The 57,228-nt window shown below is 62.0% G+C and carries 53 protein-coding genes and 1 riboswitch (2 of these 54 running past the window's edge); of the genes, 25 read left to right on the top strand and 28 right to left on the bottom strand.

All coding sequences use genetic code 11. The features are described 5' to 3' along the window. From HHL24_RS21625 to HHL24_RS21655, 7 genes are all read left to right on the top strand, one after another. Positions 1 to 389, top strand: partial view of an ABC transporter permease gene (locus HHL24_RS21625; protein ID WP_169487442.1) — the final stretch only. 517 nt of this gene lie to the left of the window's left edge; the window shows 389 of its 906 coding nt (coding positions 518-906); its start codon lies beyond the left edge, outside the window; it ends in the stop codon at positions 387 to 389. 128 nt (positions 390 to 517) lie between these two features. Then, positions 518 to 1,792, top strand: coding sequence for an acyl-CoA dehydrogenase family protein (locus HHL24_RS21630; protein WP_169487443.1), 1,275 nt, complete (start codon positions 518 to 520; stop codon positions 1,790 to 1,792). A 363-nt stretch (positions 1,793 to 2,155) separates the two neighbouring features. After that, positions 2,156 to 3,214, top strand: a complete 1,059-nt coding sequence (locus HHL24_RS21635; RefSeq protein ID WP_169487444.1) for an LLM class flavin-dependent oxidoreductase — start codon at positions 2,156 to 2,158, stop codon at positions 3,212 to 3,214. Between the two features lie 101 nt (positions 3,215 to 3,315). Then, positions 3,316 to 3,834: an SLATT domain-containing protein gene (locus HHL24_RS21640; protein WP_169487445.1), complete on the top strand. Its 519-nt coding sequence runs from the start codon at positions 3,316 to 3,318 to the stop codon at positions 3,832 to 3,834. Between the two features lie 447 nt (positions 3,835 to 4,281). Continuing rightward, positions 4,282 to 5,052, top strand: coding sequence for a DUF4118 domain-containing protein (locus tag HHL24_RS21645; RefSeq protein WP_169487446.1), 771 nt, complete (start codon positions 4,282 to 4,284; stop codon positions 5,050 to 5,052). A gap of 3 nt (positions 5,053 to 5,055) precedes the next feature. Next, on the top strand, positions 5,056 to 5,943 hold the full coding sequence (locus tag HHL24_RS21650) for an alpha/beta hydrolase (RefSeq protein WP_169487447.1): 888 nt from the start codon (positions 5,056 to 5,058) through the stop codon (positions 5,941 to 5,943). Next, positions 5,940 to 6,866, top strand: coding sequence for a MipA/OmpV family protein (locus tag HHL24_RS21655; protein ID WP_407947517.1), 927 nt, complete (start codon positions 5,940 to 5,942; stop codon positions 6,864 to 6,866). Before HHL24_RS21650 ends, HHL24_RS21655 begins: the two co-directional genes overlap by 4 nt. 47 nt (positions 6,867 to 6,913) lie before the next feature. On the opposite strand, the gene HHL24_RS21660 is transcribed toward HHL24_RS21655, so the two are convergent. After that, on the bottom strand, positions 6,914 to 7,618 hold the full coding sequence (locus HHL24_RS21660) for a YceH family protein (RefSeq protein ID WP_169487448.1): 705 nt from the start codon (positions 7,616 to 7,618) through the stop codon (positions 6,914 to 6,916). A gap of 180 nt (positions 7,619 to 7,798) precedes the next feature. Here HHL24_RS21660 and HHL24_RS21665 point away from each other — a divergent pair, with 180 nt between their 5' ends. Continuing rightward, the gene (locus HHL24_RS21665; protein WP_230417530.1) at positions 7,799 to 8,158 is read left to right on the top strand and encodes an N-acetyltransferase; all 360 of its coding nucleotides are present in this window, start codon (positions 7,799 to 7,801) and stop codon (positions 8,156 to 8,158) included. Here HHL24_RS21665 and HHL24_RS21670 read toward each other — a convergent pair. From HHL24_RS21670 to HHL24_RS21685, 4 genes are all read right to left on the bottom strand, one after another. Then, positions 8,136 to 8,531, bottom strand: coding sequence for a PaaI family thioesterase (locus HHL24_RS21670; RefSeq protein WP_169487449.1), 396 nt, complete (start codon positions 8,529 to 8,531; stop codon positions 8,136 to 8,138). The genes HHL24_RS21665 and HHL24_RS21670 overlap by 23 nt on opposite strands. 29 nt (positions 8,532 to 8,560) lie before the next feature. After that, positions 8,561 to 9,193, bottom strand: a complete 633-nt coding sequence (locus HHL24_RS21675; RefSeq protein WP_169487450.1) for a LysE family translocator — start codon at positions 9,191 to 9,193, stop codon at positions 8,561 to 8,563. 179 nt (positions 9,194 to 9,372) lie between these two features. Beyond that, the gene (locus HHL24_RS21680) at positions 9,373 to 10,578 is read right to left on the bottom strand and encodes a M20 aminoacylase family protein (protein WP_169487451.1); all 1,206 of its coding nucleotides are present in this window, start codon (positions 10,576 to 10,578) and stop codon (positions 9,373 to 9,375) included. Positions 10,579 to 10,676: 98 nt separating this feature from the next. Then, positions 10,677 to 12,035, bottom strand: a complete 1,359-nt coding sequence (locus tag HHL24_RS21685) for an MFS transporter (protein ID WP_169487452.1) — start codon at positions 12,033 to 12,035, stop codon at positions 10,677 to 10,679. Between the two features lie 180 nt (positions 12,036 to 12,215). Between HHL24_RS21685 and HHL24_RS21690 the strand changes: the two genes are divergently transcribed. Continuing rightward, the gene (locus HHL24_RS21690; RefSeq protein ID WP_169487453.1) at positions 12,216 to 13,175 is read left to right on the top strand and encodes a LysR family transcriptional regulator; all 960 of its coding nucleotides are present in this window, start codon (positions 12,216 to 12,218) and stop codon (positions 13,173 to 13,175) included. Positions 13,176 to 13,311: 136 nt separating this feature from the next. Further along, positions 13,312 to 13,405, top strand: a riboswitch (glycine riboswitch). 174 nt (positions 13,406 to 13,579) lie between these two features. After that, positions 13,580 to 14,791 (top strand): D-amino acid dehydrogenase, encoded by a 1,212-nt coding sequence (locus tag HHL24_RS21695; protein ID WP_169487454.1) that lies wholly within the window; start codon positions 13,580 to 13,582, stop codon positions 14,789 to 14,791. On the opposite strand, the gene HHL24_RS21700 is transcribed toward HHL24_RS21695, so the two are convergent. Next, positions 14,785 to 14,964, bottom strand: a complete 180-nt coding sequence (locus tag HHL24_RS21700; RefSeq protein WP_169487455.1) for a hypothetical protein — start codon at positions 14,962 to 14,964, stop codon at positions 14,785 to 14,787. The genes HHL24_RS21695 and HHL24_RS21700 overlap by 7 nt on opposite strands. A gap of 305 nt (positions 14,965 to 15,269) precedes the next feature. Between HHL24_RS21700 and HHL24_RS21705 the strand changes: the two genes are divergently transcribed. Further along, on the top strand, positions 15,270 to 15,530 hold the full coding sequence (locus tag HHL24_RS21705) for a BON domain-containing protein (RefSeq protein ID WP_169487456.1): 261 nt from the start codon (positions 15,270 to 15,272) through the stop codon (positions 15,528 to 15,530). 2 nt (positions 15,531 to 15,532) lie between these two features. On the opposite strand, the gene HHL24_RS21710 is transcribed toward HHL24_RS21705, so the two are convergent. The 4 genes from HHL24_RS21710 to HHL24_RS44610 form a co-directional block, all read right to left on the bottom strand. After that, positions 15,533 to 16,690, bottom strand: coding sequence for an acetate/propionate family kinase (locus tag HHL24_RS21710; RefSeq protein ID WP_169487457.1), 1,158 nt, complete (start codon positions 16,688 to 16,690; stop codon positions 15,533 to 15,535). A 12-nt stretch (positions 16,691 to 16,702) separates the two neighbouring features. Further along, positions 16,703 to 19,096, bottom strand: a complete 2,394-nt coding sequence (locus HHL24_RS21715; RefSeq protein WP_169487458.1) for a phosphoketolase family protein — start codon at positions 19,094 to 19,096, stop codon at positions 16,703 to 16,705. Between the two features lie 375 nt (positions 19,097 to 19,471). Continuing rightward, positions 19,472 to 19,678 (bottom strand): hypothetical protein, encoded by a 207-nt coding sequence (locus HHL24_RS21720; protein ID WP_169487401.1) that lies wholly within the window; start codon positions 19,676 to 19,678, stop codon positions 19,472 to 19,474. A 32-nt stretch (positions 19,679 to 19,710) separates the two neighbouring features. Beyond that, complete coding sequence (locus HHL24_RS44610) at positions 19,711 to 19,833, bottom strand: hypothetical protein (RefSeq protein WP_268966730.1); 123 nt, start codon at positions 19,831 to 19,833, stop codon at positions 19,711 to 19,713. A gap of 347 nt (positions 19,834 to 20,180) precedes the next feature. On the opposite strand from HHL24_RS44610, the gene HHL24_RS44615 reads away from it, so the two are divergent. Further along, entirely contained in the window at positions 20,181 to 20,306 is a 126-nt protein-coding gene (locus HHL24_RS44615) for a hypothetical protein (RefSeq protein WP_268966731.1), read from the top strand. A 15-nt stretch (positions 20,307 to 20,321) separates the two neighbouring features. Here the strand turns inward: HHL24_RS44615 and HHL24_RS21725 are convergent, their stop codons facing one another. The 5 genes from HHL24_RS21725 to HHL24_RS21745 form a co-directional block, all read right to left on the bottom strand. Continuing rightward, complete coding sequence (locus HHL24_RS21725; RefSeq protein WP_169487525.1) at positions 20,322 to 21,026, bottom strand: HAD family hydrolase; 705 nt, start codon at positions 21,024 to 21,026, stop codon at positions 20,322 to 20,324. A gap of 15 nt (positions 21,027 to 21,041) precedes the next feature. Further along, positions 21,042 to 22,079 carry a phosphogluconate dehydrogenase (NAD(+)-dependent, decarboxylating) gene (gene gnd, locus HHL24_RS21730; RefSeq protein ID WP_169487459.1) on the bottom strand — a complete coding sequence of 346 codons (1,038 nt, stop codon included), beginning with the start codon at positions 22,077 to 22,079 and terminating at the stop codon, positions 21,042 to 21,044. Positions 22,080 to 22,484: 405 nt separating this feature from the next. Continuing rightward, a complete protein-coding gene (locus HHL24_RS21735; protein WP_169487460.1) occupies positions 22,485 to 23,807 on the bottom strand; it encodes a sugar efflux transporter in 1,323 nt (440 codons plus the stop codon). A 179-nt stretch (positions 23,808 to 23,986) separates the two neighbouring features. Then, on the bottom strand, positions 23,987 to 24,505 hold the full coding sequence (locus HHL24_RS21740) for a hypothetical protein (protein ID WP_169487461.1): 519 nt from the start codon (positions 24,503 to 24,505) through the stop codon (positions 23,987 to 23,989). A gap of 42 nt (positions 24,506 to 24,547) precedes the next feature. Next, a complete protein-coding gene (locus HHL24_RS21745; protein WP_169487462.1) occupies positions 24,548 to 24,931 on the bottom strand; it encodes a DUF2628 domain-containing protein in 384 nt (127 codons plus the stop codon). Between the two features lie 184 nt (positions 24,932 to 25,115). Here HHL24_RS21745 and HHL24_RS21750 point away from each other — a divergent pair, with 184 nt between their 5' ends. From HHL24_RS21750 to HHL24_RS21760, 3 genes are all read left to right on the top strand, one after another. Further along, positions 25,116 to 25,532: a MarR family winged helix-turn-helix transcriptional regulator gene (locus HHL24_RS21750; RefSeq protein ID WP_169487463.1), complete on the top strand. Its 417-nt coding sequence runs from the start codon at positions 25,116 to 25,118 to the stop codon at positions 25,530 to 25,532. 538 nt (positions 25,533 to 26,070) lie between these two features. Next, complete coding sequence (locus HHL24_RS21755) at positions 26,071 to 26,391, top strand: thioredoxin family protein (protein ID WP_169487464.1); 321 nt, start codon at positions 26,071 to 26,073, stop codon at positions 26,389 to 26,391. A gap of 40 nt (positions 26,392 to 26,431) precedes the next feature. Then, positions 26,432 to 27,451 (top strand): class I fructose-bisphosphate aldolase, encoded by a 1,020-nt coding sequence (locus HHL24_RS21760; protein WP_169487465.1) that lies wholly within the window; start codon positions 26,432 to 26,434, stop codon positions 27,449 to 27,451. A 138-nt stretch (positions 27,452 to 27,589) separates the two neighbouring features. Here the strand turns inward: HHL24_RS21760 and HHL24_RS21765 are convergent, their stop codons facing one another. Both HHL24_RS21765 and HHL24_RS21770 read right to left on the bottom strand, forming a co-directional pair. Then, positions 27,590 to 27,856: a hypothetical protein gene (locus HHL24_RS21765; RefSeq protein WP_169487466.1), complete on the bottom strand. Its 267-nt coding sequence runs from the start codon at positions 27,854 to 27,856 to the stop codon at positions 27,590 to 27,592. Positions 27,857 to 27,998: 142 nt separating this feature from the next. Further along, a complete protein-coding gene (locus HHL24_RS21770) occupies positions 27,999 to 30,167 on the bottom strand; it encodes a hybrid sensor histidine kinase/response regulator (protein ID WP_169487467.1) in 2,169 nt (722 codons plus the stop codon). Between the two features lie 370 nt (positions 30,168 to 30,537). Here HHL24_RS21770 and HHL24_RS21775 point away from each other — a divergent pair, with 370 nt between their 5' ends. Beyond that, positions 30,538 to 32,100 (top strand): FAD-dependent oxidoreductase, encoded by a 1,563-nt coding sequence (locus HHL24_RS21775; protein ID WP_169487468.1) that lies wholly within the window; start codon positions 30,538 to 30,540, stop codon positions 32,098 to 32,100. A gap of 121 nt (positions 32,101 to 32,221) precedes the next feature. Further along, positions 32,222 to 32,404 carry a hypothetical protein gene (locus HHL24_RS21780; RefSeq protein WP_169487469.1) on the top strand — a complete coding sequence of 61 codons (183 nt, stop codon included), beginning with the start codon at positions 32,222 to 32,224 and terminating at the stop codon, positions 32,402 to 32,404. Positions 32,405 to 32,515: 111 nt separating this feature from the next. Here HHL24_RS21780 and HHL24_RS21785 read toward each other — a convergent pair whose 3' ends face one another. The 3 genes from HHL24_RS21785 to glgX all read right to left on the bottom strand — a co-directional run bounded on the left by HHL24_RS21785 (position 32,516) and on the right by glgX (position 37,120). Next, the gene (locus HHL24_RS21785) at positions 32,516 to 34,513 is read right to left on the bottom strand and encodes an AI-2E family transporter (RefSeq protein ID WP_169487470.1); all 1,998 of its coding nucleotides are present in this window, start codon (positions 34,511 to 34,513) and stop codon (positions 32,516 to 32,518) included. A gap of 57 nt (positions 34,514 to 34,570) precedes the next feature. Continuing rightward, positions 34,571 to 34,762, bottom strand: a complete 192-nt coding sequence (locus tag HHL24_RS21790) for a DUF2934 domain-containing protein (RefSeq protein ID WP_169487471.1) — start codon at positions 34,760 to 34,762, stop codon at positions 34,571 to 34,573. 141 nt (positions 34,763 to 34,903) lie between these two features. Then, a complete protein-coding gene (gene glgX, locus HHL24_RS21795) occupies positions 34,904 to 37,120 on the bottom strand; it encodes a glycogen debranching protein GlgX (RefSeq protein ID WP_169487472.1) in 2,217 nt (738 codons plus the stop codon). A 198-nt stretch (positions 37,121 to 37,318) separates the two neighbouring features. On the opposite strand from glgX, the gene HHL24_RS21800 reads away from it, so the two are divergent. Further along, positions 37,319 to 37,723, top strand: a complete 405-nt coding sequence (locus HHL24_RS21800; RefSeq protein WP_169487473.1) for a PRC-barrel domain-containing protein — start codon at positions 37,319 to 37,321, stop codon at positions 37,721 to 37,723. A 234-nt stretch (positions 37,724 to 37,957) separates the two neighbouring features. Here HHL24_RS21800 and HHL24_RS21805 read toward each other — a convergent pair whose 3' ends face one another. From HHL24_RS21805 to HHL24_RS21815, 3 genes are all read right to left on the bottom strand, one after another. Further along, a complete protein-coding gene (locus tag HHL24_RS21805; protein WP_407947519.1) occupies positions 37,958 to 38,398 on the bottom strand; it encodes a response regulator in 441 nt (146 codons plus the stop codon). A 474-nt stretch (positions 38,399 to 38,872) separates the two neighbouring features. After that, entirely contained in the window at positions 38,873 to 40,549 is a 1,677-nt protein-coding gene (locus HHL24_RS21810; RefSeq protein WP_169487474.1) for an ATP-dependent DNA ligase, read from the bottom strand. Beyond that, on the bottom strand, positions 40,546 to 41,580 hold the full coding sequence (locus tag HHL24_RS21815; RefSeq protein ID WP_169487475.1) for a ligase-associated DNA damage response exonuclease: 1,035 nt from the start codon (positions 41,578 to 41,580) through the stop codon (positions 40,546 to 40,548). The genes HHL24_RS21810 and HHL24_RS21815 overlap by 4 nt, the downstream gene beginning before the upstream one ends. A 184-nt stretch (positions 41,581 to 41,764) precedes the next feature. On the opposite strand from HHL24_RS21815, the gene HHL24_RS21820 reads away from it, so the two are divergent. The 4 genes from HHL24_RS21820 to zapE all read left to right on the top strand — a co-directional run bounded on the left by HHL24_RS21820 (position 41,765) and on the right by zapE (position 47,262). Next, on the top strand, positions 41,765 to 42,667 hold the full coding sequence (locus HHL24_RS21820; protein WP_169487476.1) for a YihY/virulence factor BrkB family protein: 903 nt from the start codon (positions 41,765 to 41,767) through the stop codon (positions 42,665 to 42,667). A gap of 235 nt (positions 42,668 to 42,902) precedes the next feature. Then, positions 42,903 to 43,709 carry an alpha/beta fold hydrolase gene (locus HHL24_RS21825; RefSeq protein WP_169487477.1) on the top strand — a complete coding sequence of 269 codons (807 nt, stop codon included), beginning with the start codon at positions 42,903 to 42,905 and terminating at the stop codon, positions 43,707 to 43,709. A 4-nt stretch (positions 43,710 to 43,713) separates the two neighbouring features. Beyond that, positions 43,714 to 46,035, top strand: coding sequence for a hybrid sensor histidine kinase/response regulator (locus HHL24_RS21830; RefSeq protein ID WP_169487478.1), 2,322 nt, complete (start codon positions 43,714 to 43,716; stop codon positions 46,033 to 46,035). A 129-nt stretch (positions 46,036 to 46,164) separates the two neighbouring features. Continuing rightward, positions 46,165 to 47,262 (top strand): cell division protein ZapE, encoded by a 1,098-nt coding sequence (gene zapE, locus HHL24_RS21835; protein ID WP_169487479.1) that lies wholly within the window; start codon positions 46,165 to 46,167, stop codon positions 47,260 to 47,262. 48 nt (positions 47,263 to 47,310) lie between these two features. Here the strand turns inward: zapE and tkt are convergent, their stop codons facing one another. The 4 genes from tkt to HHL24_RS21855 form a co-directional block, all read right to left on the bottom strand. Further along, the gene (tkt, locus tag HHL24_RS21840) at positions 47,311 to 49,395 is read right to left on the bottom strand and encodes a transketolase (RefSeq protein ID WP_169487480.1); all 2,085 of its coding nucleotides are present in this window, start codon (positions 49,393 to 49,395) and stop codon (positions 47,311 to 47,313) included. A gap of 262 nt (positions 49,396 to 49,657) precedes the next feature. Then, positions 49,658 to 50,203 carry a cupin domain-containing protein gene (locus HHL24_RS21845; RefSeq protein WP_169487481.1) on the bottom strand — a complete coding sequence of 182 codons (546 nt, stop codon included), beginning with the start codon at positions 50,201 to 50,203 and terminating at the stop codon, positions 49,658 to 49,660. Positions 50,204 to 50,284: 81 nt separating this feature from the next. Further along, positions 50,285 to 50,593, bottom strand: coding sequence for a hypothetical protein (locus HHL24_RS21850; RefSeq protein ID WP_169487482.1), 309 nt, complete (start codon positions 50,591 to 50,593; stop codon positions 50,285 to 50,287). A gap of 150 nt (positions 50,594 to 50,743) precedes the next feature. After that, positions 50,744 to 50,989 carry a DUF6723 family protein gene (locus tag HHL24_RS21855; protein WP_169487483.1) on the bottom strand — a complete coding sequence of 82 codons (246 nt, stop codon included), beginning with the start codon at positions 50,987 to 50,989 and terminating at the stop codon, positions 50,744 to 50,746. Positions 50,990 to 51,281: 292 nt separating this feature from the next. Here HHL24_RS21855 and HHL24_RS21860 point away from each other — a divergent pair, with 292 nt between their 5' ends. Further along, complete coding sequence (locus HHL24_RS21860) at positions 51,282 to 53,603, top strand: FdhF/YdeP family oxidoreductase (protein ID WP_169487484.1); 2,322 nt, start codon at positions 51,282 to 51,284, stop codon at positions 53,601 to 53,603. A 40-nt stretch (positions 53,604 to 53,643) separates the two neighbouring features. On the opposite strand, the gene HHL24_RS21865 is transcribed toward HHL24_RS21860, so the two are convergent. Next, on the bottom strand, positions 53,644 to 54,729 hold the full coding sequence (locus HHL24_RS21865) for a porin (protein ID WP_169487527.1): 1,086 nt from the start codon (positions 54,727 to 54,729) through the stop codon (positions 53,644 to 53,646). Between the two features lie 186 nt (positions 54,730 to 54,915). Between HHL24_RS21865 and HHL24_RS21870 the strand changes: the two genes are divergently transcribed. Next, positions 54,916 to 56,142, top strand: a complete 1,227-nt coding sequence (locus HHL24_RS21870) for an AAA family ATPase (protein ID WP_169487485.1) — start codon at positions 54,916 to 54,918, stop codon at positions 56,140 to 56,142. 24 nt (positions 56,143 to 56,166) lie between these two features. Beyond that, positions 56,167 to 57,228 carry the 5' portion of a cobaltochelatase CobT-related protein gene (locus HHL24_RS21875; protein WP_407947518.1) on the top strand. The gene runs 690 nt beyond the window's last position, so 1,062 of the gene's 1,752 nt are visible here — the first part of the coding sequence; the start codon lies at positions 56,167 to 56,169; the stop codon falls past the right edge of the window.

The raw sequence follows: 57,228 nt of genomic DNA on the forward strand, positions 1-57,228 counted from the left end.
TGACGTGGACGCTGCCGTTCGGTTTGCTGGTGATGTTTGCTGTTTTCAACCGCTTCAATCCTGCTTATGAAGAGGCTTCGCGGGATCTGGGCGCCACGCCTTGGCAGAGTTTCCGGCATGTCGTCCTGCCGATTATTGGACCTTCGGTGGTGGGCGTCGCCATGTTCGGGTTCACGCTTTCATGGGATGAGATTGCTCGCACCTCGCAGGCGATTGGGGATCAAAATACTTTGCCGCTTGAGTTGCAGGGGCTGACTACTTCGGTGACTACGCCGGTGATTTACGCGCTTGGGACAATGACTACGGTCCTGTCGCTGACTGTGATGGGGGTGTGTTTGCTTGCCGTGAGGGTCCTGGCGCGCAGGCGTGCGGTTGCCGGAATGAAGTAGGCTTTCTGCCTGTAAGGCCATTTCACTACTTCTTCTAAGAATCGACCAAATACTTCGTTGCTAGCACCCCGCCCACTCCCGTACCGTTCTCAGATTGCGCCCGGCGCCCGCCCCGCTTTGGAGAACTCATGTCAGTATCTGAATCACACCAAAACCCAAACCATACCGCCGCAGACGCAGCAGAACTGTTTGCTGAAGACGAACTAACCCATCGTTTCGCCCCCGTATTCGCCCGTATCGCCGAAGGCGCCGTAGACCGCGAACAGAATCGCGAACTGGCCTACGCGCCAGTGGAATGGTTGCGCGAAGCCGGCTACACCAAACTGCGCGTGCCGAAGCGCTATGGCGGCGATGGTATTTCGCTCACGGAATTCTTCGCCTTGGTCACGCGTCTCGGCGAAGCAGACTCCAACCTTCCGCAAATCCTGCGTGTGCATGGCGGCTTTATCGAAGCGTTGTTGGAAAATGGCGATGAGCCGCTGCGTGACCGATGGCTCACGCGTATCGCGCAAGGTCAGATCATCGGCGGCGCCGTGTCCGAACGCACCGGCGTCACCAATAACAGCGTGCGCCTCACGCAAACCGACGGCGCGTGGCATCTCGACGGCGAGAAGTACTACACCACCGGCACGCTCTACGCGGATTGGGTCGACGTCACCGCACACGACGGGCAAAGCGACGTGCGCGTGCTCGTCAAGAGCGATACGCCGGGCCTCGCCCGGATCGACGATTGGGATGGCTTCGGGCAGCGTCTCACCGGCAGCGGCACGGCGCGTTTCGAGCACGTGCCGGTCTCTCTTGACAATCTGTATCGTCGCTATAGCGCCTCTGAACCTCGCCGCAACAGCCTGCTTACCGCCTACTATCAAGCGCTGCATGTCGCAAACCTGGCCGGTATCAGCCGCGCGGCGTTGCGCGATGCCGTGGCGTTCACGCAAGGCAAAACGAGAACCTTCGGTATTCCGGGGGAGTCGAGTCCGCGCGACAATCCGTTGGTGCATCGTGTAGTCGGCCGCCTGGCGAGCCTTGCTTATTCCACACAGAGCATCAGTACGTCGCTCGCCCGCGCGATCGATGAAGTGTCGGTGGGGCGACAGGAAGGCCGCACTGACGAACAGACCTATATCCGCTTGGACATCCAGACTTTCCAGGCGCAGCAGATCGTTATCGAGCAGACGCTGCAGGCGGCTACCCTGCTGTTCGAAGTGGGCGGCGCCTCGGCAACCAGCGAGACGCGCCGCTTCGACCGCTATTGGCGCAATGCGCGGGTGCTGGCGTCACACAATCCGGCGATCATCCGCGAAGCCGCTATCGGTGACTTCTATCTGAATGGAAAAGCGCACAACGAAAGGTTCGGTGTGGCGCGGAATCCGGAAGTCTCCACGGCACCTGCTCAGCTGTAAAAAGCACGCATAGCACGCACTAAAACGACTAAGGCCGCTTGCGCGGCCTTAGGACTTTTTAGCCAAAGCGCTCAGCAAAAGGGACGGGGCGCATGCCACGCCGGCCGACAGCACGCCGCCGATCAACGTCAGGCACACGCAGAGGCGTCGCAGGCTTCGGGAGCCGAAAAAAGCGAGGGGCATCGATCGAGATCCATGTGGGTATGCGGAATCGATGAATATATAAAGGAACGGCGCACGGCCAAAGATTGATTTCATCGATCGATGTAGGCAGAAATTGGAACGCGCGGCGGCGGCATCGCTCATCATTCAAGGTTTGATGCAAGTTGAAGAGTACGCTTTTCCCGTGGAGATTTCTGCACTATGTCAACACTGCCTCCCCGCTTCGGTATCTGGGCGCTGGTTCACGGTAGCCGCGCCGCGCTGCAAGACCCCGATGAACCGTACGACGCGTCGTGGGCGCGAAACAAAGCGCTCGTTCTCGAAGCCGAGCGGCTTGGCTACGACTCCGTGCTGGTCGCGCAACACACGATCAACCCGCATAATCCCGACTTCGATCAACTCGAAGCGTGGACCGCATCGGCCGCGCTCGCGGCGCTGACCGAGCGCATCGAAATCATCGCCGCGATCAAGCCCTATCTGTATCACCCTGTGGTGTTGGCGAAGATGGCGCAGCAGATCGAACACATCAGCGGCGGGCGTTTCGCGATCAATCTCGTCAACGCATGGAATCGCCCTGAACTGGAGCGCGCCGGCATCGGTTTCGCGGAGCACGACGCGCGTTATGCCTACGGGTGTGAGTGGATAACGGTAGTCGACGCGTTGCTGCGCGGCGAACGCACGAGCTTTCGCGGCGAGCATTTTAATGTGGATGACTATCTATTGCGGCCTACGGACCCGTTTCGCAGCCGTCCGCGCATCTACGTCGGTGGCGAATCGGAACCGGCGCGCCAGCTAGTTGCCGACAAGGGCGACGTGTGGTTCATCAACGGCCAGCCGCTGAATGACGTCAAGGGATTGATCGCAGATGTGTCGGGCCGCGAGCGCCCCGCGGCGCACGAGCCGTTGCGTTTTGGCTTGTCGGCATTCGTCATCGCCCGCGAAACCGATGAGGCAGCCGGTCAGCATCTCGACCATTTATTCGCGTTGGCCGCGAAAGACGCTCCGTTGCGTCAGCAGCAGAAATCGAACATTGATCCGAAGGCGGTGATGTTCCAGACCTTCGCGCAAACGCCGCGCGTGGGTTCGAACGGCGGCACGGCAGCTGGACTGGTCGGCAGCTATGACACTGTCGCGCAGCGGATCGCCGGCTTTCATCGTGCCGGGATCGAATTGTTCATGCTGCAATTCCAGCCGTTCGAGACCGACATGCGCATTTTTGCCGAAGAAGTGATTCCAAGGGTGCGTCGTCTGCTCGGTTGAGCCGGGCAGTTCCGTCGCGTTCAGCTCGCCGCCCGCATGTGGCACAGTATGGTCAGGCGCATGCGCTACGCTTGCGACACTGGACAGCCCCGACGAGCGACATGAAGAACCTGATTGCGTACGAACCGCCGGTCGACGAAGACCAGCTTCTGCTGAAGTGGATCCGGCGCGCGCGTGAATCCCAGATGAGTCATTACGACATGGCCGACCTGCTATCGGCGCGAGACCGCAGCGTTGGCTGGTTGGTCACCGCATTGACTGCCTTTGTGGGCACGGCGGTGTTTGCGTCGTTGAGTTCGACCGCCGTCTCGCCGGCGCTCAGGATCTTCGTGGGCTTTGTAAGCGTTGCGGCGGCGGTCTCGGCCGCGCTGCAAACATTCCTCAGATACGCGGAGCGTGCGGAAAAGCATCGCGCGGCCGGTGCGCGCTATGGCGCTGTGCGGCGTAGGCTGGAAGCGATCTTTGCAGGTGACGCCGATGCACGCGACGGCCACTATCTCACCGCAATCCGCGACGAACTCGACCGGCTCGCTGAAGATTCACCGAACGTGCCGCCGCGCGTTTTTTATCGCACCCAGCGAACCCTGTCCGACGAACCGCGACGAAGCCGCGATGCATAGGCCTAATTGGCTGTAGTTGTCGAAGAATGCGGGGTCGTCGTAAATGTTCTGTGTCATTTGTAAATGGCATTAACTTCGATTGAAGCGACGAGGCGCCTGATGTATATGCCCAGAACCCGGTGGCGTGTCATTTGGCCATGCAGTTTCGACAGCAGCGCTCGATCGCGGTTGCGGGCAAGGCGGCTTAAGGTCCGGTAGAGGCCGCTTTCCGTCACTTAAGCATGACTTAAGCACGCAGCCTGAACAACACACGCCGGCGAGAATACCCCTATTCACGGACATGTTTTTCCATCGGACATTCGAAACACGGTACTGCCGCCCGGCCTTCCGGTTTTTACGTCTTTCCGGACCTTTACATCTGCCCGATTATGGTATCGTCCGGCCTGCGCTTTAAAGCGCATTGCCACACTCAATCGGGAAGCACAATCGCTCCCTAATAAAAAGATTATGGAAGTCCAAAACGCCCGCCGTTGGGCACCACGGGGAACACGCGTCTGGCTCACCGCAGCCGCTGCATTGGCGATCGCCAGCGGCGTGCGCATGTTGCTCCATCCGCTTCTCGGACCGATCATGCCGGGCACCGCGTTCTGTATCGCGGCGGCACTGGTCGAGTATTTTTGCGGGTTGGCTCCGGCGCTCACGGTCATGCTGCTCGGCCTGGGTATCGCCGACTATCTGTTCGTCCCGCCCTACGCAACCATCGCCGTATTCGATCGCGCCGACGTGATCCTGCTGGTCTCGTATCCGTTGGTGACGCTGCTCGTCATCATACTGATCGAACGCCTGCACCGCGCGCAGTTTCGTGCGGAACTGATCGCATCGGTTGCGCAGTCGCGCTATGAAATGCTGCTTCGTCACGACAACGAACGCATGCTCGCGCGCCGCGGCGTCGACGAAACGCACCGGCTGCTGCGCCATCTTTCGCATCATCACAAGACCTTCGTTTTCATTCAGGCGCTCGAGCGCAACGCGCTGCAACCGGTGGACGACGTCAAGCAGCAAGGTGTGCTGCCCCGTCTGCCCAACGAGATTGCGCCGGGCCCGCGCTTTGCCGATGTCGATCCTGAAGACATTCAGCGGCTTAGCAAGGCACTGTGGCCCGGCAGTCATCGCGTGCACCTGAAAACCGGCGAAGGCGCGTCGAAGCTGACCGAGTGCGTGTGCGAACGGTTCACCACCCATGCCGGCGAGTTCCTCGTGCTGCGGATTGGAGCCTGATCCATGAGCCAACCGACGAGTCTCTTCTTACCCGGCAACGATCATGCTGTGCTGATGCTGCACGGCCTGTCGAGTTCGCCGCTCGAATTACGTTTTCTCGCACGCTATCTGAACGCCGAGGGCTTCACCGCCTGCGCGCCGGTCTTGCCGGGCTACAGCGCGGGCTCCGATGAAGCGGCGATGGAGGTGTGGCTCGAGGCCGCCGTGCGCGAGTACGACGCGCTGGCCGCGCGCTTTGCACGCGTCTCGATCTGCGGGCTGTCGATCGGTGCGGCGTTAGCGCTGGCGCTGGCGCATCGCCGTCCACAGGCGCAGTCGCTCATGTTGTTGTCGCTGACGCTCTCTTACGACGGCTGGGCGATCCCCTGGTATCGTTTCCTGCTCAACTGGGCGTACTTCACGCCGCTGCGCAAACGCTGGCGCTACCGCGAGGAAGCGCCATTCGGCTTGCGCAACGAAGCGCTCAGAGCGAAGATCGCCCGCGCAATGCAGCGCAGCGACTTCAGCGAAGTCGGTCCGTCGACGATTTCATTGCCGGCATTGCATCAGGCGAGCCGCCTCGCCGCGAGCGTGCGCACGCAGGTGCGCGACATCAAAACCGATTGCCTGATTGTTCATGCGATCGACGATGAGACGTCGAGCCCCCGCAATGCGCGTTTTGTCGCCGCGAATATTGGCGCTGCCTTTTTACGCACAATCTGGCTGGATGATTCGTATCACATGATTACGTCGGACAACGAGCGCGAAATCGTCGCGCGCGAAACCGCGCTATTTTTGCGCGAGAGCGAAGCTGCGCACAGCGGCGACGACAGCGGCAAGCAACCGGTCGTCTCGAAGGCCCTCGCGCGGCGCCTCAGGCAACTCGCCGCGCTTGGCAAGGAGCGCTCATGACGGCGCATGCCATGCCGAGAAACGGCCAGGCCACGCGCGCGTCGCTGCGTACCACGCTCAGGCTCGGTAAACCCGCACACATGTCTCTGCTGGTCGCCGCTGCGCTGGGCCTTTGCACAGCGCGTGCTGCCTATGCGGACGATGCAAGTCCGGACGCGACGACTGACACGAGCACGAGTACGAGCGCAAGTACGAACCCGAGCGACGCTGGCACGAGCACGGGCGCGGCCACCGACAGCAAATGGAAAATCGGCGTGGGCCCTGGTGTGATGATCACGCCCAAGTACCCGGGATCGCGACAGTTGAAGGTATTCCCGTTCCCCGCGCTGGACATCTCCTACGACGACCGGATTTTCTCGCAGGGCCCTGACGTGCTCGGTATCAACGTGCTTCGTGGTCCGGCCTATCACGTGGGCGCGGCTTTCAGCTTCGATTTCCAGACTCGCAAGGACAACGACGACCCAAGGTTGCATGGACTTGGCAACGTCTACGGCGGACCAAAACTGAAGCTCTTCGCTGACTACACGTGGTGGGCCTTTACCGGGTCGATCGCGGCGTACCAGGATATCGACGGGCATCACCAGGGGACCACAGTCAGCACGGATTTCGTGGCTTCGGCGCCCGTTGGCGGCTGGTTGTTCTCTGTAGGTCCCGGCTTCACCTGGGCGAATGGGACTTATACGCAGACATTTTTCGGCGTAACCGGGCAGCAAAGTGCGGCGTCAGGATTGCCTGCGTATAGCACCAGTGCGGGCGTGCGAGACATCCATATGAACGCCATGGTGACTTACGATTTTTCGAAGCACTGGGATGGATCGGTTGCTGCTACCTTCGGGCGACTGGAGCACAACGCGGCAAGTAGCCCGATTACCGAAAAAAGATTCGAACTCGATACAATTGCATCGGTGAACTACAAGTTTTAGTTTTTGGCTTTTCGCCCGCTCCCAGCGCGCGAAAAGCCAGGATCGTTTCAATCCCCCGTGCCAAGCTCTTCAACTTCAATCCCCAACTCAGCGGCCATGCGCCGCACGACTACCTGAAGCCGGCTCACCTCATCGGCAAGCCGCCTCTGTTCAGCCTTCACCGCCTCGAACGCCGACAGCGGCACAACCTCATCTTCTCCGCCCGGTTGCGCAAACTCACTCGCACTGACCTCGCCGCATAGCAGATGCATCCAGCGATTTTCGCGCTCACCCGGCGTGCGGCCCAGCTTCACCACCCGCGGCGGATCGTTGGCTGCCAGCTCGTCGAGAAACGCCTCGACTGACGAGATGTCGGCAAACCCATGCAGGCGCGCGCTGTTCAGACGCAGCTCGGCCGCGGTCTGCGGACCGCGCAGCAGCAACGTGGTCAGCAAGGCAGCCGACTGGCTCGGCAAGCCCAATACCCGATTCATGTTGTGCTCGAAGCGCGGCACGCGGCTGCTGCTGCCCTCCATCACCAGGCTCAGGCGCTTCAACCCGTCGATGGCGGTCAGCACCTCGGCCTCGGTCGCATTCATCACGGGTGCGCGGCCGGTCTTCTGATTGCAGCCCAAGGTCAGCGCGTTCAGCGAAAGCGGATAACTATCCGGCACAGTGTGCTGCTTTTCGACTAACACGCCGAGTACGCGCCCTTCAAGCAAGGTCAAAGCGCGAATGGAGGGACGGGAAACAGCGTCGGGAGTGGAGTTCATAGAAGATGTCGCGGCAAGCGCCGCCAGGTCTCGTGGATGGTGTGCACTACCGTTGCACAGCCGGGCGGCGGGTTTTAGTTTGTGGGCACTATGATAAACGCCCCGGCCGCTCGCGGTGTACGAATCTCCGCAATGGTGAGGCGCGTGCCGAACGGGTCCGCATCCCTTCAGGCGCGTTTGTTGTTGACCTCATTCCATATTCGAAATAATACCATCACGACCTTTTCCGCCGACGACCTCGTTCGCCATCTACCCGAACTCGGCGCGCTGCTGCGTGCCAGCGTCCATGACGGCGCGAGCGTCGGATTTGTGCTGCCGTACAGCGTCGAAGAGAGTGAGGCGTTCTGGAGCGGCAAGGTGCTGCCGTCGCTGAGCGCGGGTGCGCTGGTGCTGTTCGTCGCTCGCCATGGCGAATCGATCGCCGGCAGCGTGCAAGTGGATTACGACACGATGCCGAACCAGCGCCATCGCGCCGAGGTGCGCAAACTGCTGGTCCACCTCGCGTTCCGCCGCCAATTCAACCGGTCCTGGCGTACTTAAACGTGCCTTGCGCACTGGCGATCAGCAGCTTACCGTCCACCCACGCTTCGCTGCGCGAGAAGAAAATCGAGCGGCCCTGACGCTCGAGAAAGCCCTTCGCCGTCACCGACGCGCCGAGTCCCTTGTCGAGATAGTTGGTGGTCAGCGAGAGCGTGAACGCGTGCCGTGCCGGCTGGCCGGCTTCGGCATAAATGCCGGCATATCCCGCCGCCGCATCGAGCAAGGTCGCGATCGCGCCGCCTTGCAGCACGCCCTGGCGATTGAGCTTGCTGGCATCGATCGGCATATACAGCTCTGCGTAGCCGTCGCGCCATTGCGCCAGACGCACCCCGAGCGACTCGAGAAACGGGTTGTCGATGGGAAATTCGGACATAGGTGCGCCTCTCTTCTTCAAAGTGCGCTTTAACGGCGCGGATCGAGCGCGATCCGCTCGGCCAGACCGGCGAGCACGGTGCCCATCAGCCAGCGTTGCACCAGCAGCCACACCGGCCGCCCGGCGAGAAACACGGCGATCGAACCCGCCATACTCGCAATCAACGCATTGATCGTAACGGCGATGACGATTTGCACGCAGCCCAGCGCGATCGACTGCGTGAGCACGCTGCCGTGCTCCGGTGAAATGAATTGCGGCAGCAGCGAAAGGTACATCACGGCGATCTTCGGATTCGCGAGATTCGTGACGAGGCCCATCGTGAAGAGCTTACGGCGGCTGTCGTGCGGCAGGTCGCGCACCTGGAACGGCGAGCGGCCGCCCGGCTTGACCGCCTGCCACGCCAGATACAACAGGTAAAGCGCGCCGCCGAAACGCAACGCGTCGTAGGCGTAGGGCACCGTCAGCAGCAGCGCGGTGATGCCAAACGCCGCGCAAAACATGTAGAACACGTAGCCGAGCGCGACACCGCCGAGCGACACGAGCCCGGCGCGCCGCCCCTGGCAAAGCGATCGCGAGATCAGATAAATCATGTTCGGGCCGGGCGTAAGCACCATGCCGAGCGAGACCAGGGCGAAGGCAAGCAGCGTTGTGACAGCGGGCACGGCGGTCTCCTCTGTGAATTAAAGTCGGGTAATGCCGCCAAATATAGCCGATGTCGCCGATTCGAGCATTCAATCCGCAGTTGAAAAATCTGCATCGGCTCTTTTTTGCGCGCCATGATGTGAAGCACGGCGGCGGGCCACGGCGCGCTTCATCCCGATGCAATACGAACAACGGCGGGTCAGATCAGGTACGTTTCGACCAGCTTGACCCAGTAGCTCGCGCCGAGACTAATGATGCCGTCGTTGAAATCGTACTTGGGGTTGTGTACCATGCAACCGCCCCACTCGCCCACGCCGTTGCCGATCACCACGTAGCAGCCCGGTATCGCATCCGCCATCCACGCGAAGTCTTCGCTGCCCATCATGCCTTTAGTGTCGGTCAGCACATTCGTGGCGCCGACCAGATCGGTCAGCACATCACGCGCAAGCGCGGTCGGCGCTTCGGCGTTGACCACCACCGGCACGAGCCGCTTGTAGTCGATCGAGGCTTCCACGCCGAAGCATTGCGCCTGCAGCGTGACGATTTCATACACGCGCTTTTCGATCCGCTCGCGCATCTCGGGGTTGGTCGAGCGCATGTTCAACAGAAGCTTCACCGTTTCGGGGATCACGTTGTGGGTTGCGCCCGCATGGATTCCGCCGATGCTCACCACACCCACTTCAGAAGCCGGCAGATTGCGCGAGACGATGGTCTGCAACGCCATGATCAGCGAACCGGCCGCGACGATCGGATCGCGCGCCCTGTCCGGCATCGCGCCGTGGCCACCCACACCCTTTAGCGTGACCGTGGCGACGTCCGAGGCGGCCGTCACGCCACCCGTCTTCACGACGAATTGACCGACCGGAATGCCCGGGCCGTTGTGCAGCGCGTAGACCGCATCGCACGGAAAGCGCTTGAACAGGCCCTCTTCGATCATGCGGCGCGCGCCGCACAGGTTTTCTTCGTCGGGCTGGAAGATCAGGTTGAGCGTGCCGTCAAAGCCGCGGCTCGTCGCCAGATGTTTGGCGGCGGCCAGCAGGATCGCGGTATGGCCGTCGTGGCCGCAGGCGTGCATCTTGCCCGGAATCCGGCTCGCATACGGCAGATGCGTTTGCTCGTGAATCGGCAGCGCGTCCATGTCCGCGCGAATGCCGATCTTGCGCGTGCCCCGGCCCAGTTTCAGTTGCCCGACCACGCCCGTGCCGCCGATGCCGGTGTGCACTTCAAAGCCCCACTTCTTCAGCAAACCGGCCACCAGTTCAGCGGTATTGACGACGTCGAAGCCCGTTTCCGGATGCGCGTGGATCTGGCGGCGCAGGTCGACAAAGGTCTGTTCGTCGGCGACCACGTCCGCAATCAGTCCGGCGGATTGCAAATCCGCTTCAACGATTTGTGCTTCAAGCATGCGATGTGCTCCTGTTGGTTCTATTGGTGCTGTTGATCCTGCCAGCCATTGCGGGGGCTCAACTGCGCTGCGATTGACTGAAATCTCCAGTCGTGGGCTCAGTCGGCGCGGTGCTCTTTCAACACGGCCAATGCGCCGAGCGACACCGCGCTGCACGTGACCATGTACCAGGCCGGCGACATGGGGTTGCCGGTCGTACTGATCAGCCACGTCACGATGAATTGCGCGAAGCCACCGAACACCGACACGCCGATGCTGTACACCACCGACAAACCCGTAGCCCGCACATGTTTCGGAAAGCCTTCCATCAGAATCAGAAAGCCCGAACTGGAACCGAGTGCGAGACAGCCGACCAGCGCGGCGATCACCGTCAGCGCGACGCCGAGTTGCGCGGTGTGGTTGAGCAGCCAGAACGCCGGATAGATCAACACGGCGCCGAGCACTGTGGCGCCGACTACCAGCGGCTTGCGTCGCGGCAGACGGTCCGACAGCAGCCCGGCGAGCGGCGAACCGATCAGCAACACTGCGCCCGCCACACAACCCGACAGAAACGCGGTGCCCGGCGGCATATGCAGCACGCGGATCAGATAGGTGGGCATATAGAACACGACGATATACATCGACGCCGTGCCGCCGACGATCATCAGAATGCCGACGCACACTTGCCGCCCGTGATGCGCCATCACCTCACGAAACGCACTGCTTTCGCGCGACGTCGCCTGATGCGTTTCGTGCAGTGCGCGGCGGATATAGAGTCCGACCGGGCCAATCAGCAGACCGCACAGGAACGGGATGCGCCAGCCCCAGCTTTCCAGATCGGCAGGCGCGAGGAAATGCGACAGCAGAAAGCCGCTCAGCGCGCCGACCAGCGCCGCCGCACCCTGGCTCGCCAACTGCCAGCTGACCAGAAAACCGCGCGTGGACTGCACGCCCGACTCCATCAACAACGTGGTCGACGCACCGATCTCGCCGCCCGCCGAGAAGCCTTGCAGCAATCGGCCGAGCACGATCAGCAGCGGCGCGAACAGGCCGATCTGCGCATAGGTGGGCGCAAGGCCGATCAACGCCGTACCGAGCGCCATCAATGCGATGGTCAGCGTCATCGCCGCTTTGCGTCCCGCACGGTCCGCGTAGTTACCGATCAGGATGCCGCCCAGCGGCCGCATGACGAAGCCGATGCCGAAGGTGGCGACTGCCATCAGCAGCGAGCCGAAGGCCGTATGCGACGGAAAAAACAGCTTGCCGATCAGGACCGCGAAGAAGCTGTAGATCGTGAAGTCGAACATTTCCAGACCGTTGCCCAGCGTGGTCGCGGCGATCAGCGCGAACTTCGAGGCACGCGGCTGAGCCGACGTCTCGGCTGACAACGGAACGGACAACGGAGCGAGCCCCTGAACCGGCCCCTGGGACACCGCGTCGACTGACGCGGGTTGCAGCGAGGTGTGCAGATTTGCCATGAGAATTCCGATGATTCCGGTGGATCGGGCTGCGTCGCTTTGCGAGCTGACGTCAACCGAACAGTGCGGTCATCAATTTCCAAGCGCAAATCGTTTGTTTTTATAGCCATCACTTCTATTTATCCCCACACTGGAGGCTGTTGCGGCATACAGCCGTAGCGCCATTCGAGTGATTCGACGATGAAACTTCACCAATTACGCTCGTTGATCGCCGTCGCGGAGAACGGCAGCATCCACGAGGCGTCGCGTGCGCTGCACGTCACGCAGCCGGCGGTAAGCAAGGCGCTGTCCGATCTGGAGGCGGAACTCGGCGCGCCGATGTTCGTGCGTTCAGCCAAGGGCACGCAGCTCACGCCGTATGGGCAAAGCCTGATTCGCCATGCACGCGCAATCGAACAGGAACTGCGCCACGCCCACGAGGACATCTCCACGCTGCTCGGTATCGCGCGCGGCACCGTGACGGTGGGCGTGACGCCGGTGACGTCTGCCGGGCCGTTTGCTGAGGCATTGCGGGAGTTTTCGCGGGTTTATCCGCAGGTCACCATCAACGTGTTCGAGTTGCGTCCGGCGCAGATCCAGGAAGGCCTGGCAGACGGCTCAATCGATTTCGGCCTTGTCTCGCGCATCGGTCAGCCGACCGACACGCGTTTCCACTGGGAGACGCTCTACACCATCGCCACTACGCTGGGCGTTCGCACCGGCCATCCGCTGCGCGGCAGGCATTCTCTGCGGGCGCTAACCCAGGCGGCGTGGCTCAGTTGGGATGCGCTCGACGATTCGACGAGTCTGATCGGCACCCTGTTCGGCAGTCAGGACGTCGTGCGGCCGAAAAACGTGCTGCGTTGCACGTCGATGTCGCTCTACATGGAAATGGCCAGCACCACCGACCGCATCAGCCTGTGGTCGGAACTGCCCTTCCATATCGAGCGGTACAAGGGGCTGGTGCGAAAGATCAGTTTGACCGAGGCGCTGCCGGACATGACGATCGGGTTGATTTGCCGCGATATCGAACTGACCACCACCGTCGCTGCGACGCTGATCGAGATGATTCGCACCGCGTGTACCGGGTTCGCCGGGGCGTACCTGCGCGCCGGTGCAACGCCGGGGCGGCGGCACCAGCCGGCGAAGGAGCAGCCGTGAAGCACGGATTGGACGCGGCCACATGGATGGGCCTTTTCAGCATGCCTTGCACCACTTTTCATCCGGCTATTTGGGCGCGGCATCGCAGGAAACACTTGCAGCGATGATTTTTGCCCGGTATTGTCGAGGCGTTCTGCAATGCAGCGCGGGAGAGATCGTCAGAGGGTTGTGACGACGCCGACGGAGCAACCGCCCCGGAAACTCTCAGGCAAAAGGACCGCGCAGCTGGAACATCTGGAGAGCGGCGCCGTGCGCGCCCACCGAAGGGGATTCCCTGCATACCGCTTACATCGCGCTCGTATGCTCACGGGAAGAAACTCTCAGGTACATGGACAGATGGGGCATCGACGCCGGTTTCGACACGAAATCGACACCGGTGATGCTCAACTACTCTGGATCATGTCATGTCACGAATCGCCATTATCGGCGCCGGGATTACCGGCGTCACGACTGCTCACGCCCTGGCGCAATGCGGTCACCATGTCACCGTGTTCGAACGTCATCGCTATGCGGCGATGGAGACCTCATTCGCCAACGGTGGCCAACTGTCCGCCAGTAATGCCGAAGTCTGGAACAGCGCGGCCACCGTGCTTAAGGGCTTGCGCTGGATGCTCACGCGCGACGCCCCGCTGCTGCTCAATCCGATACCCACGTGGCACAAGTATTCGTGGATGGGCGAATTTCTACGGCAGATTCCGCACTATCGCGCGAACACCGTCGAAACGGTGCGGCTTGCGATTGCGGCGCGCGAACATCTGTTTTCGATTGCCGAGCGCGAAGGGATCGACTTCGATCTGGAGCGGCGCGGCATTTTGCACATCTATAAGACGCGCAAGGAATTCGATGCGGCGAGCAAGGTGAATGAATTGCTGCGTGAGGGCGGTCTGGATCGGAATCCGGTGACGTCGAGCGAGTTGCATGCGATCGAGCCCACGCTACAGGGCGATTTTTTTGGTGGGTTTTTTACGCCATCTGATTCCACTGGCGATATTCACAAGTTCACCCGCGGTTTGGCGCAGGCTTGCGCGCGGCACGGTGTGGAGTTTCATTACGATGCCGAGATTACGGCTATCGAGCAGCCAGCCGAGGGGCGGTTCTCGTTGATGGTCAATCTGGAGGGCGAGTCGCAACGGTTCACTTTCGAGCGGATCGTGGTGTGCGCCGGTGTGAAGAGCCGCGACTTCGCGGCGATGCTTGGCGATCACGTGAATGTGTACCCGGTTAAGGGTTATTCGATCACGGTTTGTCTCGATGATGAAGTGAGTCAGCAGAACGCGCCGTGGGTAAGTTTGCTAGACGACAGCGCGAAGATCGTGACGAGCCGGCTTGGCGTGGATCGGTTCCGGGTTGCCGGTACGGCGGAGATCAATGGGTTCAATCGGGATATCCGGTCGGATCGGATCGCGCCTTTGGTCGACTGGACTCGACGGTATTTTCCTGAGGTGTCGACTTCGAAGGTGATTCCATGGGCGGGGTTGCGGCCTATGCTGCCGAGTATGTTGCCGAAGGTGGGGCGCGGGAAACGGCGCGGCGTTTTTTATAACACCGGGCATGGGCATTTGGGGTGGACGTTGTCGGCGGCTACAGCGCAGGTTTTGGCTGGGGCGATTCAATAGGTCTTGTTTGCCTGCTTGCGCTTGTTCGTCTGCTTGCGCTTGTTGGTCTGCTTGCGCTTGTTGGTCTGCTTGCCTGGGGTGTTGGGCTTTTCTTGAATTGTTAGTGGTTTATTAGCGTCGCCCCTGTGCGGGGCGGCACTTACTTTCTTTGCCGCCGCAAAGAAAGTAAGCAAAGAAAGCGGCTCAAGCCAATCCTGCTAAGCGGGTCCCGTGGCTTGCACGGGGTAGTGGTCCATCTGGAATCTGTGTTCTCGCACATTCGGCCTCAGTGACAAGGGCGTCATACTTCCGGCGGCGCTGCGCGCGCCGACGCGTAATTCACCAAACCCGCTGCCGTGGTTTTGCGGTGGTGCATCCTGGGTGACGCCCCGTTACGGTCCATATCTCAAGCCCCGTTGCCGGCGAAGCGACACCAAAGGCAAAACCCGCTGCATCTGGTAGTGTTGTCCAATCGCTGTCCACTCTCGAGGGAATCTCCATGGCCAGGTCCCGATCAGCCGCGCGCAGCAATGCAACCACGCGCCTCACCGATAAACAGATCGGCTTAGAAGCTATGCGGCGCCTAGCGTGGGATGCCGCCGTTCCCCCGAACATCCTCCAAGTCAAAGTCTCCCACGGGCGCATCACCCTGCTCGGCGTACTTCAACACGACCAGCAACGAGTCGCCGCACTCGAAGACGTCTCCCGCCTGTTCGGCGTCACCGGCGTCTCTGATCACTCCACCGTCAAAGCGAAATAGCCCTAAGCCGCTTCCGCTCGCAACAGCGTCCGACAATGCCTCGCAATCTGCTTCTCCTCCTCGGTATGAATCGCCCTCACCTTCCCCGCCGGATCGCCCTCCGATAGCCCCAAAAACGCAAGCCCGTCGCACGCCCGTTTGCGAATCTCCTCACTGTGTTCACCGATCCCACCCGTGAACACCAGCAAATCGATCCCGCCCAGCAAAGCCGCATAGGCGCCAATCGTCTTGCGTACGGCAGTAGCAAACGCATCCAGCGCCAGCGATGCATTCGCATCACCGGCCGCGGCGCGCTTCTCCAGCGCCTGCATGTCGCTCTCGTCATCGGCGTAACCGGCCAAACCGCTCTGGCGATTCAACAGCGTCTCCAGCGCATCGGCATCGAGCTTCTCCACGCGCATCAGATACAGCAGCACGCCCGGGTCGAGGTCGCCGCTGCGCGTGCCCATCAGCACGCCGCCCGTCGGCGTCAGACCCATCGATGTGTCCACGGATTTGCCGTCCTGCAAGGCACATAAGCTCGACCCGTTGCCCAGATGCGCAAACACCGCTCGCGGCGGCAAATCGGCGCCGAGCCGCATCACCAGCGATTCATACGACAGTCCATGAAAGCCGTAGCGAATCACGCCCGCGTCCACATAGCGGCGCGGCAATGCAAGCTGCGCCGCGCGCGGCGGCAGTGTGGAATGAAACGCGGTGTCGAAGCAGGCGAAATGCTCCGCGTCGCTGAATATCTTTGATGCCTCGTCAATCAATGCCAGGGCCGGTGGAATATGCAAAGGCGCAAAGTGCACGGCGTCCTGCAAGCGCTGCCTGACTTCGGGCGTCAAGCGCTGGTGCGTGCGCAGATGAGGCCCGCCATGCACCACGCGATGCCCCACCGCCGCAGGCCGCTCGTGCTTCTGCTCCGCGAGTACGCGCGAGAGCTTGCGCAACGCGTCGGTCTGCGATTCCAGCACCTGTTCCTCGTGCGCCAGCACGCGGCCATCGGGCGACTTGATGCGCAAGCTGCCGTCGCCCCGCCCAATACCTTCGGCGCTGCCCTCCAGCAGCAATGCTTCGTCGCCGCCCGAGTGCGTGAACAACCCGAACTTCAGCGACGACGAACCACTGTTCAACACGAGAATCGTCGGTTCGTCAGTCTCCTTATGCGTCTCCATATCAAGCCTCGCTCAACCTTTCCACGTCCAGTTGCGAATCTCTTCCTTATCGATGCCCTCGGCATGCGCATAAGCAAGATGCTCGATGATCTGCCCACGCAGCCACTCTTTCGCGTGATCGCCGACGCCGCGTAGCGCCGGCACGCGATCGATCACGTCGATAGCCAGCGAGAAACGGTCGACCTGATTGATGATGGCCAGTTCGAGCGGCGTATTGATGTTGCCTTTCTCGTGGTAGCCATGCACATGCAGATTGTCGTGATTGGTGCGGTTATACGTCAGCTTATGCACCAGCGACGCATACGAATGGAAGTTGAAAATCACCGGTGCACGGGTGGTGAACAACGAATCGAAATCGCGATCAGACAGGCCGTGCGGATGCGCATGTTCAGGCATCAGGCGGAACAGATCGACCACGTTGACGAAGCGGATCTTCAACTCGGGAAAGCGCTCCTTCAGAATCTGCACGGCGGCAAGCGCTTCCATTGTCGGGATGTCGCCCGCGCAAGCCATCACCACGTCCGGCTCAACCCCTTGATCCGTCGACGCCCAATCCCAGATGCCGATGCCCTTGGTGCAATGCGTGACAGCCGATTCCATGTCGAGATACTGCAGATGCGGCTGCTTATCGGCGACGATCACATTCACGTAATCGCGCGAGCGCAAGCAATGATCGGCGACGCTCAGCAAACAATTCGCATCTGGCGGCAGGTAAATACGCACCACGTCCGGGCTTTTGTTGGTCACGACATCGAGAAAACCCGGGTCCTGATGCGTGAAGCCATTGTGATCCTGGCGCCATACCAGCGACGTGATCAGCAGGTTGATCGAGGGCACCGGTTGCCGCCAGCCGAGATCGCGCTTCGCTTTCTCCAGCCACTTGGCGTGCTGGTTGAACATCGAATCGATCACGTGGACGAACGCTTCATAGGTGGCGAACAGCCCATGGCGGCCGGTCAGTACGTAACCTTCGAACCAGCCTTCGAGTGTGTGCTCGCTCAGCATTTCCATCACGCGGCCGTCCACCGAGAGTTCGCCGCCGTCGGCGTCGCTTGCCATCGTTTCGGCCAGCCAGGTTTTCTCCGAAGCTTCGTAGATAGCCGTCAGCTTGTTGCTGGCGGTTTCGTCGGGACCGAATACGCGGAAGTTCGTCATGTTGTTGCGCATCACGTCGCGCAGGAACGTGCCGAGCACCTCGGTGGGCGAGATGTACGAGCCGCCGGGCTTTTTCACCGGCACCGCGTAGTCGCGAAACGCCGGCATGTCGAGCGTTTTGCACAGCATGCCGCCATTCGCGTGCGGATTGGCGCTGATGCGGCGCGTGCCCTTGGGCGCGAGTTCGCGCAGTTCTTCGACCAGACGCCCGGCTTCGTCGAATAGCGTCTCCGGTTCGTAACTGCGCATCCAGCCCTCGACAATTTTCAGGCTCTTGCTATTGGTGACCGGATCGAGCACCGGCACCTGGTGTGCGCGCCACGAGCCTTCCACTTTATGACCGTCGACTTCTTTCGGCCCGGTCCAGCCTTTCGGCGAGCGCAGCACGATCATCGGCCAGCGCGGCCGCGTTGCGTCGTTGGCCTCGCGTGCATGCTGCTGGATCGCGCGGATTTCCCCGACGCATTGTTCGAGCGTCGCGGCCATCTGTTGATGCATGGTGTCCGGATCGTCGCCTTCGACGAAATACGGCTTGTGGCCGTAGCCGGTCAGCAAGGCTTCGAGTTCCTCGCGGGGAATCCGCGCGAGGATCGTCGGATTGGCGATCTTGTAGCCGTTCAGATGCAGAACCGGCAATACCGCGCCATCGCGAATTGGGTTGAGGAATTTGTTCGAGTGCCATGAGGTGGCAAGCGGACCGGTTTCCGCCTCGCCGTCGCCGATCATCACCGCGACAATCAGATCGGGGTTGTCGAACGCGGCGCCGTAGCCGTGCGACAGGCTATAGCCGAGTTCGCCGCCTTCGTGAATCGACCCCGGCGTTTCGGGCGTGCAATGCGAGCCGATGCCGCCGGGAAACGAGAACTGCCGGAAGAAGCGCCGCAGGCCGGCTTCGTCCTCGCTGCGGTCAGGATAGATTTCCGAGTAATGGCCCTCGAGGTAGCAGTGGGCCAGCGTGGCCGGCGCGCCATGGCCCGGGCCCGCGATATAGATCACGTTCAGATCGAGCTTCTTGATCAGCCGGTTCAGATGGACCAGCAGGAAGCTCTGCCCCGGGTCCGAGCCCCAATGGCCCAGCAGGCGGTTCTTGATGTGTTCGGGTTTGAGCGGTTCGCGCAACAGCGGGTTGTCGCGCAGGTAGATCATGCCGGCCGAGAGGTAGTTGCAGGCGCGCCAGTAGCGGTCCATCTTGTGCAACGTATCAGGTTCTAATGTTTCCGGCGGGGTCGGACTGGAGGGTGCTTCGGCCATGGCGTCACTCCTTGAAAAGGACTGTCAGGCAGGTTAGCGGGTGCTGCAGCGGTTGTTCATGACGCGGCCGATGGAGAAAAACCAGCGGCGCCGGCCGTCTAGTCATGCGCATGACATAACGAAAGCGTACCGGCAAAAATCCGCTGCGCAGGGCTTTGGAGGATCGGGCCGGCGATCGTCAGGGGTGTGACAGGAAGCGCGCGTCATGGTTCGACGCGATCGTCCAAAGCTTGATCTTGCGACGCGCGTGCGTCGCTTTCGTGAACGCGCGGGAAGCGTCGGGAGTGGAGCGGCCGATCCGATTGCCGGCCCGAACGTTGGCTAGCGCCCGTTCGACTGTGCGTTCGTTGGTGCGTCGGTGTTCAGTCGACGGCTTTACTCCTGCGCTTTCTCGTCCCGTTGCGGTGGCCGGTAGCGCCATTTGGTGGCATTGGGATCGTTACGCGCATCGTCCTGTTCGCGTTGCTCGGCGCGCGCTTCATCTGCGCGGCCGAGTTCGGCGCGCCGGTCGCGCACCGCGCCTGGCGTATCGGCCTGGCGCAACGGCGACGGCGAACGCCGCTGAGAAGGTAATGGTGACATGGAGCCTCCCTTGTTCGAGGATGTGGGACGAATCAACGTTTCTTGCCGGTCCAGCGAGGGTCCGGGCGGTGCAGGAGACGAAGCTGGCGCAGGTACATCGAAGCGCCGAACATCAGTGCCATGCCGGCCACGATGCCCCAGATTGCGGATGTCATGATTTTTCCTTGGCCCGCCGGCCGCACAGCGTTTGCTCGCCTGCGACGTGAAAGTGGGCATCCGATTGAGCACGCGGCTGATTTTGAACAGATCTGACCATACCGCGCGCGAAGCACGGATCATGCGCTCAATTGGGGGCCGTGTCTGTACGCTGCCGGGCAATTGGGCAATTGGGCAATTGGGCAATTGGGCAATTGGGCAGTCGGCACCCCAGAGGCTGCCGGTCTTGCGCTAGACTTTAAGTGCGCATTAAGTGAATGCGATTAAGCTCTTCGTGCTAAATGCGCGACGGCGGACCGCATCTGGCACGTCCTGTCTTGCTCGCCCCTTATCTGAACGGCCAACCATGTCGACACCCAGCCGCCTCAAAGCGCCCCTGATTCTTGTTCTCTCGCTCGTGCTATTGTGCGCTGGCGTCGCCGTGCTGGTCGGCCTGTTCGGCTTGCTGGTCAAACTGCTGGGCGTTGCCTAGCGCGCCACTGGGGGCCTAAGCGCCCCCTGCCGTCCCGCCGCTCAAAAGCATATTGATGTCGATGTCAGCCAGCTCCCCAATCCTCTCAATCGTCACATCCGCGGGGGGATTGCTGGAGATCTCTTTCGGATCGAAAGCGTAATGCCCCTGGCGAGGAAAAACCGTCGTCAGCCTCTCCCCCCAGGCCTTCTTCATGGCCGTCAAGATCCGCAACTTGTCATCCACCATCACGTACTGCCGGGCCGGATAACACTCCATCACCTGATCGAGCATCTGCTCCTTATGGATGTAGATCAACACCCGCCCCTCGACCTCGTCCCATAAGCCGGAGCGGGCGATCTTGCGCGGCTGGAACACCACGTCGCCGTCGGACAGAATCACCGCGGGGCCGTACTCCGACACGTGTTTGATCGCATCCAATGCGCCGGGATACAGCCGGTTCGCAAACGGATAATCGATCAGAAACGCCGACATCAACAACAAGCGCGTGTCCCGAGGGTTCTCCAGCCGATACCGCTGCAACGCGCCAAGGTAATCGGCGTAGCCAAGCTCCGCGCGCAGGCCTTCGAAAATTTCCCAGTACCGCGCACAGTTCTGTTCGCCGAATTCCCGCTTCATCTGCGCGCGTAAATCCGCCAGCACATGATCGTTGTCCAGCAACGTGTTATCGCAATCGAACAGAAACACGACGTCGTGAGGCGTAGCGTCAGCGGCTTGCATCGCGGCTCCCATGAATTAGCTCTTGTGCCCATCGGCTGGCGTGGCCGCTTTCTCGACGTGACCGCCGAAGTCGTGCCGCATGGCCGACAACACCCGGTTGGCAAAATCCCCGTCGCCCCGGGAGCTGAAACGCGCGAATAGCGCCGCGCTCAGCACCGGCGTCGGCACGCCTTCGTCGATTGCCGCCGCCACTGTCCAGCGCCCTTCGCCCGAATCCGATACGCGTCCTGCGTAGCTTTGCAGATCGGCGTCGCTGACGAGCGATCCCGCTATCAGATCCAGCAGCCAGGAACCGATCACGCTGCCGCGCCGCCATACCTCGGTGACCTCGGCGAGATTCAGTTCGTACTGGTAAAGCTCGGGACGGCGCAGCGGCGACGTTTCGGCGTCGGCTTCGCGCGCTTGTTTGCCGGCGTCGGCGTGGCGCAGAATGTTCAGGCCTTCGGCATACGCGGCCATCATTCCGTATTCGATGCCGTTATGGACCATCTTTACAAAGTGGCCCGCTCCCTGCGGACCGCAATGCAGGAAGCCATGATCGGCCGTGCTGGTGCCGGCTGTGCGGCCCGGCGTAGCGGGCGCTGCGCCCGCACCCGGCGCAAGCGTCGAGAAAATCGGTTCGAGCCGCTTCACGACCTCGGCCTCGCCGCCGATCATCAGACAGTAGCCGCGCTCACGGCCCGCTACGCCGCCGCTCGTGCCGACGTCCACATAGTGAAGCTGACGTTTGGCCAGATCGCCGCCGCGGCGAATGTCGTCGTGGTAATAGGAGTTGCCGCCGTCGATCACGATGTCGCCGGGCTCCAGCAAGGGCACGAGGTTCTCGAGCGTCTTGTCGACCACCGCGGCGGGCACCATCAGCCACACCGCGCGCGGTTTTTGCAGTTGCGCGACCAGGTCCTCGAGCGAGGTTGCACCCGCAATGCCGTCCTGTTTCAGCTTGTCCACCGCGGCCGGTTGCACGTCGTAAGCGATGCATTGCTGACCGCCCTTCGTCAGGCGACGCACCATGTCCGCGCCCATGCGTCCCAATCCAATCATGCCTAGCTGCATATTTCGCTCCGGAAAGTGTCTCGTTGCGCTCGTTGATCTGGTTCGGCGTACTCGGCCATGTCGCGCGCTTCATCTGCGGCAAGTGGCTGTTCTAACTGTAGATGGGTTTTACGTGCTCCGACGGACACACGGTAGCAGCCTCGGATCGTCCATGCAGTGAATCGGGCATCCCCGCCTGCATCGAACGACGATACGCTTCTTTGCAGAGCTTTTGCGCAGCCTGAAGTTCCGGACGTGCGTCGGTGCGAGCCGTAGTCATGACGCAGGCTTCGATTTTGCCAACAGTCTGCTTACACTTTGTGCGGGCGATCGGGCGGGATGTTTGCGCAGCCACCGCCTTTGGGCATGGGGATTGGTGTGGGCGGCGCGAGGCGTTTTTCATGTGCAGCATCCCAATTGGGAGCGCTATCTCCGCCGTGTCTGAACCTTCCCGTATTGCGCGCGCGCAAAACGCTGCACCGCGCGCCACATCTGCGGGTAGCGGTAACCCGGCACGGCGAACAGCACCAGCGCGCAAAGCGCCAGCAAACCGCAGAACAGGAACGTGCCGCGATAGCTGAACGCCTGCACCAGCAAACCCGACAACACGCCGGAGAGAATCGAGCCGACCCGCGCCGCATTGAAGAACAGTGCGGTCGCACGGCCCGGCGCGTGCGGCATCAGGTCCTGCACATAGGTCATGCCGAGGCACGAGGTCACCGCGACGACGAATGCGTTGAGCATCTGCATCGGGATCAGCACGTGGACGCTCCCCGCCAGCGACATCGCGACGAAATACACGGCGTGAACCGCCGCGCAGGCGGCCAGCCAGTTGGGCTTGTGCAGCGCTGATGACTTCGCGCCGAGCGCGAGCATCATCGGAATCTCCATCAAGGCGCCGAGGCCGAGCATGACCGACACGTCCAGATGCGTGCCGTTCAGGCCGTGCACGATATAGAGCGGCAGCACGATCATGGTGGCGTTCGCGGCGAGACCGAGCAAGGTGAGCGCGGCCACGGCACGGCGGATGTCGTTCGGCGAGGCGACGCCCGGCAGGTCCTCGTGCGCCTCTTCGCCCGGCGCGGTCAGTGGCGGCACGGTGATCGAGGCTGACGGTTCCGAGGCCGTGTCTTCCACCGTGTGATCACCCAGATGGCCTTGCGGCTCCCGCATGCGCCAGACGATGGTCGCGCAGGCCGCGAAACTTGCCGCCGCGAACAGGAAGAGTCCATAGAAGCCGGCGCCGGCGAGCACCAGCGCGCCCACCGACGGACCGAACACCCACGCCGCCGAGAGGATGGTCCGCAAGGTGGCGCTGGCGAACGCGCGCTCCGCGGGGTCCGGCACCGGCAGCGCCGCGCGGCTGAACGAGAACACCATCGAGATGGCCGAGCCGCCCGCGCCGATAAAGACAATGCCGACCGCCAGCAACAACCGGTAGTCACGCACCACGCATAGACACAGGTAGCCCAGGGCGGCGGCCACCAGTGCCGCCAGCAACAACGGCCGATGCCGTCCGCTCGCATCGCTCCAGCGGCCGGCGAAGGTGCTGGCGAGCACCCCGCTGGCGGCGATCAGCGTCATGAAGACGCCGAGCTTGAGCGGCGTCATGCCGGCGCGTTCAACACCGAACAGTGACAGATACGGAGCGGTGAACGACATCGCCACACCGAGCATGAGGGTGGCGGCGGCCAGCGGCTTAAAGCCAGGGATGCGCAGCAGGTCGAAAAAGCGGGCGGTTTTCAACACGGGTGGCGGTGGGTCAGGGAGGGCGAGTCTGCGAGGCGCGATGTGCGATGTGCGCCGCGGACTTCGTGGCCGGAACGACGGGGCATTATCGGCCTAGCTAGCGGGCGCGTAAACCCGCGCCCCCGCATCCCAAATTTGTGTTGCGCGCCGTTGCGAACGAACTGACGGCATAGACGAGGCTACTTGCCGTCCGTTGCGCGCATTTGCTGCGCTTGCGCTTTGTAATCGTAGGTCGGATAAAACTCGGTGCGATAGCCACCCCATGCCGTCGTCTCGATGGCCCGGTTGACTTCACGCAGACGGCTGGCCGGCACCCGCAGCGTGACCACCTGGCCGATACCCATCATCACGTACCACGACACGACCTCGATGCCCGGCGGCGGAAAGGTCTTGAAGAATCCTTGCGCGCGCAACTGGTCGTTGATTTTCGGCAGCGGCTTCGATTCGTCGTGGCGCAGGAAGATGGTGAGCAGGAAGGTGTCGTCGGGCGCGGCAGCCGACGCTGCGGCAGGCATGGCGGCTTGCGTGGCTGGCGTGGCTTGCGTGCCAGGTGCTGGCGCGGCAGCGGGATCGGCGCTATATGCAAGCGGCGCGGCACAGAGCGACGTGATGAGTGCCGCGCCAAGCAGGCCACGGCGGAGCACGGCGGCAGGCGCGACAGGCAGGGCGGACGTGCTTACGGCAATTGCAATCGGCATCGAATGCCTCCATGACGGCGGGGGAAGACCCGGTGGCGTGCCTCAGGGGACTTGCTTAGGGGAACCTGCACGCGTGGTTTGAGGTTTAGCAATATCCGCTCCTCCCACGGCACTGCCCTCGCCCGCCGACTGCACGACGACGTATCCGCGCTTTTCGAGCGTCCACCGGTGCCACTGGTTGCCATAGACACCACAGGCACCGCCGAACAGCACGGACAGTATCAGTCCGATCGTGCCGACCGTTTCACCCCACAAGCCCGAGAAGAACAGCAGCGTATTGACCGCCAGCATGATGAAAGTGGCAAACCACATTCTCTTCGACATTGCCCAGACGAAGCCCAACAGCAACGCGCCCCAACTGAAGCCAGTGGCAACAGCGACGGTTTCGTCCCTACCGGGCCGCTGAAGATAGATCCTTTCTGCCATTTCCTTTCCTGAACGCGATGATGCCTCTAGAGCGAATCATGACGTTTAACATGTCACGCTGGCAAGAATATGAGTTTGTGTGAAATTTGCGCGACAACGCAGCCGCTGGCGGCCCTCAACGCGCTGCGACACGTCTCACCAAATTTTAGTTGCCTTGCTAACCATATTGCGTTTCAATAGAGCCATGTTCGATCATTGCCTTTACTTCAACTCATCCGCATTGGCGCGGCTTGCAGAGCGCGAATGGGGTGCCGTGTACGCCGAATTCGGGCTGACGCCGCCGCAGGGTTTCGTGCTGCGCGTCGTGTTGGCCACGCCCGGTTGTCTCAGCAGCCAGGTCGCGGATCTGCTGGGCATTGCCCGCCCTACTGCGACGCGGCTGATCGACAACCTGAGCGACAAGGGACTGGTGGAGCGTCGCCAGGGCGAAACCGACGGCCGCGAATGGCGCGTGTACGCCACACGGACGGGTAAAGCGCTTGAGCGGCCTATCAATGAAGCCAGCGCGCAAATAGCGAGGAATCTGCGCGCCAGGATTGGGCCGGAGTTGTTCGAGGCGGCGGTTACATCAATGCATGACGTGCGAAAAGCGCTTGGATAAGGCGCTTTTTTTTAATCCAATAGTTGTCTTGCTAACCATATAGAGAGAAGATCGAATGAATCATCTGGCGAGTCAGCGCGGCGCGAACCCCTCCAAGGGCACGGGAAAATTTTCAGGCGGGACGAGGCTCTCGGCAAACTGGATTTTCGGCGCTGTGTTCGGGTTGTCGCTTTGTATCTTGCTCGGTATCGCGATTGCTTGCGCGCCGGCTGCCGTGCGCAGCAATAATGAGCGCTGCATGCAAGCGCTGGCGGATGAGCAGCACGTGAGTGTCGAAGATTTTTTTCAGAACCCCGCTGAGCAGAATGCTTTGGCGTTGGCAGCTGAGCAATGCGCGCGATGACTGGCCTGCCTTGCTCCTCGGACTGGGGCGGTAGGCTCACGGATCGATGAAAGGCCGCCCAGCACGGGAAAACACCTCCGCCCCCGTCACTGACGATCCCGGCCATAGCTGATACTCTTTACCTAATCCACGCGCAGCAGCACCCCGCGCAAGCGGAAACGCTGTCTGCGAAGGTAAAAAAACACCGGAGCGCCTATGGCAACCCAACCACCCTATTCCCCCCACGCCCCCTCCCGAGCCGAGGTCGACGCCCTGCCGGGCGCCACGGTCATAGAATTCGGCACGGACTGGTGCGGCTTCTGTCAGGGCGCGCAAGCGTCGATTGCCAAAGCCCTCGAACCCCATGCCGGCATCCGGCATCTCAAAGTCGAAGACGGCCCCGGCCGCCCGCTTGGCCGCTCTTTCAAGGTCAAACTCTGGCCCACGCTGGTCTTCATGCGCGATGGCGCCGAAGTCGCACGCATCGTACGCCCGATTAACGCCGCGGACATAGCCGAGGCATTCGCTTCGCTCTGACAAGACGTCATCCGCAACCGGATTAAAGGGAGCACACCTCATGGACACACGTAGCGAACTGCAAGCCACCGTCAATGCGATGGTCCAACCCGGCAAAGGCCTTCTCGCCGCCGACGAAAGCGGCCCGACCATCGCCAAACGCTTCAAGACGATCGGCCTCGAATCGAGCGAGGAAAATCGTCGCGCCTACCGCAACCTGCTGCTCACCGCGCCGGGTCTCGGTGAATTCGTGAGCGGCGTGATCCTTTACGAAGAAACACTCGGGCAGAAAGCGGACGACGGCACGCCTTTTCCGCAACTCGCCGCCAAAAATGGCGTCGTGCCCGGCATCAAGGTGGACCTCGGCAAGATTCCGCTCGCGCTCGCCCCTGGCGACGAAATCACCGAAGGTCTCGACGGCCTCGCCAAGCGCTTCGTCGACTACAAGCGGCAAGGCGCGCGCTTCGCGAAATGGCGCGCGGTCTACAACATCACGGCGAGCTTGCCGAGCCGCCTTGCCATCGAAGCGAATGCCGACTCCCTCGCGCGCTACGCGGCGATCTCGCAGGAAGCGGGCATTGTGCCGATCGTCGAACCGGAGGTGCTGATGGACGGCGATCACACCATCGGGCGTAGCGCGGAAGTGACCGAGGCCGTGTTGCACGAGGTCTTTAACGCGCTGCACCGGCATGGCGTGGTACTCGAACATATTCTGCTGAAGCCGAGCATGGTGCTGGCGGGCTCCGAACATGCGCAGCAATCGTCTACTTCGGATATTGCCGTGCACACTGTGCGGGTACTCAAGCGCACGGTGCCCTCGGCGGTGCCTGGGATTGTGTTCCTGTCGGGGGGGCAAACGCCGGAAGAGGCAACAGCCAATCTCGATGCAATGAATCGCCTCGGGCCGCTGCCGTGGAATCTGAGCTTCTCGTATGGCCGCGCGTTGCAGGAACCGCCGCTGCAAGCATGGAAGGGTCAGGCAAGCAACGTTAAGGAAGCCCAGGAGGCATTGCTCAAGCGCGCCCGGCTGAACAGCGCAGCGGCGCTCGGCAAGTACGAGGCAGCGCAGGAAAAGAGCTAGCGCCTACGGCACGCAGCCCGCGCGTGCCGTCAGCTATTGGAACCGGCGCGCCGCTCGCGCCGTGTTCGAACGGCACCAGCGCGAATACCGGTGAATCTTCAGTTCGCCGATATGGGTAGCCCGCTTCCCGCTTCCTGCTTACTGCCCCTTGGTGGCGCTGCTGGCGTCGGCGCCTGGCGTACTGGTCGTGTCGGTGGCCGGCTTCTTCGTGTGCTTCATGTGTTTCTTCGCATGTGCCGTCGCGCCGGAAGCCTGCATGTCGCCGCCTTCGCGCGTCGCACCGGCGTTAGTGCCTGCGTTCGGGTCGTTGCCGGCCGGGCCGCCACCGCCACCGCTGCCTTGGGCCATGGCGAGCGACGAAGCGGCGAGCAACGTCGAGACGAGCAATACGTTTCTGATCTTCACGATTATTCTCCTGTCCGAAAAAGAAGCAGGTTGCGCTGGCTGGTCCAGCCAGATACGCGTACCTCGTCATCCTTTCAGCAAGGGTCGTGCCGCGAGTGATGAAACGCTTCGTACACAGCCGACAGCACAGAAAAGTGCCGCCTTACGGTTCGCAAACCACCAGGGCGTGTAACTCGTCGATATTGAAGGGTTTGGCGAGTATCGCCACGCCGAGCCGGCGCGCCCGTTCGAGTTCGTCGGCGTAGCCGGTCATCAGCGCGATCTTCTGCGCGGGCCACGCGCTGCGTACTTTCTCCGCGAGGTCAATGCCGTTGAGCCTGCCCGGCATCTGGATGTCGGACAGCACGAGTTCGAACGTCGCGCCGCCGATCAGCACGTCGAGCGCCTGGTCGGCGGTCGGTTCGTGCCGCACTTCGCAGCCGAAGGTTTCCAGCACGGCGGCCACGCCGGCCGCCACGTCTTCGTTGTCTTCCACCAGCAGCACGACACCCTTTGAAGTCAGGTCCGGCTGGTGCGTCATTTCTACGTCCGGCACCAACGCTTTCTGCCGCTCGCGATAGCGCGGCAAATAAAGTCTGACCGTCGTGCCGCGGCCCGGCACGCTGTCGATTTTGGCCGTGCCGCCTGCCTGTTCACACATGGCGAGGACCTGTGCGAGGCCGAGGCCGGTGCCCGAGCCGCGCAGCTTGGTGGTGTACAGCGGCTCGAACGCGCGACGGGCGACGGCTTCGGGCATGCCCTCGCCGTCGTCGGAGCACGCGATCAGCACATATTCGCCGTCGGGCAGCAAGGTGTCGCTGCCCACCAGACGGTTATTCTGGCAACGGATCACGAAGCGGCCGCCGCGCGGCATCGCATCGCGCGCGTTGACCGCCAGATTCATGATCGCGAATTCGAGGTCGGTCGGATCGGCCAGCACCTGCCAGACGTTGTCGACCATGGTCAAGGCCATTTCGATGTTGTCGCCGAGCGCCGCGTCGATCAGCGGTGCGGCGCTCGGCAGCCATCTGGCGAGGTTGACCGGTTCCTGCTTGAGCGGCTGCTTCTTCGCCACGCTCAGGAGTTGCCGCGTCAGCGATTCCGCCGTGGCCGTGGCGCGCTCAATGGCGTGCACCTCTTTTTCCAGGCTGTTATAGCGCTTCAAACGCGCCAGTTCGGTGTTAGCGGACACCACCATCAGCAGATTGTTGAAGTCGTGCGCGACATTGGCGACGAGATTGCCGAGCGCGCCCATGCGCTGTAATTGCCGGCTCGATGCCTCCGCGGAAAGACGCATGGCCACTTCGCCTTGCCAGCGCTCCCACGCGCGGCGCTCGCCGGCGAGCTGGCGCAATGAGAAAAACACCAGCAGCCAGATCGCCACGCAAGGCACGACCGTGATCGCCGCGATCGCCATGAAGTGCTGGCGCCACGCCTCGCCGATCGAGGCAGTCGCATACGCGCTCATGACATAGAGCGGATAGTCGCCGACCCGGCGAAACGCCAGCAGCCGTTCAACGCCGTCGACCGTGGAAGTCAGACGAATGTGCCCGAATAGCTGCTTGTCGCGCAATGCCGCAGTGAACGCGCTCTGCTGGGTGGGCCTCGCGCCGGACGGCCACGCCGGATAACGCACCAGCAGACTGCCGTCCTGGCGGTACAGCCCTAGCGAAAGCGACGTATCGCCATTCGTCAGCTCACGGTAGAAGCGCAAAAAGTACTCGGTGCGCAGCGCCACGGACACCACACCGAGGAATTGCCCGTTCTCGCCTGAGCGGCCTATCGCGGTATTGAACACATTGGTTTGCGACAGCGGCCCGAACATGGGCTGGGAGAAATACGGCTGCGGCCGCATCGCCTTGGCGGCCGTGAAGTCTTCGCGATGACTCGTCGACATGACCGGCGCCGGATAAGAGCGGCTCGACACCAGCAAATCGCCGTTCGCGCCAAGCAGGTATATCGACGCGACCTGCGGGAAATCGCCGCCGATTTGCCGCAAACGATCGTGCAACCCGGCTTCCTGCGCGCGAATCCGGGCGTCGTCGTCATTGCCGAGCAGGTCGACGATGCGCGAGGCCATCTGCTGGTTGAGGTCCAGCACCTTGACGGCCTGTTCCTCGGTCACGCGCGCGAGCCGGTCGATCATGTCGTTCGAATCGGCAATCCGGCGCTGGTAATCGAAATACCCATAACCCGCGAGGCAGGCCAGAGGAAACACAATCGAAACGGCGAGCACGATCAGAAGCATGCGCCGCGTCGCCGCGAAATTACGCGACGGCATGGGGAAATCGACTGCGACACGCTCCGCACGTTGCACGGTCACGATCTCCATGAAAGATGAGTACAGGTCGGGGCGGCAAGCGCACAACGCGCCCCACGTTGTTCGTGCGCTATTTCCTTTCCCGGAATTTACCGCACTTCCACCGTTCGCCATAGGGTACCGAGCGAGGAAAACGCCACACGTGTAGCAGCATGCATGCGGGCACATGGATTGCTGCGGCAAGGGCGTCTGACGATGTGTTGTCCGGCGATGTCCGTTTTCGTGTTGCAGCGCGGCGTAAATTGCACTGCGGTGCGCTGCGAATGCCGTGCGCCGCGGTGCGCCGCGAATGCCGCGTTCTTTCATGCGCGGCGGACCTCCGTCGATACGCTGTCGCTGCCGCAATGACGTCAACCCACTGACTTTCCGCGAGGAACCGACCATGCCAACACCCGCCCGACGCGTCGCCCAGTTATCGCAACTGCGAGCGGACTGCGCGGAACGCATCGTGGTGGATGACGAAAACATTCTGCTGGTGCGCGACGGCGACACGGTGCGCGCCTATGCCGCGGATTGTCCGCATGCCGGCGGTCCGCTGGAAAAGGGCGCGCTGTGCAATGGCCGCATCATCTGTCCATGGCACAAAGCTACGTTCGACGTCGCCACCGGCAATGTGTTCGAACCGCCCGCGCTGGTCGCGCTCGACCGTTATCCGGTGGTGATAAACGGCGACGACGTGATGGTTACGCCGGAGAAAATGCCGCAGCCCGTGCCGCAGCCCGTGCCCAACGCATCCGTTCGAAACCCGCATTACGTGGTGATCGGCGCGGGTGCAGCGGGTGCTGCGGCTTGCGCGGCGTTGCGTGAATGCGGCTTTGCTGGTCCTATCACGCTGGTCGGAGAGGAGCCGCACGCGCCCTACGATCGCACCGCGCTCAGCAAATTTGTGCCTTCCGGCGAGATGGCGGCAGATGATGTGCCGCCCCTCCTTGCACCAGATTGGCTCGACCGGCACGACGTGGAACGTATCGTCGCAAAGGTCGCGCGGCTCGATGTGCCTAGGCGCACGATCCATTTCGAAACCGGCGGCGAACTGGTGTACGACACCGCGCTGCTCGCCACCGGCAGCGTGCCGAAGATTCCGTCCATTCCCGGCCACGACCTCGGCGGTGTGGTCGTGCTGCGTAATCTCGACGACGCCGCCGCGCTCGTCGATGCAATCGGCGAGGAGGCGCAGAACGCGCAGGTCGCTATTCTCGGCAGCAGTTTCATCGGCCTGGAAACGGCTTCGTCGCTGCGCAAGCGCGGCACGCAAGTGAGCGTCATTTCGCCGGAAAAAATACCGTTCGCCAAACAGTTCGGCGAGCGCGCGGGCACCATGTTTCGCGAGCTGCACGAGCGCAACGGCGTGGTGTTCCACCTCGAAGCAAAAGTCGCCTCACTTGAAGGCGAGGAAGGCAACGTGCATGAAGTGATGCTCGAAAGTGGCGAGCATGTCGCCGCCGATCTCGTGCTGCTGGGCACGGGCGTTGCACCGGCTACCGGTTTCGTCGAAGGATTGCCGCTGCAAAAAGATGGCGGCGTGATTGTCAACGCGGGCATGCAGGCCGCGCCAGGACTTTACGCAGCCGGCGATATCGCCGCCTTTCCGCTGCACGAAGATCAGGAACCCGTGCGCATCGAGCATTGGCGCGTCGCGCAGCAACATGCGCGCATCGCCGCCGAAAACATGAGCGGCGCGCGCCATCGCTACGCCGGGGTGCCGTATTTCTGGACTTATCACTTCGGCAAGCGCTTCGAATATCTCGGCCATGCGAGCGAGTGGGACGACATTGTGATCGACGGCAATCTCGATCGGCAGGAATTCGTCGCGCTGTATGTGAAGGACAACAAGGTGGTCGCCGTGCTCGCCTGCGAACGCGAAGCGCAGACCGCGCGTTTAATCGACGCCATGGGGCGCGGTTTGTCCCTGGCGCAAGCGGAGGGTATCGTCAAGGGCGATTAGTTCGCTTGGCGCGGCGTTCGCAACAACGAGCGAGCCAGCAGCACGCAACGATATTCGCCATGTGGGACACACCCGAGTCGGCCTGCGCGGTTATCCGCGCTCAATTGAAGGAGAAGTTGCCATGACAGACCTCAAAGAAAAACATCCGCACGCGGACAAGACTGAGAAGCAGATCGACAAGGAGGTCGAAGACAGCTTCCCCGCGAGCGATCCGCCGTCCACCGGCGGCACGACGAAGATCGTTCCTGATACACACGGTGCGTTGAAAGAGGAATCATCGACCGGAAAACCGGCAAACAGTTAATTCTCCCTCCACGTTTGAAAAAATCGCCCGGCGTTGTTTGCGCCGGGCGATTTTCTTTATCGACACATCACGCCCAAGGCATGCGGGATGCTGTGTCAACTCAAAACCACTTCACCCATTCACGACATCCAGGGCCTGCTCCACTCTGGCGCCGTCGATCCGCCGGCACGCGCCCACCATTTCCCGCAACGAGGTGGCATAACACTCGGCCCCCATCGCGGTCTGCAGGTCATCGCTCCACTTCTCGGTATCCGCAGCCGCCCATAATCCGACAACAATAGACGCCTCGGGCAACCTCGCACGAATGCGCCTGACCATATACCGAAGGTGTGAAGGAATCCCCTCGATTTGCAAATAGAAAATACACACGATACCCACATCGTCAGCATCGAGACTATCGATCGAGGCCCGTGATGCTGCCTCATGCGGCAAACCGCGCGCCGCAAATCCGTGCTTGCCGAGCAATTGCAACAGGATCGTGGTCGCGAGCGCATCGAGCGGCCCCCGCCCGGGAATACACAACACGCGTTTGCCCGAAGCGCCGGTATCCCAGTTTCTCGCCTCAGCTAGCCGGACATTCGAAGTCACAGTCAACTCAGCCGCCGGCTCGTTCCCTTCGTCGGCAGGAGATCCCGCCACCGGCCCCGTTGCGCTCCAGTTTTCTTCCGCCATTTGCGGCGCCGGTTCGCGGTCCTCATAGCCATCCAGGCCATCGACCAGATCGTTGGTGGTCGACTCGATCCGCGCAAATTGCGCCGCCGTCACGCTGCCGCGCATCATATCGTTGGCGGCGAGCTGCAAGCCCTTGATCGCCACCTCGTCGTAATACGCGCACAACGAACGCTCGCGCAATAAAACCTCGGCTTGCTCCAACGCCTCGTCGGGATCGCCGGCAAGCGCGCGCTGGTAAAAATTCTCTATCGGCGTGAGCGCCGGCTGGTCGCCCAGCAGCACATCGAGAAACTCCAGACGTCTCACGTGCCGTCCGAGCACCAGCAGACATAAAGTCAACGGCGTCGACAGAATCAGACCTATCGGCCCCCAGATCCAGCTCCAGAAAATCGCCGCGACCACCACCGAAAATGGCGAGAGCCCAGTGCTGCGTCCGTACAGCAGCGGCTCCACCACTTGTCCCACCAGCATTTCGACCGTGCCGAACAACGCGAGCGACCAGATCGCCATCGTCCATCCGGGACTCACCGCTGCGGCGAGCGCAGTGGCAAGCGTTGCGGATATCCAGATGCCGACGTACGGCACGAGCCGCAGCAACGCGGCGAGAATGCCCCACAAAATCGGGCTCGGCACGCCGATGAAGAACAGCCCCGCGCCGATCACCACGCCGACGCCCGCATTCACGCCGAGCTGTGAAACGAAGTACCGGCTCAAGCGTCGTGCGGCCTCGTCCATCACGGTGGTCGTGCGGTGCAGATCGCGTGAGCCGAACAGGCGGATCGCGCGGTCGCGCAGATCGTCGCGTTGCAGCAGGATCACCACCATCACGACGAACACGATAAACGCCGTCTCCAACGGACTGATCGCCGGCGACAGCACACGCCGCGCGAGTTCGAACGGCGTCGGCACCGGTTCGCGCACTTCGACGGGCACGGCGGCAGGCGGATGGACGCTCGAAGCCGATGTCGCATCTCGTTGCGCCTGAGGTTGCGGCGGCTCGACAGTCGCCCGTTGCAACGCCTGGCCGGCGGCACCCGCGAGCCGGTTCAGCTTGCCGATGGTCAGGCTGTGCGCGGCATCCACCTTGTGCTCAATGGTCGCCTGATAGCGCGGCATGCCGGCGGCAAGGTCGGTCAACTGCGTGGCGATCGCCGCGCCGAGCATCACGATCACCGACACCGAAATCACCACCGCAGCAAAAACGGACGCCACATGTCCGAGCTTGAGTCGTCCAAGCAAATTGGCAAGCGGCGCGACCAGGAAACTGAGCAGAATCGCGAGCGTGATCGGAATCAATACCGCGCGCGCAAAGTACAGGCAGGCAATCACGGTTACCCCGACCGCAAGCGCGACCAGGCCGTCGATGCCCAATGCGGCAGGCGGCGCATGAATGCGGGCGGCTGGCCGCGCGCCACGTGGGTCGGGGAATTCCTTCATCTGATTCGTTGCTGCCTCTGCTTTTACTGCTGCGACGGCCCGCGCACCCTCGCACCTTTACTTTTTCGGTGCGTCCGCAACGGGCCCACTTTCTATCGGCGGCGCTTCCTTCTCGATTTCGTCGCGCGCCTGTTCCCAATACTCGTCAGGCGTCCCCTTCGGATCCCCGGCCTGCTGCCAGAGGTAGTAAGCGCGTGTGCGAATCTGTTCTTCTTGAGAAGATTCTTGAGATGTTTGTTCCTGTTCCATTTGAGCACCCTCAGTTGGACCGGGCAGCGAGCGACACCGGCGGCCTTACGCGTTTGTCGCGGGATGCGGCAAACGGTGGCTATCCGAAATCGAGCAAGCGCTATACCTGGCGGCTAGCGCTCGCGCCAGGCCCTAACCTCGTCACGTTGCCTCGGGGTGTTCGCCTTCGTCAGTGGTAAGTTGTTCTTCCAGACGATCAAAAACGCGTTGCGTCGCGCGGCTCGGTGCGTCGAGCGCGAACAGCAGCAATGAACGGCCGGTGACCTGATACGAGTCGCCGGCGTTGAATTGAGGCAATTCGGCGCGCACCGGCATGTTCGTATCCAGCAGACAAGTCCACTGATCGCCGTCGGGAATTTCCGGCAGGGTGAAATTGACCACGTCGTGATGGGCATTCAGCACCAGCAGCAAAGTCGCATCAGAGGCCGGACGCCGAATGCCGCTCGCCTGAGCGCGTCCGTCGATCACAAGCCCGAAGCAGCGCATCGAAGGATCGTCCCACTGTTCCTGCGAAAGATCGGTACCGTCTGGAGAAAGCCAGCGCGCGTCGGTCACTTCGAGCGCCTCATTGAATTCGCCGCTGAGAAAGCGTCCACGACGCAGTACCGGGAGGCGATGGCGCAGCGTCGTCAGATTCTTGACGAACTCGGTCAGCGCGCGGCCGTCGTTGTCGATGGCTTCCCAATCGACCCAGCTGATCTCGTTGTCCTGGCAATACGCGTTGTTATTGCCCTTCTGCGTACGACCGAATTCGTCGCCCGCGAGGATCATCGGCGTGCCTTGCGACAGCAGCAGGGTAGCCAACAGATTGCGCTTCTGGCGCTCGCGTTGCTGCCGGATTTCCGCGTCATCGGTTGGGCCTTCGGCGCCCATGTTCCATGACTTGTTGTCGGAATGACCGTCCTTGTTGTCTTCGCCGTTGGCTTCGTTGTGCTTGTCGTTGTAAGAGACCAGATCGTTGAGCGTGAAGCCGTCGTGCGCGGCGACGAAGTTCACACTGGCCCACGGCCGGCGCCCGCGATGGTTGAACCTGTCGCCCGAACCGGTCAGGCGTTTGGCGAGATCAGGGACCTCGCCTTCGTCGCCCTTCCAGTAGCCGCGTACGGTATCGCGAAAGCGATCATTCCATTCTGCCCAGCCGGGCGGAAATCCGCCCACCTGATAGCCGCCCGGGCCGCAGTCCCACGGTTCGGCAACCAGCCGCACGCTCGAGAGCACCGGATCCTGCCGGCAACTGTCGAGGAACCCGCCGCCTTCGTCGAAACCGTGCGGTTCGCGGCCGAGAATCGTGGCGAGGTCGAAACGGAAACCATCGACCTTCATCTCCGTCACCCAGTAGCGCAAGCTGTCAGTGACCATTTGCAGCACGCGTGGATGGGACAGATTGAGCGTATTGCCAGTGCCGGTATCGTTAATGTAATAGCGCGGTTCGTCCGGCATCAGGCGATAGTAGGACGCGTTGTCGATACCTTTAAAGGAAATCGTCGGACCGCGCTCGTTGCCTTCCGCAGTGTGGTTGTAGACCACGTCGAGAATGACCTCGAGGTTGGCATTATGAAAACGGTCCACCATTTCCTTGAATTCACCCACCGAGTCGATCGACGATGCGAAGAAGCGCGGATCGGCCGCGAAGAAGCCGATCGTGTTGTAGCCCCAGTAGTTGGTGAGACCTTTGTCGAGCAGATGGCTGTCGTTGACGAAGGTTTGAATCGGCATCAATTCGACCGACGTAACACCGAGACCCTTGATGTAATCCAGCACAACCTGCTGGCCGAGTCCTGCGAAGGTTCCGCGCAAATTTTCCGGTACGTCGGGATGACGTTTGGTAAAACCGCGCACATGGGTCTCATAGAAGATCACCCGCTCCCAGGGCAGCGCATTGCGTTCCGGATGACTCCACGAAAAGTTGGCGTCGACCACCTTGCACTTCGGCACGAAGGGGGCGCTGTCGCGTTCGTCGAACGACAGGTCGCCTTCTTCCGAATCGAGCGTATAGCCGAAGATTTCGGGCACCCATTTGAGCTCGCCGATATGAGCTTTGGCGTAGGGATCGAGCAGGAGTTTGTTCGGATTGAAGCGATGTCCTTTTTCGGGTTCATAGGGACCGTGGACTCGATAGCCGTAGACCGCCCCGGGTTTGAGATTCGGCACGAACACGTGCCAGACTTCGTCGGTGTACTCCGGCAGTTCGATCCGCTCGATTTCCGTTTCGCCGGTTTCATCGAACAGGCAGAGTTCGACCCTGGTTGCATGCGCTGAGAACAGCGCGAAGTTGACACCGCTGCCGTTCCACGTCGCACCAAGCGGGAATGGTGTGCCTTCCGCGATGCGCGTCGAGTAGTTGGCCTGGGATGGCATAGGGATTCCTGTGGAAGCTGAGGCGCAGGCGCGCGTGTTTTAGGGTGCAAGCGCGCTGGAGCAGCAAATTCCGGACCCGAACGTTGCGCGTGGGGCACGGCGGTGCCAAGGCACAACTCTTGCAGCTGGCAAGGTGGAAGACTACTTATGGCCCCTCGCCATACGTGCCCAAAACAGACAGCAGGGAGAACAGTCACCATGCGAACCATATCAACCAAGCCGCTCGTTGTTGCAGCGCTACTCCTCGGCACACTAGCGGCCTGCAACACGACCTACGCCCAAGGCGCCCCTCAGGCAATCACGGAGAAACGCACGGACGTCGTGCAACTGGCAAGCGGCTATCGAGCGTCGAAGCTGAGCGGCGCAGACGTCTACAACAATAACAAGGACACGATCGGCACACTGGACGATTTGATCGTCTCGCCGAGCGCTGACCGTAGCACGTACGCGATTCTGTCGGTTGGCGGTTTCCTTGGCATGGGCAAACATCTTGTGGCTGTGCCATTCACCGACTTGCAGATTAACAACCGCCGCATCGTCTTGCCCGACGCAACCAAAAAGTCGCTGGAAGCCCTGCCCGAATTCAAGTACGCGCCGGACTAAAGCGCCTGCCGTTGCGGGGACGTGATACTCGGACGGGTCGTGGTTAATCTACTAGCCCGAGCGACTCGCCCGAGCGCATTGTCGAACTGGCCGTGTTCGAAATGCGGCGTTGCCGGTCAGCGAAAACTATTCAATAACCCTAAATAATTGGCGCGCTGCCGGTAACTGAAATCGTCGCCCCGGAATAAGCGGTTTTCCTCAAACACTTCAATCTTTTCAACTGTTACGTTGTTTTTACGGCGGCCCGATAGCATGCAGCGCGGCGGCCGATTCGAGCAAGCGCAAGAGCCGCTCCGGCGTCAGGGGTTTGGCGCAATGCGCGTCGAACCCGGCCGCCTTGGCACGCGCCCGGTCTTCGCGCGAAGCAAAAGCGGTACAGGCCACCAGCAGCATGTCTGAAGTTAACGGGTCGGCCCGCAGGCGGCGAGCCAGCTCAAGGCCGTCGAGGCCGGGCATCTTGATGTCGAGCACAACGGCGAACGGCTGCCACTCGCAGGCCATCTCGCAGACGGCGAACGGGTCTTCCAGCGCGCGGCACTCGAAACCGTCAGCATTCAGGAGCATTTGCAAAGCTTCCGCCGCTTCCAGGTAATCGTCGACCACAAGCACGCGACGGTTTGATGCCATCGCGTACTGGATAGTCCGCCAGACTACGACGTCGTCGTTCTCGTCCATTCTGTCGTCGAACGTCACCCTATTCTCCTTGGCTTCTTCTTGGTGCCGCGTGCGGGCACCGAGGAACATGCGCGCAAGATTCGCTCCCGCTTTGCAGCGAACGCTGAATGCTCGCTGCCCATTCGCTTCGGTTTTTGCCACGCCGCTCCGGATGCGCCGCCACACGCGTCACCTCATCACCATAACTCACTGCGTGGCCTGCCGCTTCCTGATTTATGCTCTCTTGACTCATTCCAATACCTCGTGCGCAAGCACGGGATGTTGCGTTGAAGTATGGATAAAACGCACTTCCGTCGTGCATGCCGCCCTTGCCGCGTGCATTGCGCATAGGTTCCTACTCACTTCGGCATCATCGGCCCGCTATATACGAGCGAATATAGTCAGCGAGTTGGGGAAAACACGCAGCCTTCGGTTCAAGGAAAATGTGAAATTTTTCGAAAACGCGGCATCGTGTGATGGAATTCTGTCTGCGGGTTATCCCGCACGGTCGTCGATGAAGCCCTTCAACATAGCGAGCGTGTCGGCGTCATCGATATGTTTATCGGTGCGCCAGCGCAGCATGCGCGGAAACCGCACGGCGACACCGGACTTATGACGCGGACTCGCCTGAATCCCCTCGAAGCCAATTTCGAATACCAGCGTCGGCGTGACGCTGCGCACGGGTCCGAACTTCTCGATCGTGGTCTTGCGCACGATTGCATCCACCTGGCGCATTTCTTCATCGGTAAGTCCGGAGTAGGCCTTAGCGAACGGTACGAGCGTACGCACGCCGTTGGCCTCGTCCCAGACGGCGAAGGTGAAGTCGGTGTACAGACTCGCACGCCGCCCGTGGCCGCGTTGGGCATAGACCAGCACGGCATCCACCGCATACGGATCGATCTTCCACTTCCACCATGTGCCGGCAGCTTTGGTGCGGCCCACCCCGTACATCGACTCACGCTCTTTCACCATCAGACCTTCCACGCCGCGTGCCCGGCTCTCTTCACGCAGTCTCGCAAGCGTCTCCCAATCCGGCGCGGAGATCACCGGCGACACGCGTAAGAGATCGCGTGCAAGCGTCCCGTCGACCGATTCGGCCAGCGCGTCGAGTTGCGCACGCCGCTCTGCCAGTGGGGTCATGCGCAGATCCTTGCCGTGCGCTTCGAGCAGGTCGTAGGCGAGCAGCGTGGCGGGCGAATCAGCGAGAATTTTTTTGGTCAAGGTTTTGCGGGCGATCCGTGGTTGCAGCCGCGCGAATGGCAACGGTGCGGGGGCGCCCGGCTCCCACGCGAGAATTTCACCATCGATCACGAAGCCGTCGGGCAATGCTTCACCGAGCGCCGCAACCTCGGGGAACCGCTCCGTAATCAGATCCTCGCCGCGCGACCATAGCCACACACGTCCGCCGCGCTTCACCAATTGCGCGCGAATGCCGTCCCACTTCCATTCGATCTGCCAATTCGACGGCTCGCCGAGCGTTGCCGGATCGGCCTGCAAGGGATGCGCGAGAAAGAACGGATAAGGCAAGCCGAGATCGCTGTCATGCGTTTGCTGGGCGGATGGCGCGTCGTCACCGTTTGGCTCCGGCGCAATCAACCGCAGGTACCGTGCCGCATCCGGTTTCTGTTGCGAGTCGGTCCAGCCGACCATGCGCTGCGCGATCCGCTTATGATCGACACCCGCCACTGACGCCAATGCCCGCACTACCAGTTGCCGCGCGACGCCAACCCGGAAACCGCCGCCAATCAGTTTGGTCAGCAGAAAGCGGCCGCCCCAGTCGAGTTCGTCCCAATAGCTGAGCAAACGCACGCGTAATTCTTCCGGCGCCACACCGCGCAGCGTCAGCACGCGTTGCTCGATCCACTGCGTGAGGCCGAGTTCGGTGCTGCGTTGCGCGGGCGGCAGGATATGTGCGATGGTCTCGGCCAGATCCCCGACCGCGTGATACGACTCCTCGAATAACCACTCAGGCAGGCCGGCGCGTTCACGGGCGATTTCGCTCAGGAGGCGCGTCGGCACCGATTGACGAGGCTTGCCACCGGCGAGAAAGTACGACGCCCACGCGGCGTCCTCAGGCGCAGCCGCGGCGAAATAGCTGGTGAGCGCCTCGAGTTTGTCATGCGTGGAGGTCGTCGCATCGAGCGCGGTATAGAGGGCGGCAAAGCGTTTCATGGGTCGCCCGCTGCGTTGTCGTCGCCGTATTGCGTTTCAAACGCGCCCGCCTCGAGGCCTTGCTCGCGCAGCCAGCGCACCATCGGCTCGACCGAACCGTGCGTAACGATGACGCGTTCAGCGCCTGTCGCCTGAATCGCGGTTTGCAGGCTGGGCCAATCCGCGTGATCCGACAGCACGAAGCCGCGATCCACGCCGCGCCTGCGCCGCGCGCCGCGCAGACGCATCCATCCCGAAGCAAACGCGTCGCTATAGTCGCCAAAACGTTTCAGCCAGGCGCTGCCTTGTGCAGACGGAGGTGCCACGATCAACGCGTGCCTGAAAACCGCTTTATCTTTCGCCGGTATTTCACTGACGGGGCGCACCGGCGGCAAGCGCACGCCGGCATCCCGATAGGCACGATTGAGCGGCTCGACCGCGCCATGGCAGAAGATTGGCCCGATCCCGGCATCAACACTGGCCAGCACGCGTTGCGCCTTACCGAACGAATAGCAGAACAGCACCGACGCGCGCCCTTCTGCCGCATTATGACGCCACCATGAATCGACACCGTCGAATACCGTTTGCGGCGCATCCCACCGATAGATCGGCAAACCGAAGGTCGATTCGGTAATGAAGGTGTCGCAGCGCACCGGCTCGAACGCTTCGCAGGTTGGGTCGGGGTCGAGCTTGTAATCGCCGGAGGCGACCCATACGCGGCCCTTATGCTCGATCCTGAGTTGCGCAGAACCCAGCACGTGCCCAGCGGGATGCAGCGAAACCGTCGTGCCGCCAATATCGAGCCGCTCGCCGTACGCGAGGGTTTGCAGCGTGATGCCGGCAAGTCGCGAGAGCAGCACGTTCGCGCCCGCCTTCGACGCGAGATAGTGCCGATGCCCGAAGCGGGCGTGGTCGGAATGCGCGTGCGTGATCACGGCCCGCTCAACCGGTTGCCATGGGTCGATGTAGAAGTCGCCTGGCGGGCAATACAAACCCTCCGGGCGCGCGACCACGAGGTCAGCGAGTTCGGCTTGATTGGACGCGTTGGTCATTGTGATTTCATACGCCATCGTGCTGTCCAGGCAAAGCAAACTGCGTTCCCGCTACGACGGCCCATGCATTCCACGTCCCTCGCGGGCGGCTGGCCGCATTCTTGCTCACCATATAAGGTAAGTAGGGTAAGCGCTGAAACGGATTGCTTTCCCGGCAGACCGGTGACGCGCAACGTGAGGAGCCATGTCAACCATCATCGATGAGCACGCGCTGTATGTCGTCAAACATCCCGGCACGTTTATCCTGCAGACGTTGAAAGCTTTCCGCGCGAACCAGGGTTTGCTGCTGGCGGGGGCGGTCGCGTATTACGCGTTATTGTCGATTGTGCCGCTGATGATTCTGATCGTGATCGTGTTGTCACGGCTCGTGCCGCAGCACGTTCTGCTGACGGCGCTGGCTCATCTGCTGCAGTGGCTGGTGCCGGGGCAAGCCACCGCGCTGGTACATGAGCTGGCCAATTTTCTGGCGCATCGCGCGGTGATCGGCTGGGTGCTATTGCTGACGATGATCTTTTTCAGCTCGCTCGCATTCACGGTGCTCGAGAACGCGATGTCATTGATTTTCGTGCATCGGGTGGTGGCGCGGCGACGGCACTTTTTGCTGTCAGCGCTGTTGCCCTATTGCTACATTCTCTTTCTCGGCATTGGGTTATTGATCGTGACGTTTGTATCGAGCGGGCTGGAAGCCGTCGGGGCCGAGGGTGTCAAACTATTCGGCCTGCATGTTTCATTGCAGGGATTGTCGCGCGTCGTGTTGTATCTGCTCGGTCTGGCGGGCGAGATTTTTGTCTTGACGTCGATCTATATGGTCATGCCGGTTGGGCGCCCGTCGCTCAGACACGCGCTATTCGGCGGGATTGTGGCCGCCGTATTGTGGGAGATCACGCGGCACGTGCTGGTCTGGTATTTTGCAACGCTGTCTCAGGTGAGCGTGGTCTACGGATCGCTAACGATGGCGATCGTGATCCTGTTCAGCCTGGAGTGGCTTGCCACCCTGCTCCTGTTCGGCGCTCAGGTGATTTCGCAATACGAACGATTCGGACTTGAACCGGCCAAGGCAGCGCCGCAGGAAATCAAAACGGCGTGACGTAGTTGAACAACATGACCAAACTGATCACCGCCTTGAGGTGCTGGCAACGCTGTGCCGATCCTCGCTGGACCTGCACGGTGCTGGACAATCAGGGAATGATGCGCGCTCCCTGCGGTGCGGGCGGTCAGCCACGCGGCGCCTCGGCCTAGTGGCAAGACTGCGGTAACATTCCCATAGACGCAGGGCACAGCGTATTCGCCGCTTCAACCCCTGCACGCCTCAGGACTCGACAATGAGCATCAGCAAGCGCAATAACGTGAATATTTCCGGTGCCGGCAAACGGACCATGGTGTTGGCGCACGGCTTCGGCTGCGATCAGAGCATGTGGCGCTACCTCGCGCCGTCGTTCCATGCCGAATACAGAACCGTGCTGTTCGACCTCGTGGGCAGCGGCTCCTCTGATCTGTCCGCCTATGACTTCGACAAGTACGGCTCGCTGGACGGCTATGCGGCCGACCTGATCGAGATCGTCAATGATGTCGCCGCCGATGGGCCGGTGGTGTTCGTCGGCCATTCCGTAAGCGCAATGATCGGCTTGATCGCCGGTCTCGAAGCGCCGGACCTCTTTGCCGCGCAGATCATGGTGGGGCCGTCGCCATGCTATGTGAATGACGGCGACTATGTCGGCGGCTTTTCGCGCGAGGATATCGAAGACCTGTTGCGCACGCTCGAAAGCAATTACCTCGGCTGGTCGAGCACGATGGCGCCGGCCATCATGGGCGCGCCAGGGCAGCCTGAACTCGGCGTCGAACTGACCAACAGCTTCTGTCGCACCGATCCTGAGATCGCGAGGCACTTCGCCCGTGTCACGTTTCTCTCCGATCACCGCGCGATACTGCCGCGCATCGTCACGCCTGCGCTGATCCTGCAATGTAGCGACGACATCATCGCGCCGCTCGCGGTTGGCGAATACATGCAAAGAATGATGCCCGCCAGCACGCTGCACATCATCGAGAACGTCGGCCATTGTCCGCATCTGAGTGCCCCCGGCGCGAGCGCCGCGGCCATGCGCGCCTTCCTCGAGCCGATGAGCCTGTAAGACAATGCAAAGCACGGACAGTCAGCTGCCGTCAGCCGATATGCTGTTCGAGCACGCCGCCTGCGGCCTGCTCGTGACCGACGCCGACGGCCGGATCCTGCGCGTGAACGCGACCTTCTGCGGCTGGCTCGGCTATAGCTCGGTTGAACTCGCCACAGCGAAGCGCATTCAGGACCTTCTGACCGCCGGCGGCAAGGTGTTCTACCAGACGCACTGGGCGCCGCTTCTGCAAATGCAAGGCTCGGTGGCCGAGGTCAAGCTGAACATGATGCATCGCGACGGCCACCTGGTGCCGATGCTGCTCAACGCCGTACGCCGTCGTCATGGCGAAGTCAGCTACCTCGAAGTGGCCGTGCTGATCGTCGCGGATCGCCACAAGTACGAGCAGGAATTGCTGCTCGCGCGCCGCAATGCGGAAGCATCTGTCGCCGCGCATCAACTCGCGCAGAAAGAGTTGCAGGAAAGCCGTGACGTGTTGAGCCTCGCCATGCGCGGCGCGCGCATGGGTGCGTGGTCGCATGAGCCGAAGTCGGGCAAGTTCTGGTGGAGTCGCGAACTGGAAGCGCTCGCGGGTTATGCGGAGGGACGCTTTGCGAAAACACCGGACGGCTTTTTCGAACTGATTCATCCCGGTGACCTGATTGCGCTCAACGAGGCAGTCGACCATGCGGTGAAAAGCGGCGACGACTACGTCGCCGAATTCCGCTTCCTGCATGCAAGCGGCGACTGGTGCTGGATGGAAGGTCGAGGCCGCGCCGCTTACGACCACCAGGGCGAGCCGCTGATGATCTACGGTCTCGGTATCGACGTTACCGAGCGCAAGGAAGCACAGACCGTGCTGCTGCGCCAGGCGGCGATTTTCGAGCATCTGAGCGACGCGATCGTCATCACCGACCTCAGGGGTAACATCACCGATTTCAACGTCGGCGGCGAACGCATGCTGGGTTATCGCATGCGCGAGATTCTCGGCAAGCCGATCTCGATGTTCCATCCGCCGGAAGATGCGCTGCGCATCCGGCGAGAAGCGTTCGCCGGCCTCGCTGCAGACGGCACGTGGCGCAGCGAACTGACCTTCGTGCGGCGCGACGGCTCGCGCGGCGTGTGCGAAACGGTCGTCAAACCGTTGGCGAACGCACGCGGCGACGTCTACGGCGCGGTCAGCGTGAGTCGCGACATCACCGAGCGCAGGCGCGCCGAGCATCAGTTGCAACGCCTGAACCTGGAACTCTCGAAGGCCGATCGCCGCAAGGATGAATTCCTCGCCACGCTCGCGCATGAACTGCGCAATCCACTCGCGCCGATGCGCAATGTGCTCGAAATCCTGCGTCTGAAGGAATTCGCCGACCCGCAACTGAGTTGGTCACGCGACGTGTTCGACCGGCAATTGCAACATATGACGCACCTGGTCGACGACCTGCTGGAAGTGTCGCGCATCACGCAGGGCAAGCTCGAATTGCGCAAGCAGCGGCTCGAACTCGCGCGCGCGATGCAGGCCGCCATGGAAGCGGCACGGCCCACGGTGCAGGCGTCGGCGCATCATCTGAGCGTGACCTTGCCGCGCGAGGCGCTCTACCTCGACGCCGATCCCACGCGCCTGTCGCAGATGATCCTGAACCTGCTGAACAACGCCGCCAAGTACACGCCGCCAGGCGGCAGCATCTCGCTCGCCGCGGAGCGCGAAGGTGACGAAGCGGTGATCGTCGTGCGCGATTCCGGCATTGGCATTCCGCGCGAGCATCTGGGCAGCGTGTTCGAAATGTTCTCGCAACTCGCCCCGGCGCTGGAACGCTCGCAAGGCGGCCTCGGCATCGGTCTTGCGCTGGTGCGCGGCCTCGCCGAACTTCATGGCGGCACAGTCGCCGCATTTAGCGGCGGGCCGGGCAACGGCAGCGAGTTCGTGATTCGCCTGCCGTTATCGAAAGCGACCTCGGAGCCGCCGAATAGCGAGCCGTCCGAGGTGCCACGCTCCGCGGGCTTACGCGTGGTGATCGTCGACGACAATGCGGATGCCGCCGATAGCCTCGCCATGGTGCTCGAGCTCGAAGGCCACGAGGTGCGCACAGCCGGTGACGGCATCGCCGGGCTCCAACTGGTCGGCGAATTCGCGCCGCAGGCGGTGATTCTCGATATCGGCTTGCCCCTGCTGAACGGCTATGAAGTCGCGCGGTGCATTCGGCACGATCATCACAATACCGACATTCTGCTGATCGCCGTCACCGGCTGGGGCCAGCAGCAGGACAAGCAGGCCGCCGAAGATGCCGGCTTCGACCATCATTTCACCAAGCCGGTCGATCCGCGTGAATTGCAGCGCGTGTTGAGCCGGTAGCACGGCTGAATGCCTACCGTTAAAATTACGCGATAACCGCCTGCCTATTCACCATGATCACCGACACCGCCTCCGCCCGCAACGCCGTCCTGAACGACAGTTTCTCGCCACGGACGGAGACTGCGGCCCATGCTTGATGAAGCCCGGATCGTCAACGCTCTGGCGGCGCGCGACATCGTGCCCGACGCGAGCCAGCGCGATGCAATCGCGGCGCTCGTCACCTTGCTCGGCACCAACGGGCGACGCGCGAAGTCCGGCGCCATGCTCGCGCATCAGGGCGTCTATTGCTATGGGCTACCCGGACGCGGCAAAAGCCTGGTGGTCGATACGGCGTTTGAACTGGCAAGCTGCCGGAAGCGGCGCCTGCACTTTCACGAGTTCCTGCGTGAAATGAACCGGCGTCTGGTGAGTGAACCACGCGGCGACGATCGGCTGGGCTCGGTCTCGAGACAATGGCTCGATGGAGTGGATCTACTGTGCTTCGACGAATTCCACGTGCACGATATCGCCGATGCCTTCCTGATGGGCCGGTTTCTCGATACCGCGATCGGCCTCGGCACGCGCATCGTGCTGACCTCGAACTACGCGCCGGACGCCCTGCTGTCCGACCCCGAGTTTCACGAGCGTTTCCTGCCGACGATCGAACAGATCAAACGTTGCTTCACCGTGATCCACTTCGACGGCTCGCGTGATTATCGCTTCGACGGCGAAGAAGCGTCGTTGCCGCATTTCTTTGCACCGCTGGATGCGGCGACCAGCGACGCGCTGCTGCAAATTTTCGCGCGCTATGAAGGCAGCGAAACGCTGGAACCGGCCACAATCAGCGCAGCCGGCCGTCCGCTCGCCGCCCGCGCGGCGGGCGCCGCCTTGCTATGGGCGGACTTCGAGAGCCTGTGTGTGGCGAGCCGTTCGCATCTCGACTATCTCGATCTCGCGGAACAATGGCATGGTCTGATTCTCGACAAGGTGCACACCGAGTGGCTCGCGAGATCACCTACGTTGCAGCGGCTCATATGGCTGGTCGATATCTTCTACGACCGAAAGCACGCGCTGTTCATCGCGTCCGATCAGCCGATCGAAGCGGCGCTCAGCGGACTCGAAGGCGCACACGACCTGTCGAGAACGCTGAGCCGTCTCGCGGAAATGCAATCACGCGGCTATCTCAGCACGCTCGACGGTACGGCAGGCGCTGCCGGAGTTGCAGCGCAGACCGTCGCTCAGCCGTGATAGCGGCGCGTGTTTCTGCCAATCTCACAGTCCACGAACCGCCAAACCTTATTCCTGGCTGCGCTTCGTCTTCACCCGCGCAATCTGCTGCTTCGCCGCGTCATACACACGCTCCGGCGTGAAGCCAAACTTCTTCTTAAGATCGGCGAGCGGCGCGGACGCACCGAACGTATGCATCACCACCTGCCCGCCGAGCCGTCCGACATAGCGGTCCCAACCCAACGACGCCGCCTGCTCGACCACGACGCGCGCATCCACGTCGGGTGGCAGCACGGAGTCCTGATACGCCTCGTCCTGGCGCTCGAAAAGATCCCACGACGGCATCGACACCACCCGCGCCGCGATCCCTTCGCTCTTGAGCTTCTCGTAGACGTCGACGCACAGTGACAGTTCGCTGCCCGTGGCGAGCAAAATCACCTCCGGCTTCTGCCCGTCTGGCGCATCGGCGAGAACATAAGCGCCCTTTTGCACGCCCTTGGCCGACGCATAGCGCGTGCGATCCAGGGTCGGCAACGCCTGGCGCGACACGACAATGCACGACGGCCGCCGCGGGTGCGACATCGCCACACGCCAGACCTCGGCGGCTTCGTTCGCGTCGCCTGGGCGCAGCACGGTCAAACCCGGCACGCCGCGCAGCGACGCCAGTTGCTCGATCGGCTGATGAGTCGGACCATCTTCGCCGACGCCGATCGAATCATGCGTGAACACGAAGATGGCCGGCACTTCCATGATCGCCGAGAGGCGGATCGGCGGCTTCATGTAGTCACTGAAAATCAGGAAGGTCGAACCGAATGGCCGCAGATTCGACAACGCCAGGCCGTTGACGGCGGCGCCCATCCCATGTTCACGAATTCCGAAGTGCAGGTTGACCCCGCCGTAGTTGTCGTATTCGAAGCTGCCCGCGCCTTCGAATTTCAGATTGGTCTTGGTGGACGGCGCGAGATCGGCCGCACCGCCGATCATCCACGGCACGCGCGCGGCAATCGCGTTGAGCACCTTGCCCGACGATTCACGCGTGGCGATGCCCTTCCGGTCGGCATCGAAGGTCGGAATGTCGCTGTCCCAGCCCGCCGGCAATTCATGCGCTTCCATCTGCGCGAATTCGCGCGCCAGTTCCGGGTATTTCTTGACATACGCGTCGTACTTCGCCTGCCATTCCTCGCGCGCCGCCTTGCCGCGCGCGCCGATGCCTTGCTGGAAGCGTTCATGCACGCCATCCGGCACATAGAAGAACTTGTCTTCGGGCCACCCATAGAACTTCTTGGTTAGCGCCACTTCTTCGACACCGAGCGGTTCACCGTGCGCGGCGGAGGTGTCCTGCTTATGCGGCGCGCCCCAGCCGATGATGCTGTGGACCACGATCAGCGTCGGCCTGTCCGTGATGCTTTTCGCTTCGACAAAGGCGGCTTCGAGCGCGGCGGCGTCGTTTGCGTCGTTCACATGCAGCGTGTGCCAGTTGTAACCCCGAAAGCGGGTCTCCACGTCGTCGCTATAAGCAAGGTCGGTGTGGCCTTCAATCGTCACGCGGTTGCTGTCGTAGATCCAGATCAGATTCGACAATTTCAGATGCCCCGCGAGCGAGGCCGCTTCGTGCGAGATGCCTTCCATCATGTCGCCGTCGCCGCATAACGCGTAGACGCGATAATCGAACAGCGGCGCATCGGGCTTGTTGAAGTGGTTTTCGTACCAGCGCGCCGCCATCGCCATGCCGACGCTATTGCCCAGCCCCTGGCCGAGCGGCCCGGTGGTCGTCTCCACACCGGTGGTCATGCGGTATTCGGGATGCCCCGGGGTCTTGCTGTCGATCTGACGAAAATGTTCGATGTCGTCTAGCGACACGGCGGGCGAGCCGGTCGGTTTGCCTTCGTCATCCACGGCCTTCACGTTCGCCAGATGGAGCAGCGAGTACAACAGCATCGACGCATGCCCGACCGAGAGCACGAAGCGGTCGCGGTTCGGCCACAGTGGCTCGTCCGGATCGTAGCGAAGGTGGTTTTGCCACAGATGGTAGCCGACTGGGGCCAGTGCCATCGGTGTGCCGGGGTGACCGGAATTGGCCTTTTGCACAGCGTCCATCGATAGCGTGCGAATCGTGTTGATGCACAGCTGATCGAGGGCGGGATCGTTTTGCATGGGGACACTCCTTGTTCGGCGGTTGGGGACTTCGCCGGGACGCCCTGGATTGGCGTGGCCGGCGACCCGTGTTCGTGTGGAAGAACGTGGAAAGAACGCATGAGGCACGCAAGGCTCATCGATGATGCGCCGATGCGCGCAAATCTGCACGGCGCGTTACATCCGGTGCCACGTTGTACCGATGAATGGATTCGGTTCTTTCAAACGGCTTGCGGCTTTGCGGCGGTGCAAAAGCTGGAGCAATGAAGTCTTTCCGTTGCGATCAGGCCGCATGCAGCCAGTGTTCGATCAGCGGGCCACGCTTGCCGTCGACGGGATCCATGGCGGGGAACGGCAAGGCCTCCATCGCCGCCTGTTCCTGCGGCGTCAGGGCTTCGCGGCGGATGTCCCACTGCTGGCCTGCCGGATAGCCTGCCACCACCTGGAAGTGGCGCGCGAACGCTTGCAGGCAATGGCCCGTGCCCGCGGGCAGCAGTAATGCGTCGCCCGCGGATATTTTCACCAGGCGCCCGCCCGGGCCACCGACGATCACTTCAGCGGAGCCGTCGGTTACACCGAGTACTTCATGCGCGGTCGCATGGAAATGGTGGTAGTCGAAAATCCCGTCGCGCCATTGTGGCGGCCACTCATTGCCTTCGAACAGAATCTCGAATGCAGCGGCGAGGTCGCCGCTGTCCGGCGCGAGCACCCGGTGGTAGATGATTACCGGCAACTTGCGGTTGTTCGGCACCCAGTCGTGCGGCTCCAGCATGAATACTTCATAGCCGGTCTGAGCCGCGTCGAATCCATGCTTCGAATCGTTGTACACGGTAGCTCCTGTACTTCCGAACTTTGCAAACATATGACGAAATTCCGTATCACGCGTGATGCGTCGACTGCCCGCGTTGCGTCACTTCTTCACTTGTGACTCACGGCCGCCGCCGCCTGGCGGCTCGGCGTGCGTACCGGTGCCCAGCGGCACTTCAGCGGTTTGCTTCGGACGCTCGCTCGAACGCTGCGGGTTGGTTTGCGCCGCTACCTCGGTCTGCTCGACCGGCTCGATGCCGAGCGGGCTGGGCTCGACGTAGTGAGTTCCGCTCGGTTTGCTGCGCGGTGTCGCGCCCGGAGCTTCGCGTTCTGCGTTGGGACCTTCGGTGGGTTTGTTGCCCGGAGCTTCGCGTTCTGCGGTGGGGCCCTCGGTGGGTTTGTTTTCCTGCATGATGCTCTCCTTGGAGTGGGCTTCACCGTGGATGCAGCAACAACCGGTCCCTCTCCGTGAAAGCGTGGATATCCGCTCAGCAGCCGCGCGCAGGCATGGCAGTTGCACCGCCAGCGCTGAAGGTCTGGATCAATTTTTGTAATTCCGGTGCTACTTCTCCGGAGCCGCGCGGTCGGCGGCCACGATCTGTCGTCCGTAATCAATCGCGGCGCGGCGTGCCTCGTCGGCGGTCGCATAGGGGCCGATTTCCGGTGCACCGTCGAATGGAAACAGAATCCGCCTGTCAGCTTTTCTGACGACCTTCAGTCCACCTACGTAACGGCCGTCGCCTGTTCCGTGATAGCTGGCGTAAATCTCGAAGTCATCGTCAGCCACGTCGGCCTTATGTCGCGCCATGTTTATTTCCCTTGTCCCTGCACCTTCAGTGCCCCAATTCCGGTGTCGTATTGCGTCGTCAAATGCCGTAAGGGCAGCGAGCGCGTGCCGACTTCGAGCAATACCTGTTCCACGCGAGGCGGGCACTGGCTCAGGCACGGATGAATGAATGTAGACGGTGCGAACGCAAGATCGCTGCTTCCTGGCCCAGCGCGTTGTAAGCGCAAATTAAGGCACTGGTCCGGGAATTGCGGGCTCCCGGTGCAAGCCGGTGTGACAAGTGACTCGACCGGTCTACCCGCCAGGAGCCAGCATGAGTACCGAAGACATCACCGGGCACGCGACGGACGGCGACACCGCCCCCCTCAAGCCATACCGCCACCCCGCCGGCGGCTGGGGTTCGATCAAAGCGGTTGCGTCGATCCTCGTGCAGGAACACGTCGCGTTGAACGGCAGCCGCATCCTGTCGCATCAGAACAAGGCCGATGGCTTTGCGTGCGTGAGCTGTTCGTGGGCCAAGCCGGCAGACCCGCACCTCTTCGAGTTCTGCGAAAACGGCGCGAAGGCCACCGCGTGGGAAATCACCAATAAGCGTGTCGACATCGACTTCTTCGCCGACCATACAGTGAGCGAGCTTCAATCGTGGAGCGGCCTCGAACTGGAATCGCGCGGCCGCTTGACTGCGCCGATGCGATGGGACGCCGCGACGGATCGTTACGTGCCCTGCACGTGGGAACACGCATTCGCAGAAATCGCGCAAGAACTGCGCGCGCTCGATCCAAACGAAGCGGTGTTCTATGCGTCGGGGCGTGCGTCGCTGGAAACGTCGTACATGTATGCGCTGCTCGCCCGCATGTATGGCACTAACAATCTGCCCGATAGCTCGAACATGTGTCACGAAAGCACCTCGGTCGGCTTGCCGAAGACCATCGGCGCGCCGGTGGGCACCGTGCAACTCGAAGACTTCGAACACACGGATTGCATGCTGTTCTTCGGTCACAACACCGGCACGAATGCGCCGCGCATGCTGCATCAGTTGCAGGATGCGCGTAAGCGCGGCGTGGAAATCATCACCTTTAATCCGCTCAGGGAACGCGGGCTCGTCAGCTTCGCCAATCCGCAGTCGCCGGTTGAAATGCTGACGCCGAGCCAAACGCAGATCAGCACGCAATACCATCAGGTGAAAATCGGCGGCGATGCGGCAGCGATTGCCGGACTCTGCAAGCTGCTGATCGAATGGGACGACGAGGCGCAGCGCGACGGCACGCAACGGGTGCTCGATGCGGCCTTCATCGCCGAACATACGCACGGCTTCGAGGCGTTCGCCGAGTCCATGCGCGCCACGACGTGGGAAGAGATCGAGCACCACTCGCAACTCACGCGCGCGGCGCTCGACGCAGCGGCGCGCGTCTACGCGCAAGCGAATGCGGCGATGGTGCTGTATGGCATGGGTATCACGCAACATCGTAGCGGCGTGCACAACGTACAAATGTTGTCCAATCTGCTGCTACTGCGCGGCAATATCGGCCGGCCCGGCGCCGGGATTTGCCCGATCCGCGGTCATTCGAATGTGCAAGGACAGCGCACGGTCGGCATTACCGAAAAGCCCGAACTCGCACCGCTCGACAAGCTGAAAGAACTCTACCGTTTCGAGCCGCCGCGCGAGAAAGGCATGAGCACCGTCGAAGCCTGTCAGGGCGTGCTCGACGGCAAGGTCAAAGCATTCATCGGCCTGGGCGGTAATTTTCAGGTGGCGATACCCGATCATCACGTGATGGATCCGGCATGGCGGCGGCTCAGGCTCACGGTGCAGATCGCCACCAAGCTCAATCGCAGTCACCTGCTGCACGGCGAGGTTGCGTATTTGCTGCCGTGCCTCGGGCGCATCGAGATCGACCGGCAAGCAAGCGGCGAACAATGGGTCAGCGTGGAGGACAGCACGGCGTGCGTGCACGGTTCGCACGGGCTCGCTGAGCCTGCCAGCGATATGCTGTTGTCGGAACCGGCGATCGTCGCCGGGATCGCCAAAGCGCTGCTGCCCGGCAACCCGCAGCTGGATTGGGATGCCTGGGTGGGCGACTATGCGCTGGTACGCGACGCCATCGAGCGCACTTATCCTGATCAGTTCCGCGATTTCAACCAGCGCTTCAGGCAACCTGGCGGCTTTCACCGGCCATTGCCCGCATGCAAACGCGAGTGGAAAACGGAAAGCGGCAAGGCGAATTTTATCGTGCCCGACACGCTCGACGAAGACGCGGACATGCCGGCTGCCGGCCCCGACGTGCTGCGGTTGATGACGACGCGCGGCGACAGCCAGTTCAACACCACCGTCTATGCGCTCGACGATCGTTTTCGCGGCGTGTACGGCACGCGCGACGTGCTGCTTATGCATCGGGACGACCTGACGCGCCGGGGCTTTGCGGAGGGCGACGCTGTTTGCATCTCGACCGTGTCGGACGACGGCGTGACGCGCGAAGTCGATGGCATGCGCGTGCACGCATTCGATATTCCACGAGGGTGCATCATGGGCTATTACCCGGAATGCAACCGGCTGATCCCGCTCTCGCATCACGCGAAATCGAGTCTCGTGCCGGCGTCGAAGTCGATTCCGATACGTTTGCGCAAGTCGGCTTAACGCAAACGCGTGACGTCAGTCGACGGCTTGCAAACCCGCCTCAAAACTGATGCATCATCCCGACATAGGCGCCGGTTTGCGATTCGCCCGCGAGCGGACTCGTGTTATTGGTGGCATCGCGCGGCGACGCTTCAAGCGAAAAATTCGAGTTGCTGCCGTTGCGCACATAGCCCACCGTGCCGTACACGAAGGTGCGCTTCGAGAGGTTGTAGGTGGTGCCGAGCACGTACATCATCGCGTGACCGGATGGGTCGTGCGCGGCATCGCCGCCGCCGTCGCCGACCTTGATGTAGTAGCCGCCCGCCGTCACCGCCCAACGCGACTGGACGTTGTACGTGGCGCCAAGCCAGTAGTGATCGGCGCTGTCGGCCACGCCTACCGGTGAATCCGGCGCTGCGTAATGCGTATACGCGCCCTGGATCTTCACTGCGTCGAAATGCACGTTCGCACCGACGAAATATTCGCGCGAACTCTGGAAGATGTTGCTGAAGCGGCCGTTGCTGTCGCGCAGCTCGTCATAGATGCCGCGCACGTCGAAGAGCGGCGAGTGATACGTGAGCATGATGCCGTCGGAGCGGCCAAACTCGCCCGTCGCACCGCTGTTGAACGCGCCCGCCTGATTGCCGAGGGCGTATTGCGCCTGTACGTCGAAGCCCCACAACACCGGGCTGTGATACTCGACGTTGTTGTTGGTCTGCTGCCAATTGCGTCCGCGCACAAGCGATGCCGACGAAAATGCTTGCTGCACGAACGGATCGAATTCCCACACACCGTCGCTGTCGATGAACAGATTGCGCCCAGCCTGCAGCGTGCCCCACTGGTCGCTCTTCAGGCCGACGAACGCACGCCGTGACCACAACAGTCCGCCACTGGTCGTGCCGTTCATGATTTGCAGACCGGTTTCCAGGTTGAAGATCGCATTCAACCCACCGCCCAGATCTTCATTGCCTTTGAGGCCCAGCATACTGATGCCCCAATCGCCGCCTTCAGCACTCCAGCGGCTCGAGCTGCCGCCCGCGCCATTGTTGATGTGATTCAGATATTCCACGCCGCCGTCGAGACGGCCATATAACGCCACGCTGGTTTGACCGTATGCCAGAGGACTCGCCACCGCCAGGGCAGCCATTAATTTTGTATGTAGTCGCATTGTTTTGCCGTGAGTTTGTTCTGTCGAGAGGGTGGGCAAAGCCGGCTGCCGATGAACCTATCCGGGAGATCGAAAGGTACTCACGATAAGATAGTCGGTCATTTGGCCTCAGCCAAATCGAAATGCGTCATTCGTTACTTGCCCATTCATCATTTGCCACTTGCCATGAACGCGCCTGAACTCACCGAAGACGAAAACCTTGGCCTTTACCAACGCGCGACCGAAACCGGCGCGGAATGGTGGCGCGTCAGTGTGGCGGACCGGCCGGAGAACTATCGGCTCGAGCATGGGGTCGATGAAGGCAACAGCAGCGGATCGGTCGACATCGATCTGGTGGTCGACGCAGAAAACCTGCGGGCGAAGCTGAAGAAGTGGCGCCGCGAAGGCTTTGCGATTGATACGCCCGATGTCTCGGACGAAGCGGGCACGGCAGAACGGGTGGCCTTCATGCCGGAGTTGCAGCGCGCTGCGGCGCGGGCCTCGGCGGGGAAGACCCGGCTAGACGCAGAAGGCGCGGGCGAAACCGTGCGCATCGGTCATGTCGACGTGCCTTGCGGCGTGGACAATCCGCTCGTGCCGCGCGTCAATCCGGCCTATCTGTTCTCCGAGCGCTTCAACGACATTGTCGAAGATATCGTGGAGAACCGTCGCGTGATGCTGATCGGTCACACCGGCGCGGGCAAGACCAGCCTGATCGAACAGGTCGCCGCGCGATCGCATCACGGCGTGTTGCGCTCGAACATGAATGGACAAACCACCGTCGGCGATTTTGTCGGTTTCTGGACGGTCAAGGGCGGCGAGACGATCTGGGTGGACGGCGTGCTGCCCACGGCGATGCGCGAAGGCTTGTGGCTGATCGTCGACGAAATCGATTTCGCGGAACCGTCGATTCTCGCTGCCCTCACCGCCGTGCTCGAACCGCACGGCCGCCTCGTGCTGAAAGAAAAAGGCAATGAGATCGTCGCGCCGCATCCCGCGTTCCGGCTGTTCGCTACGGCGAATGCCGTTGGTGCGATGAGCCAGTTCCGTCATCTGTATCAGGGCGCGAATCTGATGAACGAGGCGTTTCTCGATCGCTGGCGCGTCTATATGCTGGACTATCTGACACCCGCCGAGGAAGCCGACGTGCTGATACGCACCCTCACCCCGCATATGACGCGCGCGCTCGCCACCACCCTTGCCGCGATCGCCGCCGACTGCCGCGCGGCGTTCGCCCGCGAAGACCTGTCGAGCGCTTTCTCCACACGGCGCCTGCTCGACTGGGCCGAACTGATGCTGCGCACCGGCGACCCCGAACGCGCCGCCGGCCCGGCGATTTACGCGAAGGTCAGTCCGGAGGACGCGGCGCTGATTCGCGGCATCGTTCGCCATCACATTGCGCCGGCCGCCTGACGGTACGTAAGCACAACGAGCACAATGACCGCAATGCACCCAACGCGCGACACACGAGGCTTCGCGTTCGAATCGACGCTCAGCAAAGTGGCGCGCGTGCTGACCGGGCAATACGGCGTGACGGTCGCCTTCAGTCCGGATGGTCCGCGTGTCGAACCCGGCCGCATCGTGATTCCCGACTATGAGCTGAGCGGCGGCGTCGAGCGCGACGTGCTGATCGGCTATCTGGACCTGCTGGTGGCGCGCGCCAAGCACTCTTCGCTGGCGCAGATGGACGCGCTGCCTGGCGGCGTGGCGGCGAATCTCGCGCAGGTGATCGAGGACCGCCGCGTCTCTTCGCAACTGCTCGACGAGTATCCCGGCGCGCGCTGGTTCATCGGAAAACTGCGTGCGCATGCCGCCGAACAGACGCGGCAGCGCTGGCCGAAACTGCATTGGCGCGACCGGCTGGTCTGGCTGGTGGAGCGCGCGCTGTGGGACGAACAGCCGACCCTGACCGAAGCGAGCCATTCACTGCTGGCTGCGCTGCACGCCGCGCAGGATCTGCTGGACGAGGCGCGCAGAAGCAGTTCGACTGCGCATAGCATCGCGGCCGCGCAGGCCTTGGTGGCGCGCGTGCGGGCCCTGTCGGCGGGCGATGTCAACAGCATGGTGTTCACCGCGGATCCGGTTGAAGACATTGACACGGAAACCGCCCCTTCTTCGTCCGAGCCGTTCAACGATGACGACACGGCCCTGCCCGACCAGGACAACGCCGCCTCGCCGCCGTCCGATAAAAGCGGCGGCGCACAAGCGGAGAATGCGGTGGGCATGGGGCAATCGCTGGCCGATGCGCAGCAGCCATCGGCCCGTTCCGAAGGTGAAGCGCGCGCAGCGTCGGAAACCGCTCGCGCGCGGCTGTCGATTCCGCTCGCCACCGAATTCGACGAAATCGCCGACCTCACCGGTCAGGGCGACAGCGCGACATGGCGCGAGCTTCGCGCGCAGGCCCGCGCGGATACCGCACCGCTCAAGGAGAAACTCGAACGCGCGTTGAGCGCCGACGAACGCACCCGTTGGCGCCGCGAGCAGGAGCGCGGCGAAATC

Source organism: Paraburkholderia polaris, from assembly GCF_012927345.1.
Taxonomy (GTDB): domain Bacteria; phylum Pseudomonadota; class Gammaproteobacteria; order Burkholderiales; family Burkholderiaceae; genus Paraburkholderia; species Paraburkholderia polaris.

Coding starts and splice junctions, on each gene's coding strand:
- HHL24_RS21820 (WP_169487476.1), top strand. CDS start 41,765: ATGTCAACCATCATCGATGAGCACGCGCTGTATGTCGTCAAACATCCC.
- HHL24_RS21815 (WP_169487475.1), bottom strand. CDS start 41,580: ATGACCAACGCGTCCAATCAAGCCGAACTCGCTGACCTCGTGGTCGCG.
- HHL24_RS21830 (WP_169487478.1), top strand. CDS start 43,714: ATGCAAAGCACGGACAGTCAGCTGCCGTCAGCCGATATGCTGTTCGAG.
- zapE (WP_169487479.1), top strand. CDS start 46,165: ATGCTTGATGAAGCCCGGATCGTCAACGCTCTGGCGGCGCGCGACATC.
- HHL24_RS21780 (WP_169487469.1), top strand. CDS start 32,222: ATGACAGACCTCAAAGAAAAACATCCGCACGCGGACAAGACTGAGAAG.
- HHL24_RS21645 (WP_169487446.1), top strand. CDS start 4,282: ATGGAAGTCCAAAACGCCCGCCGTTGGGCACCACGGGGAACACGCGTC.
- HHL24_RS21870 (WP_169487485.1), top strand. CDS start 54,916: ATGAACGCGCCTGAACTCACCGAAGACGAAAACCTTGGCCTTTACCAA.
- tkt (WP_169487480.1), bottom strand. CDS start 49,395: ATGCAAAACGATCCCGCCCTCGATCAGCTGTGCATCAACACGATTCGC.
- HHL24_RS21720 (WP_169487401.1), bottom strand. CDS start 19,678: ATGTCACCATTACCTTCTCAGCGGCGTTCGCCGTCGCCGTTGCGCCAG.
- HHL24_RS21805 (WP_407947519.1), bottom strand. CDS start 38,398: ATGGACGAGAACGACGACGTCGTAGTCTGGCGGACTATCCAGTACGCG.
- HHL24_RS21855 (WP_169487483.1), bottom strand. CDS start 50,989: ATGGCGCGACATAAGGCCGACGTGGCTGACGATGACTTCGAGATTTAC.
- HHL24_RS21710 (WP_169487457.1), bottom strand. CDS start 16,690: ATGGAGACGCATAAGGAGACTGACGAACCGACGATTCTCGTGTTGAAC.
- HHL24_RS21825 (WP_169487477.1), top strand. CDS start 42,903: ATGAGCATCAGCAAGCGCAATAACGTGAATATTTCCGGTGCCGGCAAA.
- HHL24_RS21685 (WP_169487452.1), bottom strand. CDS start 12,035: ATGGCAAATCTGCACACCTCGCTGCAACCCGCGTCAGTCGACGCGGTG.
- HHL24_RS21695 (WP_169487454.1), top strand. CDS start 13,580: ATGTCACGAATCGCCATTATCGGCGCCGGGATTACCGGCGTCACGACT.
- HHL24_RS21770 (WP_169487467.1), bottom strand. CDS start 30,167: ATGGAGATCGTGACCGTGCAACGTGCGGAGCGTGTCGCAGTCGATTTC.
- HHL24_RS21680 (WP_169487451.1), bottom strand. CDS start 10,578: ATGCTTGAAGCACAAATCGTTGAAGCGGATTTGCAATCCGCCGGACTG.
- HHL24_RS21690 (WP_169487453.1), top strand. CDS start 12,216: ATGAAACTTCACCAATTACGCTCGTTGATCGCCGTCGCGGAGAACGGC.
- HHL24_RS21715 (WP_169487458.1), bottom strand. CDS start 19,096: ATGGCCGAAGCACCCTCCAGTCCGACCCCGCCGGAAACATTAGAACCT.
- HHL24_RS21810 (WP_169487474.1), bottom strand. CDS start 40,549: ATGAAACGCTTTGCCGCCCTCTATACCGCGCTCGATGCGACGACCTCC.
- HHL24_RS21760 (WP_169487465.1), top strand. CDS start 26,432: ATGGACACACGTAGCGAACTGCAAGCCACCGTCAATGCGATGGTCCAA.
- glgX (WP_169487472.1), bottom strand. CDS start 37,120: ATGCCATCCCAGGCCAACTACTCGACGCGCATCGCGGAAGGCACACCA.
- HHL24_RS21705 (WP_169487456.1), top strand. CDS start 15,270: ATGGCCAGGTCCCGATCAGCCGCGCGCAGCAATGCAACCACGCGCCTC.
- HHL24_RS21740 (WP_169487461.1), bottom strand. CDS start 24,505: ATGCCGATTGCAATTGCCGTAAGCACGTCCGCCCTGCCTGTCGCGCCT.
- HHL24_RS21655 (WP_407947517.1), top strand. CDS start 5,940: ATGACGGCGCATGCCATGCCGAGAAACGGCCAGGCCACGCGCGCGTCG.
- HHL24_RS21785 (WP_169487470.1), bottom strand. CDS start 34,513: ATGAAGGAATTCCCCGACCCACGTGGCGCGCGGCCAGCCGCCCGCATT.
- gnd (WP_169487459.1), bottom strand. CDS start 22,079: ATGCAGCTAGGCATGATTGGATTGGGACGCATGGGCGCGGACATGGTG.
- HHL24_RS21750 (WP_169487463.1), top strand. CDS start 25,116: ATGTTCGATCATTGCCTTTACTTCAACTCATCCGCATTGGCGCGGCTT.
- HHL24_RS21725 (WP_169487525.1), bottom strand. CDS start 21,026: ATGCAAGCCGCTGACGCTACGCCTCACGACGTCGTGTTTCTGTTCGAT.
- HHL24_RS21670 (WP_169487449.1), bottom strand. CDS start 8,531: ATGTCCGAATTTCCCATCGACAACCCGTTTCTCGAGTCGCTCGGGGTG.
- HHL24_RS21865 (WP_169487527.1), bottom strand. CDS start 54,729: ATGGCTGCCCTGGCGGTGGCGAGTCCTCTGGCATACGGTCAAACCAGC.
- HHL24_RS44615 (WP_268966731.1), top strand. CDS start 20,181: ATGTCGACACCCAGCCGCCTCAAAGCGCCCCTGATTCTTGTTCTCTCG.
- HHL24_RS21860 (WP_169487484.1), top strand. CDS start 51,282: ATGAGTACCGAAGACATCACCGGGCACGCGACGGACGGCGACACCGCC.
- HHL24_RS21775 (WP_169487468.1), top strand. CDS start 30,538: ATGCCAACACCCGCCCGACGCGTCGCCCAGTTATCGCAACTGCGAGCG.
- HHL24_RS21640 (WP_169487445.1), top strand. CDS start 3,316: ATGAAGAACCTGATTGCGTACGAACCGCCGGTCGACGAAGACCAGCTT.
- HHL24_RS21660 (WP_169487448.1), bottom strand. CDS start 7,618: ATGAACTCCACTCCCGACGCTGTTTCCCGTCCCTCCATTCGCGCTTTG.
- HHL24_RS21790 (WP_169487471.1), bottom strand. CDS start 34,762: ATGGAACAGGAACAAACATCTCAAGAATCTTCTCAAGAAGAACAGATT.
- HHL24_RS44610 (WP_268966730.1), bottom strand. CDS start 19,833: ATGACATCCGCAATCTGGGGCATCGTGGCCGGCATGGCACTGATGTTC.
- HHL24_RS21630 (WP_169487443.1), top strand. CDS start 518: ATGTCAGTATCTGAATCACACCAAAACCCAAACCATACCGCCGCAGAC.
- HHL24_RS21635 (WP_169487444.1), top strand. CDS start 2,156: ATGTCAACACTGCCTCCCCGCTTCGGTATCTGGGCGCTGGTTCACGGT.
- HHL24_RS21755 (WP_169487464.1), top strand. CDS start 26,071: ATGGCAACCCAACCACCCTATTCCCCCCACGCCCCCTCCCGAGCCGAG.
- HHL24_RS21650 (WP_169487447.1), top strand. CDS start 5,056: ATGAGCCAACCGACGAGTCTCTTCTTACCCGGCAACGATCATGCTGTG.
- HHL24_RS21800 (WP_169487473.1), top strand. CDS start 37,319: ATGCGAACCATATCAACCAAGCCGCTCGTTGTTGCAGCGCTACTCCTC.
- HHL24_RS21745 (WP_169487462.1), bottom strand. CDS start 24,931: ATGGCAGAAAGGATCTATCTTCAGCGGCCCGGTAGGGACGAAACCGTC.
- HHL24_RS21850 (WP_169487482.1), bottom strand. CDS start 50,593: ATGCAGGAAAACAAACCCACCGAGGGCCCCACCGCAGAACGCGAAGCT.